Consider the following 57671-nt stretch of genomic DNA (forward strand, 5'->3'; position numbering starts at 1 on the left):
GATCTGATTTGCCAGCGAGCAAAGCAGCAAATTCTGCCGGGTCTCGGGCATCAAAATGAAATCTCAGGGGACCAAATTTTTTGCTTAATTTCCGCTCGTTGGTTTCTATCTTTTTAAATAAAGAAGCGTCGCGTTTTTCAGTCAAACGCTGCACATAGACATTGAAACCACCTTCCAGATTTAACGTAAGCGAACGACTATGATGCCATGCATATGCTGCGAACTCACTACGCTCTGTGGGCATATGATTGAAGCCCATATAGCGCACGTTCATCGCTGCCAACATCTGCGTTAAGGGAAGTTCATGGTTCGTCGAAGTTATCGGACCTTGATAATCTGTCAGCCCTCCTCCGATTACTTCAGCGAGAACGTTATTTTTCTTATGATGAGGAAAGAAGCCGATGACCTCACCGGCATCTTCAATTACTAAAATTCGGGTATCAGTGCGTGCCGCGCCGATAATCGCCGTGTATTGGGGGTGATAATAAGGGCTTTGCAAAATTTCCGAATTATTGAGCATTTGCAACCAGGCTTTATGTAGCCCAGCGTCCAGCTCACCGCCGCTGATCAGACTAAACTTCATTGTATCTCTTGCTCATGATTGAGAAAATATTGCTGTAAATTTTCTTGCAATTCAGCTTCCATTGCCTGCTCAACGACTGTCGATAATCGGCTACCGCGTACCGGCTCAAACACAAATACCCGGTAAACGTCCGCCAGTTTCAACATCGTTGGATTGGCGATCAATGTCCACAAGTCACCACCTTCATTTCGAATTGCCCACCATACATTTTTACTCTGCGGCGTATTGATTGAAGCAATCTGTGCAACCCACCCTGCATCCTGCATACGCTGCAACAAGCCTTCAATCTCATCCATGCCAAACCTGGTGGTGGTACGAATTTGTGCAACGCTAACAACGGCATCTTCTTTGGTATTTCTAGCGGCAGTCAATACTTGCAGAATACGCATCGCATCTTCAAAGGCACTGCCAGGCGTAGGAACATGCCACCAACGTTCAAATTTCACTATTGGTAAAGCCGCTGCAATGACAGCGCCAATCAAAGTAATGAGCCACGACAAATAAATCCAAATCAAAAAAATTGGTACCGCGGCCAACGCACCATAGACGATGGTATAAGTCGGGAAATGCGTCACAAAGATCGCAAATCCACGTTTTGCAATTTCAAAAGCACACCCAGCGAATAAACCTCCCCATGCCGCGTCGCGCCAATCTACCGAACGGTTAGGCACTGCGAGGTAGAGCAAGGTATATGCACCTGTCGTAAACGTGACCGATATTAAGGTATAAAATACCCCACCAATGAACGGGACAGAAGCAACAACGCCACTAGTAGCGGTAAACAAATAGGATGTGATGGAAATCGAAACGCCAATTAAAAAGGGGCCCAAAGTAACGATCGCCCAGTAGACTAATACCCTTTGAAACAAAGGACGCGAGCGCTTCACTTGCCATATCTGATTAAAGGACTTGTCTATCATCGCCATGGTGGCAATTGCGGTCAACATCAGTGCCACACCACCGACTGCAGATAAACGTGTGGCTTTAGTGGCAAACTGCGTGAGGTAACCCAATATCGTATTCGCAATGCCTTTGGGCATCAAATTCTGTACAAAATACGCCTCTAAGGAAGTACGGAAAGTATTAAATAAAGGGAAAGCCGTAAAAATTGCCAATGCTACAGTCAGAATTGGAACGAGTGCCAGCACAGAGGTAAATGTTAAGCTACCTGCCACTTGCGGCAGGCGCCCCTCGCGCAGGCGTTGCAAGGCAAAGAGAAAGAGGTTACGTAATTGTGTCCACGAAAGTCCGCGCATATCGATCTTTAAAAAATTACTAGCCGCTATTTTACTGAGAGAGTGACCATAAAGTCTCATATAATAATCATTATGAATACATCCAAGCTTACGATTCTCGTTTTATTTTATTCACGCCACGGCAATACCCGCAAAATGGCAGAATTTATTGCGCAAGGCATAGAAAGCGTGCCAGGTTGCGACGCTCGCCTAAGAACAGTGCCGGCAGTATCGGCAAATACGGAAGCAACCGAGTCAGACATCCCCGCCGAAGGTCCACCGTACGTCGAATTATCGGATCTGAAGGAATGCGCCGCATTAGCATTAGGGTCCCCTACTCGCTTCGGCAATATGGCAGCAGCGATGAAGTATTTTTGGGATGGTACTGCTGCCGAATGGCTATCTGGCACTTTAGTCGGAAAACCTGCGTGTGTTTTTACATCAACCGGCAGCATTCATGGTGGACAGGAGTCCACCTTGTTGTCGATGATGTTACCGCTACTCCATCACGGCATGTTGTTGATGGGCATCCCTTACAGTGAGGCCGAATTAATGACCACCACTACCGGCGGCAGCCCTTATGGAGCAACGCATTGGTCGGGATTGGATGGAAAGAATCAGATCTCTGACGACTCCCGTAAACTTGCCATAGCCTTAGGTAAAAGGTTGGCGGAAACAACGCAACGCCTGACTCAGCATCCATGATCACAACACGTCAACAACATGCTCATTTTCTGGCCTGCATTCTACTTGGTTTGCTGATCGTGCTATGTATTAGCTGGGAAATGTGGGTAGCACCTTTACGTACGGGTGGTTCATGGATGGCGCTCAAAGTATTGCCACTAGTTCTGCCGTTGCGCGGAGTGATACGTAAAGACAATTACACCATGCAATGGACGTCAATGTTAATCTGGCTTTATTTTACTGAAGGCTGTGTCAGAGCATATAGCGATAAAACCAGCATTTCCGCAGCTTGTGCGAGCTTAGAAATTTTCCTGTCGGTGTGCAATTTTGCAGCAATTTTGGTGTATTTGCGGCCTTTCAAACAAGCAGCAAAACAGCGCAAAATGCAAAATGGATGATTTTCTTCAACAGTGCCGGGCTGTCATTGGCTCACAATACGTCCTCATTGACGAAGCTGATCGCAAACCATATGAGACCGAATGGCGGCAACGTTACCGTGGACATTGCCTCGCCGTCTTGCGCCCAGCATCGACAACAGAAGTTGCGGATTTGGTTAAATTATGTCGCCAATTTAAGATCAGCATCGTGCCACAAGGCGGCAATAGTGGATTGGTCATCGGCAGCGTTCCGGATAGCTCGGGCAATTCGGTAGTGTTATCACTACGCAGACTGAACAAAATACGTGCCATTGATACCGACAACAATACCATCACTGTTGATGCTGGCTGCATACTTAACGACGTCCAACAATCGGCCGATAATAGCCAACGACTGTTTCCACTCTCCTTAGCGTCAGAGGGCACTTGCACCGTCGGCGGAAATCTCTCCAGCAACGCAGGTGGCACTGCTGTGCTACGTTACGGAAATGCGCGCGAGCTTTGCCTTGGGCTAGAAGTGGTCAATGCGCAAGGTGAAATCTGGGATGGATTAAAAGGATTGCGCAAAGATAATACTGGATATGATTTACGTGATTTATTTATTGGCGCTGAAGGTAGCTTAGGCATTATCACAGCAGCGGTGATGAAACTCTACCCAAAACCAAAGGCAATTCAGACAGCACTTGTCGCACTTTCCTCACCGGAGGCAGCCCTGGAGTTACTCAATCTGAGCCGTGAAGGATTTGGGCCAGCGCTGACCGGTTTCGAGTTCATTTCGGCAATCTGCCTGGAGCTGGTTCACAAGCATTTTCCGGATATTCCATTGCCGTTTTCAGAGGCTTATTCGTACTATGTACTACTGGAAATTTCCGATCATGAATCTGAATCACACGCCAGACAACTAGCAGAAAACGTTTTGGGGCAAGCCTTAGAAGGCGCAATTATTTCTAATGCTGTGATTGCTGATTCTATGACGCAGGCCAACAATTTGTGGAAGTTACGCGAGAACATTTCCATGGCTCAGGCGGCGGAAGGTAAAAATATCAAGCACGATATATCGCTACCTAGTTCGTGTATACCGGCTTTTATGATGATGACCGCACAGCTTCTTGAGAGCCATTTTCCTGGTTGCAGACTCATTTGTTTCGGTCATATGGGCGATGGAAATTTACATTACAATATCTCACCACCGATTGGTGTCAATGATCAGAATTTCATATCCAATCAAGAAGCAATTAACCGGCTGGTACATGATCAGGTGCACGCCTACAACGGCTCTATCTCTGCCGAACACGGAATAGGTTCTTTAAAGCGAAAAGAACTGCTACGCTATAAATCAGCCGTCGAACTTCAAATGATGCGTGCGATTAAATCTGCGCTTGATCCAGATAACATCATGAATCCCGGAAAAATTTTATAAGGTTAAAGCATTTGTCTATGCGGATATTTCATTTTCAAACCAGCGCAATTAAAACCCTCCAATTTGCATGTTTACCCCTCACCTTATTTCTGCATAATTTCGCATTCGCCGACGTCTACCAGTGTGAACAAAACGGCCATATTCATTATAGCCAAACAGCGTGCGCAGCCAACCAGAAGCAATTGACACATACTACGATTACTGCCACCGATACACCATCAAATGAAACACAACAGGCGGCCAAGAATAGATATCATCGCGAAAAATCTGAATTAAAAAAATTGGAGCAGCAGAGAATTAAGGAACAAGAAAAGCAAGAAAAGACTATGGCAAAGCAAATAGCCAAATCAAAGCAACAAAAAGCAGCATGCGACAAAGCGCAACTACAAGTGAAGTGGGCGAAAGAAGATGCGAAGTCAGCAGCGCCAAAATCTGAAGCCAAGGCTAAGCTAAAACTACAACGTGTCAAAGAAAAAGCGGCTTTGTCCTGCCAGTCAAATTAAAAAAATTTAGTATTGAAGAATGCGGATGTTGCGTTCAACCAATAAAAATGCCCGAAATAAATTCGGGCATTTTTATTAAATCCTTGGCCTGCCCAGCAGGAATCGAACCTGCGACCCCGAGCTTAGAAGGCTCGTGCTCTATCCAACTGAGCTATGGACAGTCTTATTTCGCACTCTATCAGAGCAAGAAAACTGAAGGCTGAATACTACATGTTTACAGCCCCAGTTTCAAGAATAGACTGCGATCTGAAGGCAATATCTGCTAAATTTTTTCGATGCAAGCAACCAAACGACGCGCACTGGCGCTAGCAAGCTCGCCGTCGTCCGCCTCCACCATCACGCGCAACAATGGCTCCGTTCCGGAGGCACGTATCAATACGCGACCACGACCAGATAGCTCAGCCTCTACTTTGTCCTTCTCTTGCATCAAAAGAACATTTTTCTGCCAATCAAAACCCGGAGAGACGCGGACATTTAACAGCACCTGCGGGAATAGTTGCAGCTTATCAAAGCACGCATCCAAAGTTTTACCACTGCGGCGCAAAGCAGACAAAACTTGCAATGCAGAGACAATGCCATCACCGGTTGAATGCTTATCAAGACACAATAAGTGACCAGAACCTTCACCACCCAATAACCAATCACGTTCACGCAATTGCTCCAGCACATAGCGATCACCGACCTTGGCGCGGGCAAAACCCACACCCAGATCTTTTAAGGCAATCTCAACAGCCATATTCGTCATTAATGTCCCAACCACGCCAGGAACGGGACCGATAGCAAGCCTGTCCATCACCATCAGGTAAAGCAATTCATCGCCGTTATAAATTTTCCCGTGACGATCGACCATAATCAGACGATCCGCATCACCATCAAGAGCAATCCCCAAATCTGCATGGTTAGCGCGCACCGCAATTGAGAGTGCATCAGGTGAAGTTGCACCAACATTATCGTTAATGTTCATACCGGTTGGCGCATTGCCTATAGCAATAACTTCCGCACCGAGCTCGTGAAATACATGTGGCGCGATATCGTACGCTGCACCGTGCGCGCAATCGACAACGATTTTAATGCCGCGCAAGTCTAATTCCGATGGGAAGGTGCTCTTACAGAATTCTATGTAACGACCATTCGCATCACGTAAGCGCTGTGCCTTACCCAAATGATCGGAGCTCACGCATTCCATCGGCAAATCCAACTGTGCCTCAATAGCGAGCTCAACTTCATCTGGAAGTTTATTTCCCTGTGCAGAGAAAAATTTAATACCGTTATCGTAATAAGGGTTGTGAGATGCAGAGATAACCACACCTGCTGACAGGCGCAATGCGCGTGTCAGATAAGCCACTGCAGGTGTCGGCATAGGACCAGATAACATCACATCAACACCTGCCGCAGCAAAACCAGCTTCCAGAGCGGCTTCAAGCATGTAACCAGAGATACGCGTATCTTTGCCAATCAATACGGTTGGGCGCTTCTCTCCAGGTTGACCGGTTTGCGCCAATACCTTGCCTGCGGCATAGCCTAAACGCATTACAAAGTCAGGAGTAATTGGAGCAACACCAACTTTGCCACGAATACCATCAGTACCAAAATATTTTCTTGTCATTTTTAATGTCCAATTCTCTTTTTTCAAACGAGCATTGCTCGCCAAACTTTTAACGCATCCACAGTTTCAGCAACATCATGAACCCGTAAAATTTTTGCTCCCATATTTGCGGCGGATAAGGCAGCCGCAAGACTACCTGCCAAACGTTTTTCAGTTACTCGACCGGTTATTTCACCGATCATTGTTTTTCTTGATACGCCGACCAACACCGGTAAGTCCAATTGATGCGCCATTTTGGGGATATCTTTAAATAGCGCAATATTATGCAACAACGATTTGCCAAAACCAAAGCCCGGGTCGACACATAGATTTTGCCGCGGAACACCGGCATCCAACAAATCCCTTACTCTGTCGCCTAAAAAGCCCTTCACGTCCGTAACTACATCAACATATGCTGGAGATGACTGCATATTCGAAGGCACATTTTGCATATGCATAATGCACAGCCCAACGTCACTTTCAGCAACAGCAGCAATTGCCTCCGGTGAACGAAAGCCTTGGATATCATTAATCATATCCACACCAGCCAATATGGCTTCTCTCATCACTTCTGGCTTATACGTATCAATAGACAAGGCTTTACCACAATCGCGCAAAGCAAAAATTACTGGCATGACGCGGCGCAATTCCTCATCAAGCGACAAAGCTTGAGATCCCGGGCGACTGGATTCTCCTCCGATATCGATAATATCAACCCCGTCCTCTATCATCTGTTCGGCGCGCGATAGTGCGCTATCCAAATCAAGGAACTTGCCGCCATCAGAAAATGAATCCGGCGTGACGTTCAAAATACCCATCACCAGCGGCTTACAATCGTCGTTTCGCAAAGGAAAGCGATAACGCCCACATTGAAAATAATCAGTCATAAAAAATAAAGGCGAGGATTACTCCTCACCTTATATTAAAAGCTTAACTCAGAAACATGAAAAATCAGGCTGGTGCAGTCGCGTTCGGAGAGACGCCCCCAGAGCTATTGTCCGATGAAGATCGACCGGTAGACTGCCCGAGCTTAGGAGGACGAGGAGCGACGCCATTCATAATGTCGTTTACCTGATCAGCATCGATGGTTTCCCAATCCAGCAAGGCCTTAGTCATTACCTCAACTTTATCGCGATTCTCTTCCAGCAATCGACGCGCAAGTGCATATTGGGTGTCGAGAATAGAACGAATCTCAGCATCGACTTTTTGCTGTGTCGCTTCCGAAATGGTTTTCGAAGCCATACCAAAATAACCTTCTTGCTGATTATCTTCGTAAACCATAACTCCCATGCTGTCCGACATACCGAAACGGGTCACCATAGAGCGCGCCAACTTGGTGGCACGAGAGAAATCGTTTGATGCACCAGTCGACATTTGACCTACGAAAATCTCCTCAGCGATACGACCACCAAAAAGAATAGAAATTTCTTCTAACATTTTGTCTTTGTAGCCGCTGATCTGATCATGCTCAGGTAACTGCCAAGTCAAACCAAGTGCAAAACCACGCGGCATGATCGTCACTTTGTGTACCGGATCGGCTTTAGGCATCAGCTTCGCAATCACTGCGTGACCTGATTCGTGGTAAGCGGTGTTACGACGTTCTTCTTCGCGCATGACCATTGATTTGCGTTCAGGACCCATGAAGATTTTATCTTTCGCATCTTCAAAGTCCATCATTTCTACCAGACGCTTATTGCGGCGTGCAGCAAACAATGCGGCTTCGTTGACCAGATTGGCCAAATCAGCGCCAGAAAAACCTGGTGTGCCACGTGCCAAAATATCGGCTTTCACGTCAGCAGAAATAGGTACTTTGCGCATATGAACGTTCAAGATTTGCTCGCGACCACGAATATCTGGCAAGCCAACAGAAACCTGACGATCAAAACGACCTGGACGTAACAAGGCTTTATCAAGTACGTCAGCACGGTTAGTTGCAGCGATCACGATGACGCCAGAATTCGCTTCAAAGCCGTCCATTTCAACCAACATCTGGTTCAGTGTTTGTTCGCGCTCATCATTACCGCCACCCATGCCGGCACCGCGATGACGACCAACAGCATCAATCTCATCGATGAAGATAATACAAGGTGCGTGCTTTTTAGCATTTTCAAACATATCACGAACGCGTGACGCGCCAACACCCACAAACATTTCGACGAAATCAGAACCGGAAATAGTAAAGAATGGGACTTTGGCTTCGCCAGCGATCGCACGTGCCAACAATGTTTTACCTGTTCCAGGAGGACCAACCATCAATACGCCACGTGGAATACGTCCACCGAGTTTCTGGAATTTGGTTGGATCGCGCAAGAAATCAACAACCTCAGTTACCTCTTCTTTGGCTTCATCGCAACCAGCAACGTCAGCAAAAGTCACATTATTGTTCGCATCATCCAGCATACGTGCTTTGGATTTACCAAACGAGAACGCTCCACCCTTGCCACCACCTTGCATCTGGCGCATAAAGAAAATCCAGACGCCAATCAGCAACAGCATTGGGAACCAGGAAATAAACACTTGCGATAAGAACGATTGCTCTTCCGCAGGTTTACTATCAAACTTAATTCCATTAGCAACTAAATCACCAACCAACCCACGATCAAAGATAGTACCTTGCGACTTGATTTTTTTACCTTCAGTCGTCACCGCTGTTACGGTACGGGTAGAATCGTCGATCGTCACTTCTTTAATATGCTTCGCTTTAACTTCGTCCAAAAACTCGGAATACGGCACTGCGGCCATACCAGAGGTACCGGCTTTTCCGCCAAACTCTTTGAAAAGCATAAAAAGCACCATGGCAACAACTACCCATATAGCCGCTTTTGAAAACATATTATTCACGAGAACTCCTTGGGCGCAGGTTACGCCATTTGATACTATAATCAGTCATTCTACCCCCAATAGGCAGAGCTTGCTAGCCAGCATATGCTGGCAACATTGAGGATTATCAAGAGTAAAAATAAGGAACTTAATAAAATCACACATAGAGATGCGTTTCAGGGTCGAATAAATCAGAGCCCCCACACACATCGCAGTGTGCTCTTCATTCAGTTACTCAGGATGTTTCAACCCTTTGCCAAGCAAAAATATCTCTGACGATTTATCTTTACTCGCCTTAGGTTTCTTATTTAAAACAACTTTAAACTCATCTTTGAACATATTAATAATATTATTATAACTAGGTCCATGAAAGCACTTCACCAGCAACGAACCAGTCGGCTTTAAATGTGCCTTAGCAAAACTGACAGCTAATTCGATGATGTACTCGACTCTGGCAGAATCCACCGTTGAGTTACCAGATAAGTTCGGCGCCATATCTGATAGTACGAGATCAAGCTTACGTCCGATTAGTTTAGACTCCAATTGATCAAGAACCTCGTTCTCACGAAAATCCCCCTGAATAAATTGAACGTCAGCAATAGGCTCCATAGGTAAAAGATCAAGTGCAAATATTTCGCCATCGATACCCCCGCCCTCTTTACCAGCGAGCTTATTTCGTACATATTGAGACCAACTACCCGGTGTTGCCCCTAAATCGACGATAATCTGTCCTGGACGAATAAGTTTCTCAGACTCATCAATCTCTTTTAGCTTGTAAACGGCGCGCGCGCGGTAGCCTTCTTTTTGTGCAAGTTTCACATAAGGATCATTTATATGATCGTGAACCCAATTTTGATTGAATTTATTCTTTGCCATTCGCGTAAAATACTGCTTTTAAAGGAAAACTATGCATTTCCTGACTGATTGACGTCAGGGGATGTATTTATCGTGCAACCGTTGGATGCACAAGGAAAAATTATGTTAAAACTCACTCCCGCCGAAAGAAGCGAACTCAGATCCGAAGCTCACGCCCTGAAACCTATCGTCCTGATTGGTGAAGCAGGACTTTCACCCTCCGTCATCAAAGAAATTGACGCTGGCTTAAATGCCCATGGTTTAATTAAAGTTCGCGTTTTCGGCGACGACCGCGAAGCACGTATCGCGATGTACGATACCATTTGCGCAGAGCTCAAAGCCGCACCAGTGCAACATATCGGAAAACTTTTGGTGATTTACCGTCCAAAGATTGAAGGCACCAAAGAAACCAAGCTCGTCAAAAAAGGTCGTGGCATGCGCGAAGTTACTATCGTCAAGCCTAGTCCAAGTGGCACTAAAAAGCCAACAGTATCTAAAGTCATGGTAAAAGGTAACGAACGCGTTACTCAAGGTGGCAACGTCAAACGCGCAAAACCGCGCCAAACAAGCGCCAAAAAATCAGCCTTAGGGAACTCCTGATTTTTACAGCAGTGACGCTGCAATGTAGCTACGGACCCGTACTGTAACACTACCCGACCATGAAAATGGTCGGGAAATGAAATTAACTTCATTCAATGTGCCCGGCTCTGCCAGACAATAATCCGCGATGAGACAAACTTCATCACGGATTATTTAAACTCAGACGTACAGCACATCCAATACTTCATACTCACGAACACCAGCTGGCGCTTGCACACCAACGACGTCACCCGCATATTTACCAATCAATGCACGTGCAATCGGAGATGTGATTGATACTTTACTCAATTTAATATCCGCCTCGTCTTCGCCGACGATCTGGTAGCTGACTTTTTGCGAATTCTCTAAGTCTTCGAGGTGCACAGTAGAACCAAACACCACCCGACCTTCCGCATCCAAGGTTGTTGGATCGATGATTTGTGCTGAACCCAGTTTACCTTCCAGCTCTGCGATTCGTCCCTCAATAAATGCCTGACGTTCTTTTGCAGCATCATATTCAGCATTTTCTGATAGATCACCTTGAGCGCGTGCTTCAGCAATTGCATTAATCACGTCTGGGCGTTCTATGGTTTTCAAATTGTGCAATTCTTTTTTTAACAATTCTGCACCGAATTTGGTGATAGGTACTGTACTCATTTCATTCACACTTATAAAAGTAAAAATACAGAGGTCACATCCAACACCAGCCTGACCGATGCCTTATGTGACCTCTGTATCAAAGATTCAACATCGACAAACTCACATTTGCCGACACTGTGTTTTTTATCAGTTTAAAGTCTTATGCAGACCTTGTAAATCATAAACATTCAATTCGCTTAAATGACGCATACCTTCCACCGCTGCTTCAGCGCCAGCGATAGTCGTAAACGTCGTTGCGCGAGCAATCAGAGCCGATGTACGAATCGTGCGCGAATCAACAATCGCATTACGTTTTTCTTCTACCGTATTAATCACCAGAGCGATTTCATTGTTTTTGATCATATCAACCACATGCGGACGACCTTCGACCACTTTATTGACGATAGTCACAGGAACTCCAGCTGCTGAAATCGCCGCCGCGGTGCCGCGTGTTGCGACCACAGTAAAGCCAAGCGCAACCAGATCTTTTGCCACTTTAACTGCGCGTGGCTTGTCACTGTTTTTGATACTGAGGAATACTTTGCCAGAAGTTGGCAATTTTACACCAGCACCTAATTGGGATTTAACGAAAGCTTCACCGAAGGTTTTGCCAACGCCCATGACTTCACCAGTCGATTTCATCTCAGGTCCGAGAATCGTATCAACACCAGGGAACTTCACAAACGGGAACACCGCTTCTTTGACGCTGAAGTAAGGCGGCACAACTTCTGCGCCAATACCCTGAGAATCAAGGGATTGACCGACCATGCAACGTGCCGCGATTTTCGCCAGTTGTAAGCCTGTTGCCTTAGACACGTAGGGAACAGTACGGGAAGCACGTGGGTTCACTTCCAACACGAACACTACGTCTTTACCATCTTGCTGCTGAATCGCGAACTGCACATTCATCAAACCAACAACATTCAAGCCTTTTGCCATCAATGCCGTCTGACGCTTCAATTCGGCAATGGTTTCTTGTGACAACGAATATGGCGGCAGTGAACATGCGGAGTCACCGGAATGCACACCAGCTTGTTCAATATGTTCCATCACACCACCAATGAACGTACGCTCACCGTCAGACAAGCAATCAACGTCAACTTCAATTGCATCATTCAGGAAGCGATCCAACAATACTGGCGAGTCATGAGAAACTTTTACTGCTTCGCGCATGTAGCGCTCGAGATCACGCTGCTCATGCACGATTTCCATCGCACGACCACCAAGTACGTAAGATGGACGAACCACCAATGGGTAACCAATTTCTTGCGCTAATACCAAGGCATCTGCCTCAGTACGTGCAGTACGATTTGGTGGTTGACGCAAGCCTAAGTCTTGCAACATTTTTTGGAAACGTTCACGATCTTCAGCTGCATCAATCATGTCTGGCGATGTACCAACGATAGGTACGCCATTCGCCTCCAGATCCAATGCCAACTTCAATGGCGTCTGACCACCGTATTGAACGATCACACCGACTGGCTTTTCTTTGTCGACGATTTCCAACACGTCTTCCAATGTCAGCGGCTCAAAGTACAAACGATCTGAGGTGTCATAGTCAGTGGAAACAGTTTCTGGATTGCAGTTAACCATAATGGTTTCGTAACCATCTTCGCGCATCGCAAATGCGGCGTGAACGCAGCAATAATCAAACTCAATACCCTGGCCAATACGGTTCGGACCACCGCCCAATACCATGATCTTTTTCTTATCAGTCGGCTGTGATTCACACTCATCTTCATACGTGGAATACATGTAGGCCGTGTTCGTCGCAAATTCACCTGCACAGGTATCAACACGCTTATAGACCGGACGCACGTTCATTGCGCGGCGCATATCACGGATAACTGCATCTGTCGTACGCAATAATTTTGCCAGGCGACGATCAGAGAAACCTTTTTGCTTCAGTTTCAACATCATGTCTTTGTCGATGCTCGCCAGCTCTTGCTCATCCAACCACAATTCGATATCAACGATATCTTTGATTTGCACCAGGAACCATGGATCAATGTGCGTCAACTGATGGACTTCTACCAAAGTAAAGCCTTGGGCAAACGCATCGCCAACGTACCAGATACGATCTGGGCCTGGTTCGCCCAATTCTTTTTCCAGTGTTTGACGATCCTGCGTTTTTTCATTCATGCCATCAACACCGACTTCCAGACCGCGCAGGGCTTTTTGGAAGGACTCCTGGAAGGTGCGGCCAATCGCCATCACTTCGCCAACGGATTTCATTTGCGTCGTCAAGCGGTTATCTGCTTGCGGGAATTTTTCGAACGCGAAACGAGGAATTTTGGTTACAACATAATCGATCGATGGCTCAAACGATGCTGGCGTTGCGCCGCCAGTGATTTCGTTACGTAATTCATCGAGCGTAAAGCCCACTGCTAACTTGGCAGCGATCTTCGCAATCGGGAAACCAGTTGCTTTGGATGCCAGCGCGGATGAACGCGATACGCGTGGATTCATCTCAATGACGATCATACGACCATCGGCAGGATTAACCGAGAACTGCACGTTAGAGCCGCCAGTATCTACACCAATCTCGCGCAATACCGCCAAGGAGGCGTTACGCATGATTTGGTATTCTTTGTCTGTCAGCGTCTGCGCTGGAGCAACGGTAATCGAGTCACCAGTATGCACGCCCATCGGGTCTAAGTTTTCGATAGAACAAACGATGATGCAGTTATCCGCCTTATCGCGAACCACTTCCATCTCGTATTCTTTCCAACCGATCAGAGATTCCTCGATCAACAATTCGTTGGTTGGGGATGCTTCCAGACCGCGTTTGCAAATGGTTTCGAATTCTTCAGGATTGTAGGCAATACCACCACCAGTACCACCCATCGTAAATGATGGACGAATAATGACTGGGAAGCCTACATCTTTCTGCACTATCCAAGCCTCATCCATAGAATGAGCAACGCCGGAGCGTGCAGAACCGAGACCAATTTTGGTCATTGCGTTTTTGAATTTGAGACGATCTTCTGCTTTATCGATGGCTTCTGGTGAAGCGCCAATCAATTCGCAGTTGTATTTTGTCAGCACGCCATTACGATGCAAATCGAGTGCGCAATTGAGCGCCGTCTGACCACCCATGGTCGGCAGGATCGCATCTGGACGTTCCTTGTCAATAATACGCTCAACCACTTGCCAGGTGATTGGCTCGATGTAAGTCACATCAGCCATTTCCGGATCCGTCATGATGGTCGCTGGATTACTATTGACCAAAATAACGCGGTACCCCTCTTCACGCAACGCTTTACACGCTTGCGCACCAGAGTAATCGAATTCACACGCTTGTCCGATGATGATAGGACCAGCGCCGATAATTAAGATGCTTTTTATGTCGGTACGTTTTGGCATTTTTATTATTCTCCTGTTTTAGCCTGTGATTTTGCTGCACTCATCAGTGCCGTAAAGCGATCAAACAAGTACGCAATATCATGCGGGCCTGGCGATGCTTCAGGATGACCTTGGAAGCAGAACGCTGGTTTATCGGTGCGAGCAAAACCTTGCAAAGAGCCATCAAACAAAGACACATGCGTCACACGGCAGTTTGCTGGCAAGGAAGCAGCATCAACAGCAAAGCCGTGATTCTGCGATGTGATCAACACTTGCTTGGTATCCAGATCTTGCACAGGATGATTTGCGCCGTGGTGGCCGAATTTCATCTTCAACGTTTTTGCGCCAGATGCCAACGCCATGATTTGATGTCCAAGGCAAATGCCAAACGTTGGAATACCTTTTTCGATCAACTCTTTCGCGGCAGCGATTGCGTAATCACATGGCTCAGGGTCACCTGGGCCATTCGACAAAAATACGCCATCAGGATTCAACGCCAACACATCTGCAGCGCTAGCCTGCGCAGGCAATACCGTGACTTTGCAACCGCGCTCCACCAGCATGCGCAAAATATTGCGTTTTACGCCGAAGTCAAACGCAACGACATGGAATTGCGGATTCGACAGTTGACCGTAACCCTGACCGAGTACCCATTCAGCTTCAGTCCAGACGTAAGATTGCTTAGATGAAACGACTTTCGCCAAATCCATACCGGACAAGCCCGGGAAAGATTTCGCCAAAGCAATTGCCTGTTCAGCATCTTTACCAACCAAAATCGCACCACCCTGCGCACCTTTTTCACGCAAGATACGCGTCAATTTGCGGGTATCAATACCAGCAATTGCAACGATATTTTGGGAAATGAGATAGTCAGAGAGGGATTGTTCGGAGCGGAAATTGGAGACCAGCATTGGTAAATCTTTGATGATTAAACCTGCCGCATGAATTTTTTCAGACTCAACGTCTTCAGAATTAATGCCGGTATTACCAATATGCGGGTAAGTCAGCGTTACGATTTGAGAACTATAACTAGGATCAGTCAGAATTTCCTGATAGCCTGTCATGGAAGTATTAAAAACAACTTCACCAACTGTATGACCGGCAGCACCGATAGAATAGCCAGTAAATATTGTTCCATCGGCGAGAGCTAAAATAGCGGTACTCTGACCGGAACGAAGAAGGGACTGCGGAATGGGCAGCAAGGGCAACTCCTGTATTGTTACCGCCGCTGCGACGCCCCAAGCTGTCGTTTTTCACACAAGCCGAACGGATGCCGTGCGACCTGAAAAAAGATGATGGAGCGATGTGGAATTGGGTAGGCGCTACGGCGAGATTTCGAATTAGTTAAACCCTCGAATTATAGCCCAAAAACCCCTACCAGGCAATCGAAAACAGGTCAAAATCAGAGCCAAATTTAAAGGTCGGACGCATAAACTCAAAGAACACATCACACCGGAGAGTGGATCACGATCAGAAATGATAACCCACCCTATATCAACCCACTACTCTCAAAGCCCCAAAGCGGCGATACCAGCTTTCGCAATTTGCGCATCTTCCGCAGACTTGACACCAGATACGCCAACTGCCCCAACACAATAACCATCAACCATCACTGGAACACCGCCCTCGAGCATACCTTCAATCAATGGCGCACTTAAAAAAGAAAAACGACCATTATTAATAATATCCTCATAAATTTTTGACTCGCGCTTACCAAGCGCAGCAGTAGTTGCTTTCGCTGGGGCAATATGCGCAGAAATTGGTGCCGCACCATCTAAACGTTGCAACCACATCAGATGACCGCCGTCATCCACAATTGCAATAACTACCGCCCAGTTATTTGCCAGCGCTTCAGCCTCAGCCGCTGCAGCAATCTTTTTTACATCTTCGAGGGTGAGTATAGGTTTAGTTTGCATCATTAGCTCCCTTTTTAACAGTGGGGCGATTGTACGCGATGACCAAAAACTTGAGTGTAAAAAGTGTTTTAATTAAAATAAATTACTTTAAATCTATACGTTTAAACAAGGCTTATTTAACCTAAAGGTTTACATTGTTTAAAACTTCGCTTAAAGTGAAGCGGTTTTATTTCCTGAGTGCAAAGATGCTAACAAACGTTTCCCGAATAAAAAGAAATGCCAAATTAGTCCTTATCGCGGCCATTTTTCAAGTCGCCGCCAGCACCCAAGCATGGGCAAACGACAATCCATTCCCGGAATCCTCTACCGCCTATAGCAAATTACAAGAAATCAGACAACGCGCCTCCGATTTAACATTGAAGGCGATGGATTTCATGGGCATACGCTACAAACGCGGTGGCAATACACCTGAAAACGGGCTCGACTGCAGTGGCTTTGTGCGCCTCGTCTTTAAAGATGCCGTAGGAGAAAACTTACCACGCACAGCCGCTGAGATCAGCCGCGTCGGCGAAAATGTTGACCAAAAAGATTTACAGCCAGGCGATCTGGTATTTTACAACACATTAAAACGTGGCTTTTCACATGTAGGAATCTACCTGGGCGACAATAAATTTATCCACTCCCCTTCTGCAGGTGGACAGGTTCGGGTTGAGAGCATGGATCTCGCGTACTGGAAAAAGCGTTTTAACGGCGCGCGCCGCATCAATGAAGATGCAAGCAAACAGTAAAACGTAGCACGCAAATTGAATCTAATTGGGGAATGTAAACTCCTTTTAGCCAACTCAAGCTATCACATTACAGTATCACCCTCAGCGCTCCTGCATGGCTTTCAACTTTTGCTTCAATTCAAGAATTGCAGCCATAGCTGCACGCTCGCCCGCTAATATTGCTAAATTTCTTCCAGCAAAATCACTCCCCTTCATATTGGACAATTCTGGCCGTATCACTACGTCAGCCTGCTTAAGCTCATATTGATTAATACTCTGCCCCATGATGGTTACCGTTTGCAGCAGAATGTCTATCGTACTGCTGCCATTTTGACCTTCTGGTTGCTGAGAAATATTCACCGCAATCACTAAATCAGCCCCCATGTCACGTGCGAATTTCACTGGAACTGGCGCCACTAAGCCACCATCAACATATTGTCTACCACCGATAGTAACAGGCTGAAAAACAGCTGGCACCGCTGAAGATGCACGCACAGCCGCCCCCGTATTTCCACGCTGAAATAAAACCGCCTTACCCGTTGATAAATCTGTTGCGACTGCACCGAAAGGCTTTTTTAACTTTTCTATAGTAAGCTGCCCAACCATACGATTGACATATGCCTGCAAAGCATCGCCTTTTAACACACCACTTGATTTAGCAAACATAGGCAACGACCAATCGGAAATCGTTGCCTCATCCATTTCCAATGCCATTTTTTGCAAAGCAAAACCATTATTTCCCGCAGCGTACATAGAGCCAACCACGCTACCAGCGCTCGTTCCAACAACAATATCAGGATAAATTCCTTGCGATTCGAGCGCTTTGATCACGCCTATGTGCGCAAATCCACGCGCCGCCCCACCACCTAAAGCCAAGCCAATTTTAACTGTTCTTGGGGCTTTTATTGGCGTCACCGCTGGTATAACTGGGGCAGCAACCTGCTCGGGTGCGGTGGCACAAGCACTAACGACAAGCAAAAATGCACAAGCAGACAAGCGAGCGGACACCTTGAGCGGCGAAAAAATCGCCAATATTTGCTGAGGAAGGCCTCTAATTCGCAACGCAAATAAACGACCACACGAATCTTTTAAACAACCGACTTTGCGACTTAAGTTGCGAACACAAAACATAAAATTACCGTAAAAAAAATTAAGATTCTGAAATTTAGCCAACAAAGACTGATGCCGGATTATAGAGGTGAAAAGAAGGAATTGCTGGTAAAAAAGCAGAAACTTTACAATGCTTTTAAATAGAAATATTCACGCCATTTAAAGTACTTTTTTGAAATTAAAAAATTATTTAAACTTTTTTAACATTTTATTCTATTATCAAAAATAACTTATTTTTTGTCATCAAGCTGAAACATTAGATGCAGATAATTGCGCAGCTTTCATGTATTTGAAGCAATTCATTTTCAAAAAAATTATTTTAACTTAATGCGCAAACGATTGCGCACCTACTAAAAGAGAAAATATGAAGAACACCACGTGGTTGCCATCACTTACCGTTCTAGCCCTCGCAGCTTGCGGAAGCAGCACCCCCTCCCCGCAAATTCCAGAAGGCACCACGTTAAAAGTGGCACTTTTGGAAACAACGGATTTGCACCAAAATGTACTTAGCTATGACTACTATGGTTTGAAGCCAGATACCACACTAGGCCTGGAAAGAACCTCCACGTTGATCAGCGGCGCGCGTACAGAAAACCCAAACAATGTGTTATTGGATGATGGCGACGTTATTCAAGGTACTTTGTTGGGCGATTATCAAGCTGTAGCGTCGCCAGTACCTTGCAGTGGCACCATGGCAATTCATAAAGTCATGAACGCATTGAAATACGATGGCGGCGGCGTTGGAAATCACGAGTTCAATTATGGTTTAAATTTCCTGGGTCAGATTACCAACACAAACTTTGGTATTACAGGCATCACAGCGCCGAACAACTGTGGCGCACCTACTTATCCAATCGTACTTGCCAACGTTGTTAATGCAACAACACAAGCACCGATTTTCAATCCTTACTCCATCATTCCTAAAAAGTTCAGTGCGACTGCCCCTGACGGCACATCCATCAATGTCACTTTAAATGTAGGCATTATGGGTTTTGTACCGCCTCAAGTGATGGATTGGGATCAAAAGAATCTGGCTGGCAAAGTTTCGGTGAATGGTGTCGTAGAAACAGCAACCAAATACGTACCAGAAATACGTTCAAAGGGTGCTGACCTGGTCGTAGCATTGTCCCACGGTGGACTGGATGCATCCCCATACAGCCCAAAAATGGAAAATGGCAGCTTGTACTTGAGCACAGTTCCAGGCATTGATGCCTTGATGCTCGGTCATTCCCACTTGATCTTCCCTTTGCAAAAAGAAGCACCAGTAGATCCAACAAAACCATTTAAAATCGATGCATCTCTGGCAAACTTGCCAGGTGTTGATACGGTAAAAGGCCTTGTCAATGGCGTTCCCGCAGTAATGGCTCAGAGCTGGGGCCGTCGTCTTGGGATTATTCAAATGGTCTTGAAATATCAAGGCGGAAAATGGGTAGTTCAAAAAGATCAAACCAATGTTGAAGCTCGTGGCTTTACCTACACTGATGGAAAAACCAATATAGCAGCTGACCCGAGTATCGCACCGCTGGTTGATACTGAGCACAAAGCAACAATGGCATACGCTGCTCAACCATTGGGAACAACAACTGATTTTGAGATGTCGGCTTACTTTGCTTTAGTTGGTGACGTGAGTGCAATTCAGATCGTGAATCAAGCACAAATTAACTACGTGCAGAATTTCATCAATAACTCGACTGATCCAACGATTGCAAGCTATAAGTCAATTCCTGTTATTTCTTGCAGTGCACCGTTCAAGGCAGGACGCAATGGACCTACTGATTTCACTGACGTAGCTCCTACCGCAACTCCAGCAAATCCATTTGGCCTGCAAGTTCGTAATCCTGGCGATTTGTATTTGTACGGTAATAACAACTTGCAAGCAGTGAAAATTCAAGGTTCAGATCTGAAGAATTGGTTAGAAAAATCTGCCAGCCAATTCGCGCAAATCAACCCTTCTTTGACGACAGAACAAGATCTGGTTCCTTCTTACGGTACTATTTATAACTACGATGTATTCTACGCAACAAATAATGCATTGCAGTATCAAATCGACGTAACGCAGCCAGTAGGAAGCCGCATTGTTAACTTGACATACTTAGGAAAACCAGTCTCTCCAACTGATAATTTCATCGTTGCTACGAATGATTATCGTGCAGCTGGCGGTGGTAACTTCCCAGGCATCGACGGTAGCAAAACGATTATCAAGTCACCAGATGCGAATCAAGCTGTGGTCAGCAAATACATCAGCGGCCTCGGTAAAATGACTTCAGTCGCCAATGGTACTGGCCAAAGCTGGAGCTTCGTAAAAACAACAACGCAAGGTCCAGTTATTTTGCGCTCGGTGACTGGTAAATTGCCAGTAGCAAAAGCTGCAGGATTGGCTCGTGTCGTTGCAGAAGGTTCAGCCTTGGATCCAAACGGCTATGCCAAATATCAGATTGATCTGAGTAAGTAATACTAAGCTCACAATCTACATAAAGCGTAGTTACGGCGTGCTCCTGTTACTTTAGGAGCACGCTTCATATTTTCGATAAATGATGATGCAAACAATTTTTCGCTTAACAACTTCAGCGCTGATCGCAGTTTTATTTAGCGCATGCAGCCCGCATATCAAACAAAATCCCAGTTCAGCCGAAATTGAATCAATGGGAATGACAGCACTGCATGGCCAACAAAGCGAAGCATTCGTAGCCCTCAAAACCTGGGCACAGCAAGGTAATGTGGTCGCACAACGAGAATTAGCCTATGCACTATCGGTCAATAAAGACAAACAAAACGAAGCGGCAAACTGGCTTAAAAAAGCGGCTGAAGGTGGTGATAGTGATGCCCAATTCAACTATGCGGAAGCAAATTACAAATCCAGATTAGGCTTAAAACAAAACTATCCCGAGGCTTGGAAGTGGTATGAAGCCGCCTCAGTTAAAAAAAATGATAAAGCAACCTTTATGTTGTCACGTATGAGTAAATACGGTGAAGGTGTACCGAAAAATATAGAACAATCAGCTCATTGGTTGCAAGTCGCCAGCGAACAAGGTAATGCTCAAGCAATGTTTCTGCTCTCCAATGCATACGCCGACGGCGACGGGGTAAAGAAAGACCCTACCCTTGCCCATCATTGGTTAGAACTCTCTGCGGAAGGAGATTTCCCTGCAGCAATTCAGACATTAGCGATGGAATTGGATGGCAAACCAGATGCTAAAGAACAAGACAAACAACGTGCACGCCATTTACTCAAAGAAGCAAATGACGAACGCAAGATGCGCTGGAATCAGTACCAATAATTGCGCCTGGTCAATCCGATACAGATAATCAGGTGCGCGGTTGGCGCCTGATTTTAGAACCATTCACTGCTATCCACAACTCAATCAAATTGAGATCTGGTAATGTTCAAATTGAAGCGGTTCATCGTTCTAATTTAATTTTTTATGCATGCGCCGCAAATTTAACCACACAGCAACAGCAATCACAGGAATCAACAATCCCGTCACCAACTCTGGATTGAGCGTCACCCCGATCGCTTTTAAGCCTTTGCCCAAATAAAGCACCAAACCTGCGAGATAATAACTAATGGCAGCAACAGACAAACCTTCAACGGCTTGCTGCAGCCTTAGCTGTTGGGCAGCGCGTAAATTTAAACTTTGCAATATTCTCCGATTTTGCTGCTCCTGAACAATCCCAACCCGAGTGCGCAATAAATCATTGGTATGGGCAATCCTTGCCGCCAATGCTTCTTGCCTGTGGACGACGGACTCGCAAGTTTGCATCGCCGGAGCAAGACGCCTATCCATAAACTCGGCAATCGTTGGAATGCCTTCAATCCGAACTTCCCTCAACTCTTCAATGCGTGCATTGACCAGACTAAAATAAGCTTTAGAAGCAGAAAAACGGTAGCTGTTTTCCAGCGCTAATTTTTCAAGCCGAGCAGCAAGACCTATGATTTGTCGCAGCACATCTTGTTCGGCATCGGTATCAGACAATTCACCAAGTCCGTCAACACCACCTCTTAGAACCATATCAGAGGTCAACTTGACCAATTCATTTTCTATGCTATTTAAAACTGGCACCGCCGCTTGCGCCTGAGGCAAGCCGAGCAAAGCCATCATCCGATAAGTTTCAATTTCTAAAATTCTTTGTACGATACGACCAGGCTGCTGCTCAAGAAAACCAAAATCTTTGACAATAAAGCGACTAAAACCATCCGCCTTAATTAAAAAATCTGTCCAGACTTCACCACGAGAAATGACTTCGCTACCGACCAATAACGCACCGTCAAAAACACTACGCATCGCAGCCGCGTCTCCGCGCCCATATAATTGGGCGGGTAATAAAGCGATGTGTGCAGCAACCATGACTTTACCATCAAGGGCTGACAACCATTGTTGGGGCACGTGGCGCAAGGGATTTTTTTCGAATCCATCCACGCTAAAAACCGACTTACTCACTCCTTGGAGTTTTTCAGCATCATTTTCCAAAAAAGAATAGGTAGCAAATTCCGTATGGCACTCCCATTTCAATCGAAAGTGACCAAAATCATGGAAAAAATATTTTGCCTCCACCCCAGGACAAGCGACGCCAAAATATTGACAGAAATCAGCCAATATCGACAATTGCGTTTCAGCATTATCTCCTGCAATTTTCGCATCACTGCGCGCAAATACTGCGATATGCGTCAGCATTTCTGGCGACTGCAAACGCAAAGATGGTCTGGAATGCACTTCAGCAGCGAGAGGAATGCGCAGAGGATGATTAATGAGCATCGAGTTAAGTGCCATAGCGTTCACCAAAATTTAACAGCATACACAACAAGATGCCTGAAATAAGCGACACGCCGATGACAAGCATCAACCCAACCTGCAACGCTCCGATCAGACATCATGGCAGAATAGTCTGGTATTAGCTTATTCCGGATAGATCACATCAAGTATCGTCAGCTCATCAACACCGTTGGGCGTCTTAAGAATCACCGTATCACCAATCCTGCTTTTTGTCAGTGCTCTGGCGACTGGCGCGATCCAGCTGATACGACCTTGCAATGGGTCAAATTCATCCACACCGACTATGGTAATCGTCACTTCATCCCCATTCAAATTCTCATAAACCACAGTAGCGCCAAAAAAAACCTGATCCGACCCATGATGCACACGCGGATCAACAACTTCAGCAATATCGAGGCGTTTGCTCAAAAAACGAATACGCCGATCTATTTCTCTCAAACGTCGTTTACCATAAATATAATCACCGTTTTCTGAGCGATCACCGTTTGAGGCGGCCCAAGAGACAATATTAACGACCTCCGGACGCTCAACATCAATCAAGCGCAAAAACTCTTCCTTCATGGATTGATGGCCTTGAGGTGTCATATAGTTTTTTGCCCCAGCAGGTATTGCCGGTGCAGAAACATCATCTTCGTCGTCCGACTCTGATTCTTTAACAAACGCTTTACTCATTTTTTACATTCTATTCAAGCAGATCAAATAAATTCGCATCTTCTCACCGTATCTATAGCATCCCTTATAGAATAATGTTTTTTAAGCTTCACCTATGCCAGGAAATGAAAAACATCATCATTTGTATAGGCAAAGAGCTGATGCCAGATAATTTTATTATGACGAAGCAAATGAGTAAAAAAAACGAAGATTGCTGAATCATAAAAAGATCGGCATTACTCTAGGGACACTCAAGATATAGTGCGACAGGCACATTGTATGCCACAGTACTGATATGACATAGAAATGGAATTGTGCATGACCGAATTTTCTTCGATTAAACTCATTGTGGTCGACGACCATACAGTGGTAAGGGAAGGCATTAAAAGTATTATCAGTGCTACGCAAGACATTGGCGTGGTGGCCGAGACAGGATCGGGGCTCGATGCGATCCGCTTGTCACGACAACACGATTATAAAGTGATGCTGCTTGACATCGCTTTAGGTGACAAAAACGGCATCGAAGTGTTAAAGCAGATCAAAGCCGAGAAACCTGAAGTTCAAGTGCTGATGTTTTCGATCTATCGTGAAGACCAATATGCAATTCGATCACTCAAAGCTGGCGCCTCGGGATATTTGAACAAACAATGCAGCAAAGAAGACCTCGTTAATGCGATTCGCCAGGTCGCAAGCGGCCTTAAATATATCAGTCCACAATTGGCTCAAGAATTAGCTAACAACCTGAATCAGGAGCATGAAGACGCGTTACACAAAACTTTGTCTGATCGCGAGTTCCAAACGATGACGATGATTGCCTCAGGGAAATCAGTTAGCGATATTGCCAAAGATTTGTCTTTATCCGTAAAAACCATTAGCGAATATCGCTCAAGAATTCTCTTAAAGATGAAATTACGTCACAACGCAGAGCTTACACATTACGCAATTAAGAATCAGCTGGTAGACTAGATGCATCAACCTTAGCTGGCGACGCAAAATGTCAAACAAACCGAATAACCCGCAACTTAAAAGTCCAACTGATATTGCTCGTGAAACGTTTCGTCAATTGGCAATACAGCGAGTTGCGCCAACGCCTGATGCATATCAGAAACTATATAATGAAATTGCGGGAATCACGACTACCAGTCAAAATGCAATTTCACCTGCAAAAATCGATGATCCAGTTGCCGCTGAGCCGTCTGCGGCAGAAAACTTGCTATCTAGCTTTGCGACAAGTCTGCAAAATTCCAAAGGAGAACTTTCAACCTTTGGCTATCGTTTTAGTCGTGCCGCAAAGAGCGGCAATTGGGAAGAATACAGCAAAACATTGGAGCTTTTAACCGAGCACATTACGGCACCGCCGCCACCTGTAGCGCCCGCGCCAAAACCAATGAGCCTGGTAGATCCGATACCGGCGCCGCCAAGCAATAGCGCTTCTATCCCTTTGATTGATTTACCGTCTGTCGATGACCCACGTCAAAAATTGCTCAAGGATCTTCTCTACCGGACTTTATCCCTCGCACTATGTGCCGTGCTAAAACCGACCTCACCTGCTCTGGCTAGTGAATCTGAAGCACTAGGAATGGCCGTGAAAGAAGCTGAATCAGAGAGTTCGTTCAATCTACTGGCTTCACGCCTCAAGCAATTGTGCTTCCAAATCGAACTACAAAGTGGCGATAGCGCAGAACAACAAGAATTGCTGTTGCGACTATTTCATTTGCTCCTGTCTAACATTCACGACTTACTTGACAATGATAATTGGCTGCGAGGCCAGATTGAAGTCGTACAAAATTTAATTGCAGGCCCTATCGACCACCGGGCATTGCAAGAAGCGACGCGTAGCCTTAAAGAAGTTATCTACAAGCAAGGTGCCCTCAAAAACACATTGGTTGAATCGAAAAATTCAGTCAAAAACATGATGACAGCGTTCGTCGACAGACTCGACGTCATGGTTCACAGCACCGATGCGTATCAGCACAAAATGGATGATTACGCGATTGAGATTAGCACAGCGAAAGATACCGGTCAGGTGAGCCGCATCATTGGCAATATTCTGGAAGAAACACGTACCGTTCAATCTGAGGCCGTCAGATCACGCGACATCATCGTTGCCGCACAAAAAGAAGTCGTCGAAGCCGAAATCAAGATTAAAGACCTCGAAAACAAACTCGCCCAAATGAGCGAGTTAGTCCGCGAAGATCAATTAACCGGTAGTTTGAACCGCCGAGGTATGGATGATATTTTTGAACGCGAAGCGGATCGCGCCGACCGTCGCAATACGCCATTATGCATAGCATTATTAGACCTCGATAATTTCAAAAAACTCAATGACACTCATGGACATGCAGCGGGTGACGAGGCCCTGATACACCTGGTACGTATCGTAAAGCAAACCCTACGCTCTATCGACGTCATTGCACGCTATGGTGGTGAAGAGTTTGTCATTATCATGCCTGAAACTCAGCTTGAGGAAGCATCGCAGGCAATGGTAAGAGTGCAACGCGAGTTGACTAAGCATTTCTTTACCGCTGATGAGAAACGCTTATTCATCACATTCAGCGCCGGTGTTGCACTGCGCGCACCACGTGAGACACAAGAAGCCTTGATCAAACGAGCGGACAAAGCAATGTATTCAGCGAAACAGTCAGGGAAAAATCGGGTTGCGATGGCGGATTAACGTGTCGAGCGTCGCGAACCAACTCTTTTATTCAGAAACGAAAGAAATCAGCCAGTATGTCACGCTGATCTTTTTTAAAGACTAATTCACCACCATCTTTTTGGAAAACGAGCGAGTTAGCTTGAGTATCTCTACTTATAACACTCACGCCCTGCGAAATAACGCTACGATCAGCAACTTTACAATCCCCGATAATCGCCGAGTTGGGGTACATAATTACCCCCTCGCCCAATACCGGTGCGGCGCCGTGATTTTTACCTACAGTCGAATTTTGATAGAGAACCAGATAATTCCCGTAGGTAGCTTTAGCTAATACAATCCCCACAGAATGCCCGATAAAGAAAACCGGTGGCATTTCAATCTCATAGAACAGGTCGATGCCGTTGAGCGCTTTGTTTAGGTAAAACAACTTTGTGCAAATATCAGGCTGATGTTCGTTTCTATGAATACTATTGCTTAAATAATATAAAAACATGCAGTATTGAGTGGAATGCAGATAATTAAATTTATCCGGAGTCCACATTTTTACTCGATTAATACAATTACCGGTTCTCACGAGCGCTTCATCAATATACTTCTCTAAAACATCACGGCTATTTTTTCCATCCGGGAAGAAGGAATTAAGTTGATTCTCCAGGTAACGTAATAATCCACTCCTCCCAAGATGAACGATATCCATTATTCACTCCGATAAATCATATACACCAACGCAGCGTCGAATTCCACTAATCCCTCATCTTCATACCAATTAGTATCATCACCGACCTTCTCGATCCTCAGAGGAACGCGCTTGACTTCTTGAAACCCAACTTTTCTATAGAAATCTAAGGCCGTATTGTCGGATCTGACGCGAACACCAAGCGAAATTAGTGACAATTGCTCTTTCGCCCACTTCAAGGTTGTTTGCAATGCCAGCTTCATCAAACCGTAGGGAGATGCCCCGCCACTGACGATCGCATCCGCTTCACCGTAACCAGTGTCCCAATCAATAAAAGCTAAACCGATATGTCCCAAGCGCTCGCCGTCAAGCGTCACCAGCATAAATAAAATTTTGCCTTCATTTTTATGAACGTATTCGGAAAGCCATTTGGCTGTGCGTTCCGGATACGCGCGAAATTCAGTCAGGAATGATTTAACGTATTTGTTCCTCCAGTCGCTCAACAGTTGCAAATCGAGAGGATCATGCTGACTTGGTAGCGTTGGTATAACTCGCAAATAAGCACGTACTGGCTTACCTACCGGGATAACAAAATTGGTCTTATTTAATCCTGAACTTTCTTTAATATAATGCAGGAGGTTTTTTCCAACTGACAATCCAGTGTTCATTTTTCTCTCGCTTCAAAATAAGCACGCACTTGTTCAGCCACTTCTTTTACCACGCTCAACGGCATTTTAGAATGAAGCGGTAAAGAGAGAATTTCTTTACCGACCTTATCAGTCACATCAAGATTCCCGGCCTTGCAATTTTTCCACAGAGAGAACAAATGTCCTGGCTGCCAATGAATGCCTGTATCGACACCATTTTTCTTTAATTCTGCGCGTAAGTCATCCCGTTGTTCTGCTGGCACTCTGATGTAATATAAAAACGGATTTACTTCATCAAAATTGGTCTTTGGAACTCTGACATGGGGAACGTCTTTTAACAGTTCATTGTAATACCTGGATGCTTCACGTCTACTAGTTGAGATCACATCCAACTTACCCAACTGAGCAACACCAATGGCAGCATGCATGTTTAACATGTGGTAGCGAAAACCAACACGCTCAACATCAAAAGTCCAGGCACGTTGATTCTGGTACATCACTGAAGAGGGTTGCTGCATGCCTAGCAAACGTAACTCATGCACATACTTTAATTCTTCTTCTGTCTTTACGACAACAGTACCGCCATCCAAACAGGTGATTGTTTTTACTGGGTCATGGCTGAAAACACAAATATCTGAAAAGCTGCCTACTGGCTTACCTTTGTATGCCGAGCCAAATGAATGCGCGGCATCGTGGATAACGCGTAGATTGTGCTTTTTGGCGAATGCGGCAATTCCCTCATGATCTGACAAAATACAATCGTAATCCATGACAATAATGGCTTTAGTTTTTGCTGTTACAAGCTCTTCTGCCTTAACCAAATCAAGTTCCAACGTATCATCATTGCAATCACAAAATACGATGTCTGCGCCAACCCATCCGATCGCCTGAAAATCAGCTGAACAATTAAAAGAAGCAACGATGACTTCATCCCCTTTTGAGACGCCCGCCACTAACAAGGCAATATGCAAAGCAGCTGTACCAGTACTTACTGCAGCAACATAGCGATCTTCTGCACCGATAATTTCTTTTACTTTTTGCTCAAACTGAGAAACATAGCTTCCCATTCCCAACCAACCCATTTCCAAAGATTCTTTACTGGCGTTGATTTCTTCTTGTTCTATCAATGGCTTAAATACGGGAATCATTTTTTGTCTCCTAACAATTTCACGTTGATCAATATTCACTACAGTGCTTATTCAAATGTATGTATTTCAGGGATCGCAACAGCAAACCGTGGTTCCCAATGACATACCTGCCTTAACTCCTTAGAAATTTCGTCTCTTAAATTCCAAGGTAAAATCAAAATTCGATCTGGACGCTCCCGAATAAGAAAAGGTACATCTACGATCGGGATTCTGCTACCCGGAAGGTATTTACCTTGCTTATGCGGATTGGCATCAACGACATAGCTCAATAAATCACTTCGTACGCCAGCAAAATTGAGTAACGTATTCCCTTTGGCTGCAGCACCATAGGCAGCCACGCGTAAGCCATCGCGTTTGCAATCCAACAGAAAGCGCAAAACTTCGTGTTTAATTTTTTCAGCTTGATCCTGGAATGTAGTATAAAAAGTTAAACTGGTCATTCCAAGTTGACTTTCCTTCTGTAGCAGTTGCGATACGGCGCAAGTAGCGATGTGCTCCCCAGAGTCGGAACGTTGCGCATAGACACGTAAGCTTCCGCCATGCGTCGGTAATTCTTCCACATCAAATATGGTCAAACCATTAGCCGCAAAAATACGCTGTACTGCGGTCAGAGACAAGTACGAATAATGTTCATGGTAAGCAGTGTCAAACTGCAGTCCCTGTACCATCTGCAACAGATGTGGGAATTCGAAAGTCGCCGTGCCGCTTGGCTTAAGCAAGGTAGCAAACCCAGCAACAAAATCATTGATATCAGGAACATGCGCCAACACATTATTGGCTACCATCAGGTCGGCTTGCCGTCCTTCGCTGGCGAGCGTAGAGGCTAAATCTTGGCCAAAAAAATCCGAAAGAATTTCTATTCCTCGCTCTCTCGCCACAGCAGCGGTGCTGGCGGTAGGCTCAATACCATAACAAGGAATATTCGCCGCTTTAACATACTGCAGTAAGTAACCGTCATTGGCAGCAACCTCGACGACACAATCTTGTTTACCAAGTTTAAAACGTTCACACATCGTTGAAACATATTGCTCGGCATGCTTTAGCCACGTGCTGGAGTAAGAACTGAAGTAAGCATATTCGTCGTCAAAAAGTGCCTCCCGTCCGGTAAAATCTTCAGTCTGCACCAACCAACAACATTCGCAGACCAGTAAGCGTAAAGGCAACCACGTTTCGGAAGCATGTAACTGTTCTGGTCGAAGATAGGCATTCGATGGAGGCGCAGTGCCTAAATCCAGCAAGGTGTTATTCAATAGTGCCTGACAATGTCTGCATTTCACAACTGAACCCCTTTAAAATCGTCAGTCAACAATGGATGTGATTGATCTCGCCCGGACAATTCTTGCACTGGCAATGGCCACACTATGTTCAAGCGCGGATCTGTCACTGACAGCCCGGTTTCTGATCCGGATGAATAAACCTCGCTATGACAATATAGCAGATCAACCTCGTCCGTTAATGTCTGAAAACCGTGCGCAAAGCCCTGCGGAATCAATAATGAACAATGATTTTCTGCAGATAGCCGCTCAGCATGCCAGTGTAAAAAAGTTGGCGAGCCTTTGCGCACATCGACAACCACATCCCATATTTCACCTCGCAAGCAAGAAACCAGTTTCATCTCACTGTGTGGCGGCAACTGAAAGTGTAAGCCGCGAACCGTTCCCCGTTTTTGTGTATAGGTGTGATTGATTTGCCTTACTGCGCCTCGCCAACCAGCCGCACTCAATTCTTCATCGCAAAACATTCGTTCAAAAAAGCCACGCGCATCTCCAAGGGGGAGGCGTTTCAACAATGTTAGCCCAGACAAAGGTGTTGAACTCTGTAGAAATCGTTCACTCATACAACCGCCTCAAAGGCCGCTATATCGTTAAGACAAAGCTGATACGCACCTGCGCCATCAGCGAATGCACGGTACCATTGCATGCTCATTGTGACAGCGTGGTTGAGGTCGAAACGTGGCTCAATTCCCAACATGTCACGGGCCTTATCCACATTCAGACTCAGCAATGCGGCTTCGTGCTCGCCTTCAAGTTGACTCGCATACTTAATTTCACCGCTACCATACGCTTGTCGTGCCAGATCTATCACCTGCCGTACCGTTGCATTAGCTTCTGGCGAGGGTCCAAAATTCCACGCCCCACCAGGAAGCTGTTGACTTACCAACGCCTGTGCGAGCCTCAAATAAGCGGACACCGGCTCAAGCACATGTTGCCACGGCCTCACCGCCTCAGGGCGTCTTATTTCAAGTACCTGCCCCGATTGCCACGCTCTGATTGCGTCCGGCAACAACCGATCTTCCGACCAATCACCACCACCGATCACATTACCCGCCCGTGCGCTGGCAATTTGAGTGCCTTGATCACTCAAATATGCATCACGATAACTTGCAATAATTAATTCTGAAGCCGCTTTACTTGCGCTATATGGATCATGCCCACCGAGTTCGTCGTTTTCGCTGAACGCATGACCATGTTCCGGATTTTTATAAACTTTATCCGTCGTTACCAACAGCGCAGCTTTGACAGACTCCAAACCGCGCAATGCATTTAAGACATGCACGGTACCCAGCACGTTGGTCGCAAAGGTCTCTACTGGCAGTTTATAACTTTTTCTGACCAATGCTTGTGCAGCGAGATGAAAAACAATTTCTGGCTGTGCCGTGTGAATGAGTGAAGTGAGTTTGTGCTGTTCGCGAATATCACACACGTGATGAGCAAGAATTTTTTCTACTCCTGCCGCAACAAATAAAGAAGGCTGAGTCTCTGGTGCAAGCGCTATGCCAGTCACCTTCGCACCCAATTGATGTAAATAAATGGCCAACCAACTTCCCTTAAAGCCAGTATGTCCGGTCAATAAGACGCGGCGCCCGCGCCAGAAATCTTTGTCTAATCTCATTTCCACGTTTTCCAGGGGGCTCTGCCTGACTGCCATAACTCTTCGAGCAGTGTTTTTTCACGCAAAGTGTCCATAGGCTGCCAAAAGCCGCTGTGCTCGAACGCTCTCAACTGATCTTGTTGAGCAAGATTTGCAAGCGGTTCCAATTCCCAGCTCGTTGTATCATCGCTGACGAAATCAATCACCTTTGGTGACAAGATAAAATAGCCACCATTAATCCAACCGCCATCACCACGCGGCTTTTCTATAAAGCCTTCAACCTTATCCCCATCCCTCAATAATGCACCATAGCGTCCTGGAGGCAAAACAGCAGTAACAGTGGCTAGTTTTCCGTGCTTTTGATGAAAAGCAATTGATGCCGCAATATCGACATCGGACACGCCGTCACCGTAGGTAAAACAAAAAGCTTCTTCATCCTTAAGATAGTTTGCAACTCGCTTAAGACGACCGCCAGTCATAGTTTCAGCTCCGGTATCGACCAAGGTCACCTTCCAAGGCTCAGCATGTTGTTCATGAACCTCCATTTGATTATTCGCCAAATCGAAAGTGACGTCCGACATATGCAAAAAATAATTGGCAAAATATTCTTTGATGATGTAGCCCTTGTAACCACAACAAATCACAAAATCATTGATGCCATGCGCCGAATAACTCTTCATGATGTGCCATAAAAGTGGATATCCGCCCACTTCAATCATGGGTTTCGGACGAAGATGTGTCTCCTCAGAGATTCGGGTTCCCAATCCACCTGCGAGTATGACGGCTTTCATACCGATTCCTTTTCGCAATAGATTTTCCACATCTGACGATAGGCATTTTCGACATCATGAGCAAATAATTTTTCATCCATTAACGGAGACTTGATCAATTCAGCGCGCATATTTTTTCTCAAATGCTGAAGCAGTTCGGTATCGTGAGCAAGTGTTAATACTTTTTCTGCATACTCCATCTCTGAATGCGCAATCCATTCTGGATGACCTGCCGCACCAAGAATACTTGAACCGATGCGCCCCACAGAGGGACGATCAGCCAAAGTAACGAAAGGAATACCCATGAACAACGTCTCAATCAACGTTGTGCCAGAGTTATGTGGAAAGCAATCGAGGCCAATATCAATTTTTTGCAACGGTAACCATGATGGCGAAGAATAACCAATATCAAGACGTGAACGCTCGATACCATGCTTGATAAACCGGGCTGCAACCTCATCCTGAATTTTCGGATCGGAAAAATCACTACTACTAATCACTAGTCTTGAGTTTGGCATGGCGTCAAGAATAGCAGACCACACTCTGACCACTTTGTGCGTAATACGATTTGAACGTGACAACGTACCGAAAGTAATAATGCCATCCTTAAGGAATGGGGATTCATTCAGACTGACAGCAACACCATATGGCCGATAAACCACAGAACTATTCTCGAGACTCCAGAGTTTTTCGGAGAAAAGATGATCACAGTTGGTATTTGCTATGTACTTATCCGTTAAATAATAATCTACCGCTGTCAAACCAGTCGTATAACCAAAATCCAACCAATGCGCTGACACCGGCGCTGGCTTTCTTGCTAATACACCGAGTCGGTTATTCGTCGAGTGGCCACTAATATCAATCAAAATATCAATCTGATCCGACCGTATCCTATTGGCGACCTCTTCATCACTCATGCCTTTTGTGTCCACCCAGCAATCTACGCACGCTTTATATTTCGCCGTCACATCGTCTTCACTTGGCGGATCTGAGTAAGCAAAAACCTCTAGTAGGCGATGATCATGGTTCTCCATTAATGGCAGTAAATGATATTTGCAAACCTGATTGTAAAAAGCTTGCGAAATATAAGCGACACGCAAGCGCTTATCTGGATCACGCTTATTTTCAAAAGGGCGCCAGGTGTGATGAAAAGGCAGGCCAAATTTTTGGTTAAACTCCTCATAGGCGCCGTAGATGACTTCAGCAGGTAGGTCTGGATGATTATTCAACGCGAACAGTAATGCGCTGTAAATTCTGCGAGTCAAATCTGCTTGCGATTCCTGAACGAATAACAGGGCTTGCATATAAGCCTCAATGGCACCATCGAGTTGATTCGCTTTTTGTAGCGTATTTCCGTATGCAGACCAGATCCTTGCGTTATCTGTTGATTTGGAGAGCGCCACATTTGCAAGATCAACAGCGTCCTTTACCCTGCCTGCATCAGCATACAAATTAATCAAAGATGGATAGGCGGACATCAAATCTGGCTGCAATTCAATTGCCTTCTCATAGCTGGCAATGGCATTGGCAAATTGCATCGTATCGCTATAAGCGATCCCGATATTATTGTGAATCAAGGCGTGATCGTAGCCATTTTTCAATGCAATAGAAAAGCATTGAATGGCGTCATGTGGTCTTCCCAACGCACGGTAAACATTACCCAAATTATTATTCCCCATTGTCGACAAGGGGTCTAATTTTATTGTCCGCTCCAGAAACGGGAGTGCCTCGGCATACTTTCCCTGCATATTTAAGATACCGCCCAGACTCAGCAAAACACCAGGGTTATTTGGTTCGCAGCTAACGGCTTTCCTTCCCGCATCAGCTGCCTCATCAAATCGTTGCTGCTCAAACAGACTAATAGCGAAATAATTCCATGCAATGCCATCTTTGGCGTTTGCCTTGGTCAACCAAAGACTTATCGCCTCCATCAGCGTCAATTGTCGATGGAGTAAGCACGCATCGAGTAACGCGTGGCAAACTTTTACATCACCCGCCGATCCCTTCACAACAGAGAAGTAGTGTTGCAAAAAGGTCCATGCACGATCAAGCTCAACGGATTTCAGGCTGATTTTTGCCATGAGGAGATTCGCATCAGGATGAAGAGGGAAAGTATCCAGAATCTCCAGACAAAGTTGCCTTGCGCTCTCGAGCTCATTGTTTTTAAACAATTGCCTGGCATCATTAATACCGACTTTTTTCGCTTTTGAAGACTTCATCAACTTTCCTCATCAATGGTGGCTCAAGCACCGCACTAATCAATACCCTCAAAATACACCTAACCCGCCGAAATAATCGCTTCCACGCAGATACAATTGCACATCAAATACATTTTAACGATGTATTTTGTTTTTCATACATCAAACAAAAGCATTAAAACAGTGCAATTTCCACCCTAAAGTATTTTAAAACCTTGCCGTCAAGCGGAAAAAGTCTCAAAACTTAAGCAAAAAAAATAATATTTATTTGCAGAAATGTCCTAAACGTTTTTAAGACTTGACCGTAACCCTAAACAACGGCGGTGCAACAGTCATCAGGACAGACCAAAGTTTGAGGCTTAAACCCCGAATTAAATAACTTAGGCAAGGAGTATTAAAATGTCTTCATTCATCAATACCAATATCGCATCGATGGTTGCCCAAAACAACCTGAACACATCACAATCATCATTGCAAACTGCGATGCAACGTCTGTCCTCTGGCTTGCGCATCAATTCCGCTAAAGACGATGCCGCTGGTCTGGCAATTTCTCAACGTATGACTTCACAGCTGGGCGGTCAAAACCAAGCTGCACGTAACGCAAACGACGGTATCTCTTTAGCGCAAACTGCTGAGGGCGACTTATCTCAAATCGGTTCTAACTTACAACGTATTCGTGACTTGGCAGTTCAGGCAGCCAACGGCACAAACAGCGCATCTGACCGCGCAGCGTTGAATAATGAAGCAAGTCAGCTGATCTCAGAAATTAACCGCGTTGCCAGCACATCCAACTTTAACGGTGTGAATTTGCTCGACGGTACTTTTGCAAACCAGACTTTCCAAGTTGGTGCCAATGGCACAGCAAATGATCAGATCACTGTTGGTGCGATCACCAGCGCGAAATCCAGCTCACTCGGTGTTGGTTCTGGCTCAAGCTACTCATCTTCATTAGCTGGCGCATCAGATACAGCGACAGCACTCGGCGCTGGCTCTTTGGTTATCAATGGTGTCAATATTGGCGCGACAGCCGCTGATGGCGTGTCTTACAAAGATTCCGCTGGTAGCGCTATTGCTAAAGCGGCAGCCATTAATCAATCCACTGGCAGCACTGGCGTATCCGCTACAGCCCAAGCAACTTTCCTGGCTGGTACAGCGATCACGACAAAAACATCCTTGTCTGCTGGCGATATTAAAATTAATGGTGTCGACATTGGCGCCGTATCCTCAGCAACGACAGTGGTTGAACACGGTTCACAGATCTCTGCAGCGATTAATGCAAAATCTTCTCAAACTGGTGTTACTGCAACCTATGACACGACAACAGGCGCAGTCAATTTGAGCGCAGCTGATGGACGTAACATTACGATTGAAAAATCAGCCAATGCTGGTGCAAACGATACTAATACCGGCCTCTCAACTGGTGGCGCTGCCGCTACTGTTTATACTACAACAATCGCAGCAAACGTCACATTGAGTTCAACAAGCCAAAATGGTATCCAGGTTGCCAATGGTACAGAAGCGAAATTGGTTGGTGCTGCAGCAACATCAGGAACTGCTGTTGCTGCAGGTGACGTGACAATTAACGGCTACGATATTGGTGCCGTTAAGTCTGCCGCAAGTGTTGATATTCAAGCACAAAACACTGCGGACGCAATCAATGCAATTACATCGAAAACAGGTGTTGCTGCATCAGCTGACTCAAATGGTAAAGTAACACTCGTTTCCTTGACCGGCGGCACAATCAACACTGTCGTTACTGCAAACGGTGCAACAGGTACAGGTATCACTACTGGTACTACAGCAACAAAAGCAAGCGTCAGTGTTGCTGCAACCGATATTGGCTTAAGCACTACAGCAGTAGCAGCAACAGTAACCGTTGGCGGCGGACTCTCGTCGCTGGATCTGACATCATCAGCTGGCGCAACATCCGCATTGGCAACGATCGATGCTGCCCTAGCATCTGTCAACAGTTCACGCGCTTCTTTGGGTGCTTACCAAAACCGTTTCACTTCCGCAGTGACCAGTTTGCAAACTTCTCAGTTGAATTTGTCATCTTCACGTAGCCGTATTCAAGATGCCGATTTCGCTTCAGAAACTGCGAACATGACACGTGCTCAAGTGTTACAACAAGCTGGTACAGCAATTTTGGCACAGGCTAACCAACAACCTAACGGTGTTCTCGCTCTGTTGCGTTAATCAATCGCCTGATAAGCTATTGATGTAAAACATTCCCCTGATCAGCAATTGATCAGGGGAATATCACTTTGAAGGACAAGATCATGGACATCCCTTCGATTGGAAGTAGCATTCCTACCGGGCAAATTGCGCCCGATAGAAATGCCAATATTGCAGCGACAGCTGTTGTGCCTGACAATATAAGTCAACCTCAACCAACAACACCCCCAGCCGATCCCGCAAAAGCGGTTGACAAAGCCCAGCTGCAACACGCGGTCTCCAGCATTAATAAATCATTGCAAGACAAAGGTCAGGATGTTCGATTCAGCGTCGACCAGGACAGCAAACGGGTGGTAGTTAAAATCATCGACCAAAACACAAATCAAGTACTACGTCAGATTCCCACCGAACAAGCCCTTGAAATATCTCAATCTTTAGATAAATTACAAGGATTGCTGATCAAGCAGGAAGTCTGAATGTAGCGCATGATGGCAGACGGAACCGTTAGTTAATTCATCCGACTCTGTCATTTGATTGCTTATTTTAAAAATAGCGGGGAAATACCCCTCTGTCATACAAATTGGAACCCCGCCAGATTTGATACAGTAAGGGCTAACAAAGGAGAATTATTGTGTCCGTACAATCAACCGGCATTGGTTCAGGGCTTCCAGTCGACAGCATTATTAGTAAGTTGATGGCAGTTGAGAGTCAGCCCTTAAAGGTTATACAACAAAAACAGGCAAGCTATAACGCTGATGTCACAGCCTATGGCGCTCTGAGTAGCGTCATTAGCGCCTTCCAAAGCTCCTTAAGCACACTAAGCAACCCTGCTACGTTCAATAATTTAACAGCGACCGCAACAGACGCATCTGTTGCTACAGCAACTACGACGAGTGTTGCAACTGCAGGCAACTATAGCCTGAATGTGACCCAATTAGCGCAGGGGCAATCTATTTCCAGCGCAGGCCAGGCTTCAACCACGAATACGATAGGAACTGGTAGCAGTACCACAGTGACTTTCCAGTTTGGCACGATTGCTGGCGGAACATCTGCCAATGGCGTGTATTCAGGCGCGACCTTTACCCAAGACGGAAGTCAGGCGACAGGCACCATTACTATTGATAGTAGCAACAATTCTTTGCAGGGCATACGCGATGCGATTAATAACGCAAAAATCGGTGTAAATGCATCGATCGTGGGTGATGGCAGTGCAACGCCTTACCATCTTGTTCTCGCATCGGCAAGCACAGGCGCAACTTCAAGCATGAAAATTAGCGTGAGCGGTGACGCCACATTGCAAAGTCTGCTCAGCAATGATCCTGCTGGAACACAAAATTTCAAAGAGATTAATACAGGTCAAAATGCCAATTTAACGATCAACGGCATCCCTGTCACCAGCACCACCAACAATATCAGCTCATCAATACAGGGGGTTACGTTAAAGTTAGCAAAAGTCGGCACAACTTCAGTCAGCATCGCCGCCAATACAGCGGCGGTTACCACAGCAGTTACGTCCTTTGTCAATGCATACAACAATATTAACAGCACGATATCGCAACTTACATCGTATAACTCAACAACCAAGGCCGCTGGTGCCTTATTGGGTGATCCTACAGTTCAAACCATCCAAAATCAGCTGCGCAGTAGCCTGAGCAATGCGGTCAACGGACTAGGTGGTAATTTCACTTACCTGGCCCAGATTGGGATTACATTTCAAAAAGACGGTTCGTTAGCTACTGACGCAACCAAATTGCAGTCGGCGCTAACGAACCATTTTACAGATGTAGGCGGACTCTTTGCTGCGGTTGGCCAATCGACGGATAGCCTGACTAGACAAGTAGGCTCGACTAATGCAACGACGGCGGGCAACTACGCCTTGAATGTCACTCAGATTGCAACGCAAGGCACACTGGTTGGAAATACAAACCTAAATAGTGCAAGCACAACAATTGCAGCGAATACTTCCATTAACTTTACATTGGATGGCGTCACAGCTGCCGTCAATCTGCCAGCTGGTACCTACAATGCGACTCAACTTGCCACTCTGGTGCAGTCATCCGTCAATGGCACGTCTAATTTTTCCAGCGGCGGCTTATCAATAGTGGCATCGGTTGATAGCAACGGTTTCCTTAATCTTAGTTCTGGTAGCTACGGCAGCAAGTCGATGATTAGTCTTGCAAACGGAAGCGGCACCGATATTTCAGCATTGACTGGCACATCCTGGTCGGGCTTTGCCGGCAAGGATGTGGCTGGCAGTCTCAATGGCGTAGGGGCAACTGGCTCGGGTCAGATTCTTACTGGCGCTAGTGGATCAGCATCTGATGGGCTTCAAGTTATCGTCAATGGTGGTTCTACCGGAAATCGGGGGACAGTTTACTTCTCTCAAGGGTTTGCATACAAGCTTAACAATGTTGTCTCCAGCATTATTGGCACCGGAGGTTTAATCCCCAATGCAAATCTTGGATTCAATAACACGTTGAAAGATCTGCAAAAACAGACCGACACATTGAATGCTCAACTCACTGCTACGCAAGCGCGCTTAACAGCGCAATATACGGCTCTCGATAGCGTTGTTTCAAGCCTGCAATCGACAGCGAGTTTTTTGACGTCACAACTTGGCATTCTTAACGGTACCACGAATAAATAAGTAATTTACCAGTCACTCGCGAAGGACTAACTATGTTTGGCTCATCAAAACTATATGGCGCAAATGCTTACACCAAGATCGGTGAAGAGACTGGTGTCATGGCCGCCGATCCACATAAATTAATCGTCATGCTGTTCGATGGCGCGATCATTGCCATCGGCAATGCCGTGCAACAGATGAAAAATAAAGAAATCGCAAAAAAAGGTAAATCAATATCACACGCTATTTCGATTATTGATAACGGCTTAAGAGCGAGCCTTGACAAAGAAGCTGGTGGTGAAATCGCAAAAAACCTTGATGCACTCTATGAATATATGAGTCGTGAATTATTGTTGGCAAACGCTGGGAACAAGGAAGAGAAGTTACTGGAAGTTCAAAACCTGTTGCGCGATTTAAAAATAACCTGGGAAGCAATCAAGCCAGCTTCAACGGCAGCACCGTCGGCCCCTCCACCGACGACAAATTACGACCCATTACAACCAAAACAAACCCACGCATTTGAGGCCTGATTTAGCATGGAAAGCATAGAACTTATCTCTTTATATGAAAATGTGGCAGTCATTACCGATCAGATGCTGCGTGCGGCGCGTGAGCGAGATTGGGAGCTACTTTGCCAATTGGAATCCAATTGCAGCTCGACCGTTGCGAAAATTCAAAAAAATGAAATACCTGTCCCTCTCACACCAGAATTGAGAGAGCAAAAAATTCGCATGATTAAAAAAATTCTGGCAGATGATAAAGAAATTCGCGACATTACAGAACCCTGGATGGCTGAGTTAGCGGATCTTATTAAAAGCAACAGTACATCGCGTAAGCTGAACCAGGCTTACGGAGCCGCAAAAACCTTCTAAAACATGTCGAACCGCCTTGATAGTACCAACAAACTCATCGGAACTATTGAGGCGAGTTCACTAACCACGCTAGCAAAATCAGCAAAGCAGCAACTACTTTTAAATCTGGGCGAGCCAGGTGACGCCAAAGATGTCAAAGGACAAGTTCTGGCTAAACTAGCTGATGGAAGTTATCAGGTTCAAATTGGAAAAGTAGTCGCAAACATCTCTTTGCAAAAAGAAAGTCAGATCGGTGACATTGTCGACATTCGACTTAATCCTTCTAGTATTCCAGAGGAAGCAAGCAAAGCCACCGAAACGTCAAACCTGGCAACTGGAAAATCTCTGACGAATGCCGCCAGCGAAATAAAAGCGGCTCAGTACCTGCAAGCAGGCACCAACAACAATCCAAACTTAAGCAGCCAACAAAGTAGCGTTACTGTATTGAGCAATTTCAGCAAGCTCATCGACATCCTGCTGAGACCCAGCGAAAACCTACAAAGCTTACATGCAAGCACCTCCAAGCCAATGTTAACCGAACTCACTGAGCTTCAAGATACACAAAAAGTGAGTACGTTATTACATAAAGAGGTTTCAACCAGCGGTGTGTTTTATGAATCGCACTTAGCCGACTGGGTCGAAGGAAAAAAAACAATTGCCGACTTGTCATTGGAACCTCAATCACAACTTCCTACACTTAATAATAGCTATGCAGGTTTGAAAACTGGCGAAAATAGCCCCTACAAAGAACTAACGCAAATTATTCAACAGCAGTTTCATACACTGGAAAACAATAGTCTGCGCTGGCAGGGTGAACTCATTGCCGGACAAAAGATAGAATTTGAAATCCGACGCGACAACCATCAAAAAAAGCCGAACCAACCCAAAGACAACAATGAAACATATTGGCAAAGTGAAGTGCGCTTTACGCTGCCGTCACTTGGGGTCGTGGCAACAAAGATTCAGTTGTCCGGCAATCATCTAAGTGTAACAATTGATACTGACCTGGAAGCAACAGAAAAAGCGCTGAGGGCACACGCCCCTGAATTTGCAATCAGTATGAACTCAATCGGCACAACTTTAGAGAGTTTTACGGTTAAACACCATGACAACGACGAATAACACCGCAAATAAAAATGCCGTTGCCATTGCCTATGAAACCGGCGCCAGCGCCCCAAAAGTAGTTGCCAAAGGCAAAGGTTTGGTTGCAGAAACTATTATCGCCAAAGCAAAAGAATGCGGTATTCATGTTCATGAGTCAAAAGAGTTGGTATCATTACTAATGAAGGTCGATTTAGACAAAGATATTCCACCCACGCTCTACCGTGTGGTTGCAGAACTTCTTGCTTGGCTTTACCATATTGACAAAGAAAAATCAGAAGACAATATTGGGGCAAATAAAACAGACTTACCTCCCAGCATTTCATTCATACCAACAAACTTTGACGAAAAATAATTAAGCTGAATTATGCAAATTTCACCAACACTGGGGACAGAAAACCAAAGTCCTTATCAGGTAGATTCCCGAAGAGAAATTATCTCTTTACTCAAGGGGCTACGTGATAGCAATCAACTTATCAGTATGCTAATCCATAGTGGTAGTGAAGTTTTTATTACGTCCATTTTGGATATCGATGAAGAAAACAATCTGATGATCGTCGATAGCGCGCCGGGAAAACTTGCTAATCAAAGAATCGTCGAAGCGCCACGCGTTTCGTTCGAAGGTTTATTGGATAAAATTGGTATCCAATTTTCTAGTGCGAACTTAGAACTGATCGATTTTGAAAATCGCCCTGCTTTGCAATTTGCGATTCCACCAAATCTGATCAGGTTACAACGCCGTGAATACTATAGAATCAATACACCTTTATCGACTCCGATCAAGGTGAGCATGCCAGTAGATATTGATGGAAAAATAGAAATCATCAAATTTAGCCTGGTCGACATTAGCTGCGGTGGAGTTGCAATACTTGATGAGAAAAAAGTACTCGATTGCTCTGCTGGAAAAACATTCGAACATTGCAAATTAGATCTTCCTACTGTCGGCTTGGTAGACATTACTTTGCAAATTAGAAATCATCAAGAATTGGTTCTGTTAAATGGAAAATCCAATCGTCGGATTGGATGTCAATTTATTAACTTATCTAATTCAGTTCTCTCTAACATTCAAAGATATATTATGAAGTTAGAAAGAGAACGTAATGCCAAAATGACTGGCATAGGCTAATTCGCTACTTGAACATCAAAATTAAACTTGCATGTTCATGATGTCGTTATAGGCAGTCACTAGCTTATTTCGTGCCTGAACAGTCGTTTGAAATGAAATACTGGCTTTCTGCATAGATATCATCACGTCGGCCAGACTCACCTTATCATCACCGAGTGCAAATTGCTCCCCCAGTTTTTGTGAGTCAGTTTGCACTTTATTAACGTGATCCAACGACGCTTTTAGTGCATCAGCAAAATTCAACTTTGAAGTATTCGGTGACTCCGCGCCCATGACATGGGGTGCGACACCCGAACTTTGCTCCATTTTTGCAGCAACTGTTTTCAATTGTGCAACCATCGCATCTATCTGACTGCGGTCTATGCCTGCAATACCCATATATCCTCCTACCAACCTAAAATTATCACAAGCATTACATTACCATTGACGGCAATGCGCATTTGCCCAATAAGAGCCGATAAACGGGCTTTTATCGGAAGATTGAAATTGCAAAACAGGTCCAAAATGAACAACAAGGAAAAAACCACATTGGCTTAGGTATATGCAACGACATCTTCACACTCCCAAAATTGATAAGGTGATTTATGGCAACAGCTGAAAACACCATCTTGGACACAGCTCCCGCTGTGGAACTGCCACGTTTTCTTGGGCTACCTCAGACACCAGGTGTTCGCACCGCCCTCCTCTCCGCGGGTGCGGCCTTAATACTATCGATCATGGTAGGAATTTGGTTATGGAGTCAGCAACCTGATTATCGTGTCTTATTTTCCAATTTCAATGACAAAGATGGAGGCGCTATTGTCGCGTCTCTTCAACAAATGAATGTGCCCTACAAGTACTCTGATTCTGGCACGGCAATTTTAGTGCCCGCCAATCAAGTTCATGATGCAAGGCTTAAATTAGCAACACAAGGATTACCCAAAGGGGGCAATGTTGGGTTTGAGTTGATGGAAAATCAAAAACTCGGTGTTTCTCAATTCCTGGAGCAGGTAAATTTCCAACGCGCGCTTGAAGGAGAATTGGCAAAGACAATTCAATCTGTGTCCTCAGTACAAGCTGCACGAGTCCACTTAGCAATACCCAAGCCAAACGTTTTTGTTCGAGATCAACAGAACCCAACAGCATCTGTACTTCTTAATCTTTATCCAGGACGAATTTTAGATCAGGCGCAAGTTAACGCCATTCTGCATTTGGTCGCCAGCAGCGTGCCTGAACTATCAATTAAAAACGTCTCTATAGTCGATCAAAACGGCAATTTATTATCAGACCCAAACAAGCAATCTGGCAGCAACAATTTAGATCCGGCACAAATCAAGTATGTTCAAGACTTTCAGGACAATATCGTCAAACGTGTTGAGTCCATCATTACACCTATCGTAGGTAAAAGTAATGTTCGCGCAGAAGCAACTGCGGACATTGATTTTTCCAGAAGCGAACAGGCTGCTGAAAGCTATCGCCCTAATTCCCCACCGGAAGCATCAACGATACGCAGTCAGCAAACAAGTGAAAGCTACAATAAGAACAACAATCCCTCTGGTATCCCGGGCGCGCTATCCAATCAACCGCCGGCTCCAGCCACCGCACCAATCGTAGGCACTGGACAAAATGCTACCGCTTCCGCTGCATCTAATGCTGCGCTCTTGCAGAAAGATGCAACGATCAATTATGAAGTTGATAAAACAGTTCGATACACACAACAAAACATGGGAGGCGTAAAACGCATCTCGGTGGCCATTGTGCTCAACTATAAAACGGAAACCGATAAATCCGGCAAAGTGACGACCCGCGCACTAACAGACGTTGAGAAAAATGAAATTACAAATCTCGCCAAAGAAGCAATGGGCTTCAATAAAGAACGCGGAGATACACTCAACGTTGTAAACAGCCCCTTTGCTGGACCCGAGAAAGAAACTATATTGGAAGTACCACTATGGAAACAACCGGACAATATCGCGCTGGCAAAGGAACTGGGGAAATATGCCTTAGTCGCCGCCGTTCTTGCTTACCTGTTCTTTGGTTATCTAAAACCCATCTTGTATAAGATCATGGGTAAAGATCAAGAGGCGGAAAAAGAGAAGCAAGAGCAAGCCGAAAAAGAACGGATTGAGGCTGAAGAAAAAGCTGCTGAGGACGATGGGGGTGCTACAGTAGTTAATCTTTCAAGCGAAGAGGCAATGCAGGCTGTGAAACAATCACAAAGTTACGAAATGAATTTAGAGATGGCCCGAACACTTGCAAAAGATGATCCTAGAATTGTAGCTAATGTAATCAAGACATGGGTAAATAATGAGTGACGAAGGCGTACAGAAGGCAGCAACTTTTTTACTTGCACTCGGTGAAGACGGTGCAGCCGAAGTAATGAAGTTCCTAGGCCCTAGAGAAGTACAAAAAATTGGTGCTGCAATGGCAACGATAGGTGCTATTCCGCATGAAAGAATTTCTAAAGTGTTAGATGACTTTAAAGCTGCAGCAGATATCAGCTCGTCAGTAGGACTTGATTCAGACGAGTACATCCGAAATGTCTTAACCAAAGCACTCGGTGACGATAAAGCCTCATCCCTGCTTAACCGGATACTTGGCGGTAAAGACGCGAGTGGTATTGAAAGTTTAAAGTGGATGGACTCACCGTCAGTCGCTGAACTGATCAAAAATGAACATCCACAAATCGTGGCAACCATTCTTGTACATCTGGAAAGTGATCAAGCTTGCGAAATTTTAAATAATTTCACCGAACGATTGCGCAATGACGTGGTGCTGCGTATCGCTACCCTTGATGGCATTCAACCAACAGCTCTGCGCGAACTTAACGACGTTCTGACCAAATTACTGACTGGCAATGAAAGTCTGAAGAAAAAATCCATCGGTGGCGTGCGCGCTGCCGCTGAAATTTTGAACTTCATGAGCGGAGAAAATGAAGCATCCGTCATGGACAATCTGCGTAAATATGATGGCGACATGGCTGAGAAGATCATGGATGAAATGTTCGTTTTCGATAATATCTTAGAGATCGACGATAAAGGCATCCAGCTTCTGTTACGCGAAGTTCAGTCAGATTCACTGATTATTGCACTCAAAGGTGCCAATCAGGATATGCGCGAAAAAATCTTCAAAAACATGTCCCAACGTGCAGCTGAGATGATGCGTGAAGATTTGGAATCAAAAGGCCCCGTTCGCCTCTCTGAGGTTGAAGCTCAACAGAAACAAATCTTGCTGGTCGTGCGCAGACTGGCAGACGAAGGTCAAATCATGCTCGGCTCAAAAGGTGAAGACTCCTATGTCTAACACCATGTTAAAGAAAGACGTCTCCGCTTATCAACGATGGGAATTGGCATCTTTTGGGGAAACTCGCCCTAGTCACATTGCAGCCACACAGGCGCAATTGGTCCCTGAGACTCCGATACCAACGATCAGCCAGGAAGAAATTGATCAGATCAAAACAGATGCACATAACGAAGGATATGCTGCCGGATATCAGGAAGCCTATGAAAAAGGTTTACGCGAGGGTCAGGCGATAGGCTTACAAGCCGCAGAAGACACAATGAAACCTGAAATTCAGTCAATGCAAGATCTCGCACGGAATTTCATTCTGGAAATCGATGCTGCTGGTAAAAACACAGGCCAGGAGTTACTCGACCTCGCCATTAGCCTCGCTGAGAATATGTTGAAGACAAAGTTGGCACTTGATCCCAACGCAATACTACCGATTGTAGAGGATGCAATTGCACAACTTCCATCAATACAACAGCCAGCCAATATCTTGCTTAATCCCTTAGATGCAACCACCATCAAAAATACAATGGGTGATGTACTAAATTCAGATGGCTGGAAAATCGTCAGTGATGCACAACTTTCAAGAGGCGACTGTAAAATTGAAACGGCTTACAATCTTGTCGACGCCAGCATAGAAACCAGATGGAACCGACTCACCGAATTTTTGCATTCAAATATTGAAGTTTCTGAGTAAACATCATGGAATCAACAATAACGAAAAGCTGGAAATCTTTGCTCACTGATAGTAAAGAGCTCGCACAGGAAACCAGCGAACCATTGACTGCTGGCAGAGTCACCAAAGTAACAGGCTTAGTCATGGAGGCGGTTGGATTGAGGCTGCCGGTTGGAAGTGCTTGTATTATTCATTTAAGCTCCGGTGCAATTGTTGATGCAGAAGTTGTAGGATTTGATGGCGACCGATTGTTTTTGATGCCCCACAGCGACTTAGAAGGTGTCACACCTGGGGCCCCAGTTTTCCCAGCACAAGCGGCGACAGTCCTTGATAAAAATAATAAAAAGGTCACCGACCGCAGTAGAAAGCTTCCGGTCGGCTACCAATTGCTTGGTCGCGTTTTGGATGGAAATGGTCGGCCACTAGATACGCTTGGGCCACTTAATACACCCGACTCCGCTTCTTTAAGTGCCAGAATTTACAATCCACTAGAACGCGCCCCCATCATCGAGACGCTGGATGTCGGCGTACGCGCCATCAATAGCATGCTGAGCGTTGGACGTGGTCAGAGACTTGGCTTATTTGCAGGTTCCGGGGTAGGTAAAAGTGTGCTGCTAGGCATGATGGCACGATATACCACAGCAGAAATCATTGTGGTCGGATTGATTGGCGAACGTGGACGTGAAGTTAAAGAGTTTATCGAGCAAATTCTTGGCAAAGAGGGGCTAGAACGCTCAGTGGTGGTTGCCGCTCCTGCCGATGCACCACCATTGATGCGTCTGCAAGGTGCTGCCTATGCCACAACTATTGCGGAATATTTCCGGGACAAAGGCCACAGCGTTTTACTCATTATGGACTCACTAACCCGTTATGCGATGGCGCAACGGGAGATCGCACTCGCGATTGGTGAACCTCCAGCAACAAAAGGCTATCCTCCTTCAGTTTTTGCAAAGCTACCTATCCTCGTTGAAAGAGCTGGCAATGGCAAAGAAGGTGGAGGTTCAATCACCGCCTTTTACACTGTACTTACCGAAGGCGATGACCAGCAAGATCCTATCGCAGACGCAGCGCGCGCTATCCTGGACGGACATATCGTTCTGGATCGTACCTTGGCTGAAAGCGGTCACTACCCTGCTATTGACATCGAACAATCGATCAGCCGTGCCATGCACAGCATTACGACACCCGAACACCAACAATTGTCGCGTCGCTTGAAACAATTGTATTCAAGATATGAGCGAAGTCGTGACTTGATCAGCGTTGGTGCGTACGCACCCGGATCAGACCCTCTATTGGATGAAGCAATACGTTTACAGCCCAAGATCTCCGCCTTTCTTCAGCAAGATATCCAACAAAAATTCACCATAAGCGAGAGCATGGATGGACTTCGCGCTCTATTCCAATGATAGAACGCAAAAGACCGCACTATACTTAGGAACATATGGCAAACAAGTCCCCCATCGATACCTTAATTGAAATCGCTGAACGAGAGACGGATGACGCAGCGAAAAAATTGGGCAAAGCGATTCGTTACCACGAAGAAACAATCGCCAAACTCGACCTACTCATTCAATATCGTGATGACTATGACGTCCGTTTTAAAGAAAATGCATCAAAAGGGATTAGTGCAAGTCAATACGGTAATTTCATGAGTTTCCTCGGGAAACTTGATAGTGCAGTCGATGGACAACGATTCGTTGTCAAAGAAGCGGAACGTAGGATAGCAATAGCCAAAGAGTCATGGCAAGCGAGCGATAAAAAACGACTCTCATATAACACATTGGATCAGCGCGCAAAGTCTGCATTACAACAAAAAGAGGCCAAGCGCGACCAAAAACAAACAGATGATTTTGCAGCTCGCACCTATTTTTACAAGTCGTAACCTTACTAAGAAGATAAGTGGCACATTTTATGAAAACGGCAAATATTGTAAGCGCAATGCTGAATCAAACCGCGACGAGCCAGCCACCTAAAAGTAGCCCGTCAGCTAGCGAGGAAAATTCGTTTAATGCGCATTTTAATAGGGAAATGAGTTCAGCAAATTCGACTCAAGGTCCGGACCAAAATAGCGGAAATAGCAAACCTGTCAGCAATGATAAGCAAAAGACAGAAAGTAAATCTGCTACCAATTCAAGCGCAACTGCAAATCCAAGCCCATCATCGCCAGCAACATCTCCATCCTTATCTAAAGTTGATCAAGCCACGAAAAAGGATGAAAGTGCAGATAAGCATGACCCAGACAATCCCCTCATGCTTTTATTCGGTGTCATGGCTTCGGTTCCAAATCAACTCGCAGCAAACATTAGTCCATCAACAGACGAAAGCAACACCCTTGCTAGTGCAAAGACAACGCTTGATCCTAATTTAAGTTCCGCGGTAAACGCTGATACGACAATTTCACAAGCCATTGTGCAGTTTGCCAACCAAATTAAAAATCCTGCTGAACTTGGTAAAGTTGCAGGGGGCGATCCAATCGATCAAACTACGCAAGTTTCAGACACTAAATTAGCTACACCTTCTGATACGAGTACGGCAATGATTGCCAGCTTAAAAGCAGACCAAACCTCAGGGAACGACGCTCCAAAAACAACAGAACCTCTGAACACCGATAACAGCAATTTCGCCAAAACATTGTCCGAAGCATCAAAGAATGACGCCTCAGCAAAGACTAAAGAGGACCTGACAGTCAGTGCAACGCAAGCTGCATCGACGGGCAAAGCTTTTATAAACGGCGATCCGTTAGAAGAATCGCGAAGTGCCAATAGTGCACAGAATAAAGATGCACTCCCTGCGATTCCCACTGCCCCACAAGCCATGGCACCACATGAACAATTGCCCAACATTGCACAAATTGCCGCCAATTCCGGCTTGATGCATAACGGTCAGATCACACAAGCATTTGGCAGCACGGGTTGGGACAAGGCAATTGGGCAAAAAGTACTCTGGATGGTTGGGGAAAGTATCCATTCTGCGGAATTGAGCTTAAATCCACCCGACCTGGGACCGCTACAAGTCGTCTTAAAGGTCAGTAATGAGCATGCAAGCGCATCGTTTATGTGTGCGCAACCTGAGGTCAGAGAAGCGCTCGAATCGTCTTTACCCAAACTACGCCAAATGATGAGCGACGCGGGCATCCAACTATCTGGATTTTCTGTCAACACGCAATCCTCCGGTCAGGGTCAACAAGGTAGCGGCTACCAACCAAGTTCTCAACATCAGACAACAAACTCGCGTTCGAGTGCGATAACCGGTGAGATCACTCCAGTATTAACAGCGCCAACCCGCGTGTTCACATCAAAAATTGGGGAAGTGGATACCTTCGCTTGAATGCCACACTGGAAAAACTTCCTCTCAACCATGTAGAATAAGCACGGAAGGTTTATTACTGAGGATTTAAAGCATAACGAGGTTGCTGGTATTGAGCCTTACTTATGACGACATGCCTGAAATAAGGAGGATTTACCCTTCTTTTCCTCAGTTGTATAACACCTTCTTTCGTGGATAATATGGAATATCGTGGCTAACATAGCCCACCGAGAGGATAAACATGGCGAAAGCACCTGCGAAAGCAGCTCCAGAGCATGGCGATGCCGCCCCTGCTGGAAAATCAAAGAAAAAACTAATCATCATCATTGCCGCCGCAGTTCTTTTACTGGCTGGCGTGGGGGGCGGGGCAGCTATTTTTCTGTCAAAGAAGCATTCGGCAAATAAGGAAAAAGAACAAAAGGTTGAGCCTGCAAAAGCGGCCGCCTTCCTTCCACTGGAGCCATTCACAGTGAATTTGCAGTCTGAAGGTGGCGACAAATACCTGCAAGTAACGATGACCTTAGAAGTTGAAGGCGAAGAACAAGCAAATTTAATCAAAGCAAATATGCCTCAGGTGCGTAGCCGTTTGTTATTGTTATTATCAAGCAAAGAAGCGTCAGAAATTATCTCTGTCGAAGGCAAGGAAAAACTAGTTCAGGAAATTATAGAAAAGGTCAGCCAACCATTTGCGGCGAAAGCCGAACCGCAAAAGATTGGTGCTGTGTACTTCACCTCTTTCGTTATTCAGTAAAAACATGTCCGATAATTTCCTCTCCCAAGAAGAAGTCGACGCCCTTCTAAAAGGCGTAACGGGAGACCAGGATGATTCTCAGTCCCAAGAGGATACTTCCGGGGTACGGACATACAATCTTGCCACGCAAGAACGTATCGTTCGTGGTCGCATGCCTACATTGGAAATCATCAATGAACGGTTTGCGCGACTTTTACGTATTGGTCTTTTCAATTTTTTACGGCGCAGTGCCGAGGTCTCAGTGGGCACTGTACGCGTATCAAAATATAGCGAATTCATCCGCAATCTGGTCGTACCTACCAACCTCAACTTGGTACACATGAAGCCATTACGCGGCACAGCACTGATCGTGCTTGATCCTGGCCTGGTTTTTCTGTTGGTAGATAATTTATTTGGCGGCGACGGGCGATTCCATACGCGGGTTGAGGGTCGTGATTTTACGCAAACAGAACAAAGAATTATTCATCGTATTCTGGATATTATTTTCGAGACTTATGCAAAGTCATGGGAACCCGTGTATCCGATCGAGTTTGAGTACATCCGTTCAGAAATGAACACTCAGTTCGCCAATATCGCAACACCAAACGAAGTCGTCGTGTCGACCACATTCACGATAGAGTTAGGCCCGGTGAGTGGCGAAATGCATTTTTGCATGCCCTACTCGACCATAGAACCGATTCGCGACGTGCTGACCAGCAGCTTACAAGGTGAGACACTAGAGGTAGATAAACGCTGGGTCAGACTGATGACGCAACAAATCCAGATTGCAGAAGTGGAAATTGTCGCAGATTTAGGCACAACCCGAGTGACCTTAGAAGATATACTGAACATGAAAACTGGGGACATTATTCCACTGCATGTGCCAGAAATCGTTTCAGCCAAAGTCGATGGCACGCCTATTATGGAATGCAAATATGGCGTCTTTAACGGACAATATGCTTTACGCGTGGAAAAATTACTCAATTCCAGCGTACAAGAAGTAGCTCAAGGAGAAAATCATGGATGACAATGCAGATACGCCAATAAGTGAAGACGATTGGGGTGCCGCTATTGCTGAACAAGAAAAAGCAGAAGCGGCAGCAAGTCAAAAAAGTGAACCAGCAGTCAGTGCTGCCATCTTTAATGATTTCAGTGCAAAAAGTTCCCCCACTGAAACACACAACGATATCGACTTCATTCTGGATATCCCAGTTCAGTTAACCGTTGAGCTTGGCAGAACAAAAATTGCAATTAAAAACCTTCTGCAATTGGCGCAAGGTTCCGTTGTCGAACTAGACGGTATGGCTGGCGAACCGATGGACGTCTTGGTTAATGGCTGTCTAATTGCACAGGGTGAAGTAGTTGTGGTGAACGATAAGTTTGGTATTCGCCTAACGGATATTGTCACACCTGCGGAACGGATCCGTAAGCTCAATAAATGATGACCACCTTACTAAAAATTTTTGCGGCATTTTTGTTTATCTGCGCTTCCCTGCCTTCGTCTGCCGCTGACACGTCGGCAGTCAATTCTGGCGTTGGTTTTTTACAGATCACCGGTGCTTTAGTTTTTATATTACTGGTGATGTTCGGTTCAGCATGGCTATTAAAACGAATTGGACCTGTCGCAGCGGGAAATAAGCTTCCTTTAAAAATCATCGGTGGCATCAATGTCGGCACGCGCGAACGTGTGCTGGTGGTTGAAGTAGACGAACAGTGGATGATACTCGGCGTTACAGCGAATAACATTAGTAACCTGGGAAACATTCCAAAAAGAGACTTACCGCCGACAACACAATCACCTGCGGCGGGTGCTTTTCAAGATTGGTTAAAACGAACCATGGACAAGCGCAATAACGCGCCTAACGAAATAAAATAATTTGCATGAAAACACTGCGCGTCCCACTGTCTCACATTCTCCAATTAGTCTGTTTTCTTTGCTTTTGCCTTCCTTTGCTCTCTCACGCTGAAACGTCGGGTGGATTGCAAGCGATCACGTCCACGCCTGCGCCAGGCGGGGGTCAAAATTATTCACTCAGCATTCAAACACTCGTTTTTCTGACTGCACTGAGTTTCCTGCCTTCTGTACTGTTAATGATGACGAGTTTTACCCGCATCATCATCGTTCTTTCCATGCTCAGACAAGCTTTGGGTACGCAATCATCCCCTCCAAATCAGGTTTTGATTGGCTTAGCCCTATTCCTCACCTTATTCGTGATGGGGCCAGTTTTGGATAAAATCTATACGGATGCGTACGTACCATTTTCAGAAAATAAAATCACGATGACTGAGGCCATGGAAAAAGGTGGGGCGCCGTTAAAGCAATTTATGATGAAGCAAACCAGACAAGCCGATCTTGCCCTGTACGTTAAAATGTCTAACTCGCCTAAGTTACAAGGTCCTGAAGACGTCACTTTCCGAATATTGATTCCCGCCTATATCACCAGCGAATTAAAAACTGCCTTTCAAATAAGTTTTGCGATTTTCATTCCTTTTCTTATTATCGATATGGTCGTTGCAAGTGTTTTGATGTCTATGGGGATGATGATGGTGTCTCCTTCCATTGTTTCACTTCCTTTTAAACTCATGTTATTTGTTTTAGTCGATGGTTGGCAATTAATCATAGGCTCATTGGCACAGAGCTTTTATTGAGGTATTTATGACTCCAGAATATGTTATGACCTTGGGGCGACAAGCGATAGAAGTCACGCTCATGCTGGCAGGACCACTTTTATTGGTATCCTTATTGATAGGTTTGATGGTCAGCATTTTTCAAGCGGCGACTCAAATTAACGAAAGCACACTTTCATTTATTCCTAAATTGGTCGGGATTTTTACCACCTTAATTATTGCCGGACCATGGATGCTGAGCGTCTTAACTGACTATATGAAGCAGATGTTTTCCAGCATCGCGACCATGGCAGGTTAATACTTTCATGAAAAATTCATGATCTCGTTTGCAAGCAAAGAATTGATTGATCTGGTAATGGCTTTCCTGTGGCCATTAACCCGAATTTTAGGACTCATCGCAGTTGCTCCCCCATTCGGAAACAGAACAATTCCTCTCAGGATAAAGCTCGGATTCGGAATTATTATCGCGCTTATCGTTACTCCAACGATCCCCCCCTTCGCAAATGCAGACGCCCTCTCCTTCTCCGGAATGATGATACTGGCGCAACAGTTTGTCATAGGACTTGGCATGGGCTTTGTAATGCGCCTCGTATTTGCCGCCATTGAAATGGCTGGAACGGTGGCAGGCATGACGATGGGATTAGGCTTTGCCTCTTTCTTCGACCCTCAAACGAGGGGAAATACTTCGGCGGTTTCGCAATTCTTAGTGCTGGTGGCGACGGTGCTATTCTTTTCACTGAATGTGCATCATGCCTTACTGTTGGCGTTGATGGACAGTTTTAAGAGCATACCGATTTCCACCACATTACAAAGTGGCTTTGATTTTCACAGGTTAGCTATTTGGGGTGAGCAAATATTTATTGCTGGACTGAGACTTTCCATACCTTTGATTGCAGCGCTATTACTAACCAACGTTGCCCTCGGCATTCTGACGCGCGCGGCACCCCAATTAAATATCTTTGGTATTGGTTTTTCCATTACTATCACTGTGGGTTTTTTAATATTAGCGGCGATTCTTCCGTATCTATCTATCCCAATTGAAAATTTATTTCAGCAGGGTATAGAAACCATGCAAACTTTAGGTAAATCGCCACCGCATCAAATACCGTGATCCACCTCATCTTACGAGACCTATGAATACCATCACATTGGCCGATCTGCATCTTCTCAATATTAAGACCATCCGCGATCTGGAAGCAAATACAATCAACGAGATTCCACACGCTAACCTCATAAAAAAAGCGGGGAAAGCAACTGCCAATTTAGCCAAACAGTTAATTAAGAAAAAAGCGCTTCCCGCCTTAATACTCGCGGGCCCCGGCAACAATGGAGGAGATGCCTGCGCTACCGCTGCGGAATTAGCAAAAGACGGTTATAGCGTCATCGTCATTCTATGCGCCGACCCGGAAAAATATTCGGCCGATGGGAAAAAAGCCTTTGACAAAGCACTCTCGAGAAAAGTGATTGTCAAAAATAGCGATGCACTGGACGATTTGCTCAAGCTGGACTTTAGCATCATCATTGATGGCTTATTTGGAATTGGGTTAAAAAGAGCCATTTCGGGCATCTATGAAAAGGCGATCAACGGCGCCAATCAACTAGCTCACAAAAAGCAGATATTTATTTTATCCATCGACGTTCCTAGCGGTTTGAATGCCGACACTGGAACCTTAGTGACAGACGACGCTGATAAAAATGTTGCGGTTAAAGCCGATGCAACTATCACTTTCATCGCGAATAAACCAGGCTTACATACCGCCGATGGCAAAGATTACGCCGGAGAAGTGATTGTCAATGATCTAGGGATACAGTCGCCAGTCACTGAAGAAAGCAAACTTTTATTGAACCATGCTTCCAGATTTAACTTTCAATTACCTGAACGAAAACAGAACAGTCACAAAGGTAGCTATGGTGAAGTGATTGTCATCGGCGGCGACAAAGGCATGCTGGGTGCAAGTGTATTAGCGGCGCGTACGGCGTTGTATTCAGGCGCAGGAAAAGTCAATGTAAGTTTGCTGCACCCTGCAATCGATTACGACACGCTGCACCCCGAAATCATGTACAAAGACGCTCAGCACCTTCAAATGAAGGAAGAGATCGTTGTTATCGGTCCGGGTATGGGACATTCTGATATTGCAAAGACTATATTGAGCAAAGCATTATCGTCTGAGATCTCACTAGTTATTGATGCTGATGCTCTTAACCTCATCGCAGCTAACAAAGAATTAAATGACTTATTGATGGGCAGAACTGCGTCAAGCATACTAACGCCTCATCCACTTGAAGCAGCAAGACTGCTACACATATCTGCAAAAGAGGTTCAACAAGATCGCTGCAAGGCGGCCTTACTCCTTGCAAACAAATTCAAATGTGTTGTAGTACTTAAAGGTTCAGGTACGATTATTACAGATCCTGAGGGACGACTACGAATTAATACAACAGGTAATCCTGGCTTGGCTACTGGCGGCAGCGGTGATGTGCTAGCAGGTCTTTGCGGTGCACTACTGGCGCAGGGCTTGAATAGCTTTGAAACCGCTCAATTAGCAGTATGGCTTCATGGCGCCGCCGCCGATACATTGGTCGAAGCGGGCGTCGGTCCGATAGGTATGATCGCCAGCGAACTACCTGAGGCAATACGTCATTGCCTCAATGCATTCGTGGATAATCAACGTCTGGCCAATTAATCGACCAACGTATTGATTTGCTCGGCATTTAACTTATCGCTTTGCACTTCACAGGTGATGCCGGCACTTGCAATCGCAGCAGTCAGCTTTTCAATTTGCTCCTGCTGCGATACTGCATGATCAATCAATTTATGCAAGACCTTAGAAATCGGGTCATCACTGTTTTGCGTAACACCGTAAGCGGAAAACAATTGCGCCCCGCCAACATCCGGCGAGCTGACTTCTTTTTTGATAATATGGGCTGGGTTACCTACCGCAGTAGCACCAGCGGGAACAGGCTTCACCACCACAGAATTCGAGCCTATCTTCGCACCCGCACCGACGGTGAAACTACCCAACACTTTAGCGCCAGCACCAACGATGACCCCCGCTTCCAACGTGGGATGTCTTTTTGCTCCACGGGATAAAGAAGTACCACCTAAAGTAACGCCCTGATAAATCGTGCAATCGTCACCGATTTCTGCCGTCTCACCAATCACCACGCCAAAGCCATGATCGATAAATACCCGGCGACCAATCGTCGAACCAGGATGAATTTCTATACCTGTAAGAACCCTTGCAATATGTGAAATAAAACGTCCCAACCACTTAAAGCCACGCACCCAACACCATTTTGCCCAACCGTGCATGACGATTGCCTGAAATCCGGGATAACAGGTGATCACTTCCCAAGCGTTACGGGCGGCGGGGTCTTTAGCAATAATACTCGCGATATCTTCGCGGAAACGACTGAACATAGGGATAACTATGAAAAATGAGGTACAGCAAGATAGTAGCGTATTTAAAAAAAATGCGCCGAAGCGCATTTTTTTGCATGAGAATACGACTGAATTCAGATAATCATCAGACTGTTTTAGGCAAACGCTGGCGGCGCGCTTCATACAAACATACACCCGAAGCAACCGAAACATTCAGACTTTCAACCGTTCCATACATTGGAACACTTACCAGCACATCGCAGGTTTCGCGTGTCAATCGGCGCATACCCTCGCCCTCAGAACCCATCACAATGGCGCAACCGCCGCTGAAATCAACATCGTAGATAGTTTTGCTATCCACATCGTCAGATGTGCCGACCAATAAAATGTCACGCTCTTTCAATTCACGTAAGGTACGTGCTAAGTTGGTTACCGTGATATACGGCACAGTTTCGGCAGCACCGCTTGCCACCTTAGCAGCAGTAGCATTCAAACCAACCGCACGGTCTTTCGGTGCGATAACAGCATGAGCACCAACACCGTCGGCTACACGCAGGCACGCACCAAGATTATGTGGATCGGTAATTCCATCCAGCACCAACAGTAACGGTGGCCCATCAATGGCATCCAATAGTTCATCAAGATTGCGCGCCAGTGACAATTCACCAGCCTTAGCCACAACACCTTGATGGCGGCGTGTCCCAACGATGTTCGATAAACGTTGATCGTCAGCGTGAATAATGCGAACACCAGCCGCTTTAGCGGCGATCAGCAAATCTTGCATACGGCGATCGTTACGTTCCGAATCAACGTAAATCTCTTCCACTGTTGATGCTTCATGACGAATTCTTGAAGTGACGGCGTGGAAGCCAAAAATCATTTTACTTTTCATATTACTCTTTATTAATGTAACTCAGCTTAACCTAATCAACCTCTTGATCTTTATATCTCGATCTTAAGGTCTTTAGCTTAACGTCTTTTTTTTACAGGTTTCCCTGTCGCTTTTCCAGTAGCGGACACTGTTTTTTTACCACTCGCAGCGCCTTTTTGCTTGAC

General features: G+C 45.5%; 57 protein-coding genes, 1 tRNA gene and 1 pseudogene (2 of these 59 running past the window's edge). 33 read left to right on the top strand and 26 right to left on the bottom strand.

Annotated elements, in window-relative coordinates; genetic code table 11:
* Together ACO0KY_RS06930 and ACO0KY_RS06935 are read right to left on the bottom strand one after the other, a co-directional pair.
* On the bottom strand, nucleotides 1-583 hold the 5' portion of the coding sequence (locus tag ACO0KY_RS06930) for a GNAT family N-acetyltransferase (RefSeq protein ID WP_423045002.1). 479 nt of this gene lie to the left of the window's left edge; only the first 583 of its 1062 coding nucleotides appear in the window; its start codon is at nucleotides 581-583; its stop codon lies beyond the left edge, outside the window.
* Nucleotides 580-1839, bottom strand: a complete 1260-nt coding sequence (locus tag ACO0KY_RS06935) for a YihY family inner membrane protein (RefSeq protein WP_423045003.1) — start codon at nucleotides 1837-1839, stop codon at nucleotides 580-582. Before ACO0KY_RS06935 ends, ACO0KY_RS06930 begins: the two co-directional genes overlap by 4 nt.
* A gap of 72 nt (nucleotides 1840-1911) precedes the next feature.
* Between ACO0KY_RS06935 and wrbA the strand changes: the two genes are divergently transcribed.
* From wrbA to ACO0KY_RS06960, 5 genes and pseudogenes are all read left to right on the top strand, one after another.
* Complete coding sequence (gene wrbA / locus ACO0KY_RS06940) at nucleotides 1912-2523, top strand: NAD(P)H:quinone oxidoreductase (protein ID WP_423045004.1); 612 nt, start codon at nucleotides 1912-1914, stop codon at nucleotides 2521-2523.
* Nucleotides 2520-2900: a DUF2069 domain-containing protein gene (locus ACO0KY_RS06945; protein WP_423045006.1), complete on the top strand. Its 381-nt coding sequence runs from the start codon at nucleotides 2520-2522 to the stop codon at nucleotides 2898-2900. The genes wrbA and ACO0KY_RS06945 overlap by 4 nt, the downstream gene beginning before the upstream one ends.
* The gene (locus ACO0KY_RS06950; RefSeq protein WP_423045007.1) at nucleotides 2893-4299 is read left to right on the top strand and encodes an FAD-binding oxidoreductase; all 1407 of its coding nucleotides are present in this window, start codon (nucleotides 2893-2895) and stop codon (nucleotides 4297-4299) included. The genes ACO0KY_RS06945 and ACO0KY_RS06950 overlap by 8 nt, the downstream gene beginning before the upstream one ends.
* A gap of 17 nt (nucleotides 4300-4316) precedes the next feature.
* A pseudogene (locus ACO0KY_RS06955) lies at nucleotides 4317-4520 on the top strand (DUF4124 domain-containing protein); the annotation flags it as partial.
* Nucleotides 4521-4625: 105 nt separating this feature from the next.
* Nucleotides 4626-4802, top strand: a complete 177-nt coding sequence (locus tag ACO0KY_RS06960; protein WP_423045091.1) for a hypothetical protein — start codon at nucleotides 4626-4628, stop codon at nucleotides 4800-4802.
* An 84-nt stretch (nucleotides 4803-4886) separates the two neighbouring features.
* Here ACO0KY_RS06960 and ACO0KY_RS06965 read toward each other — a convergent pair.
* The 5 genes from ACO0KY_RS06965 to ACO0KY_RS06985 form a co-directional block, all read right to left on the bottom strand.
* Nucleotides 4887-4963 (bottom strand) — tRNA-Arg (locus tag ACO0KY_RS06965).
* A gap of 101 nt (nucleotides 4964-5064) precedes the next feature.
* The gene (glmM, locus tag ACO0KY_RS06970) at nucleotides 5065-6408 is read right to left on the bottom strand and encodes a phosphoglucosamine mutase (RefSeq protein WP_423045008.1); all 1344 of its coding nucleotides are present in this window, start codon (nucleotides 6406-6408) and stop codon (nucleotides 5065-5067) included.
* 23 nt (nucleotides 6409-6431) lie between these two features.
* Nucleotides 6432-7274 carry a dihydropteroate synthase gene (folP, locus tag ACO0KY_RS06975; protein WP_423045009.1) on the bottom strand — a complete coding sequence of 281 codons (843 nt, stop codon included), beginning with the start codon at nucleotides 7272-7274 and terminating at the stop codon, nucleotides 6432-6434.
* Nucleotides 7275-7338: 64 nt separating this feature from the next.
* Entirely contained in the window at nucleotides 7339-9228 is a 1890-nt protein-coding gene (ftsH, locus tag ACO0KY_RS06980; protein WP_186911678.1) for an ATP-dependent zinc metalloprotease FtsH, read from the bottom strand.
* A gap of 210 nt (nucleotides 9229-9438) precedes the next feature.
* Entirely contained in the window at nucleotides 9439-10083 is a 645-nt protein-coding gene (locus ACO0KY_RS06985) for an RlmE family RNA methyltransferase (protein ID WP_423045010.1), read from the bottom strand.
* 102 nt (nucleotides 10084-10185) lie between these two features.
* Here ACO0KY_RS06985 and ACO0KY_RS06990 point away from each other — a divergent pair, with 102 nt between their 5' ends.
* The gene (locus ACO0KY_RS06990) at nucleotides 10186-10662 is read left to right on the top strand and encodes a YhbY family RNA-binding protein (RefSeq protein WP_186911676.1); all 477 of its coding nucleotides are present in this window, start codon (nucleotides 10186-10188) and stop codon (nucleotides 10660-10662) included.
* 159 nt (nucleotides 10663-10821) lie between these two features.
* Here the strand turns inward: ACO0KY_RS06990 and greA are convergent, their stop codons facing one another.
* From greA to ACO0KY_RS07010, 4 genes are all read right to left on the bottom strand, one after another.
* Nucleotides 10822-11298 carry a transcription elongation factor GreA gene (greA, locus tag ACO0KY_RS06995; RefSeq protein WP_423045011.1) on the bottom strand — a complete coding sequence of 159 codons (477 nt, stop codon included), beginning with the start codon at nucleotides 11296-11298 and terminating at the stop codon, nucleotides 10822-10824.
* Nucleotides 11299-11427: 129 nt separating this feature from the next.
* Nucleotides 11428-14646, bottom strand: a complete 3219-nt coding sequence (gene carB, locus ACO0KY_RS07000) for a carbamoyl-phosphate synthase large subunit (protein ID WP_423045012.1) — start codon at nucleotides 14644-14646, stop codon at nucleotides 11428-11430.
* Nucleotides 14647-14651: 5 nt separating this feature from the next.
* A complete protein-coding gene (carA, locus tag ACO0KY_RS07005) occupies nucleotides 14652-15818 on the bottom strand; it encodes a glutamine-hydrolyzing carbamoyl-phosphate synthase small subunit (RefSeq protein ID WP_423045089.1) in 1167 nt (388 codons plus the stop codon).
* A gap of 315 nt (nucleotides 15819-16133) precedes the next feature.
* Nucleotides 16134-16541 (bottom strand): GlcG/HbpS family heme-binding protein, encoded by a 408-nt coding sequence (locus ACO0KY_RS07010; RefSeq protein WP_423045013.1) that lies wholly within the window; start codon nucleotides 16539-16541, stop codon nucleotides 16134-16136.
* Nucleotides 16542-16726: 185 nt separating this feature from the next.
* On the opposite strand from ACO0KY_RS07010, the gene ACO0KY_RS07015 reads away from it, so the two are divergent.
* On the top strand, nucleotides 16727-17269 hold the full coding sequence (locus ACO0KY_RS07015; RefSeq protein WP_423045014.1) for a C40 family peptidase: 543 nt from the start codon (nucleotides 16727-16729) through the stop codon (nucleotides 17267-17269).
* An 81-nt stretch (nucleotides 17270-17350) separates the two neighbouring features.
* On the opposite strand, the gene ACO0KY_RS07020 is transcribed toward ACO0KY_RS07015, so the two are convergent.
* Nucleotides 17351-18379: a patatin-like phospholipase family protein gene (locus ACO0KY_RS07020; protein WP_423045015.1), complete on the bottom strand. Its 1029-nt coding sequence runs from the start codon at nucleotides 18377-18379 to the stop codon at nucleotides 17351-17353.
* 343 nt (nucleotides 18380-18722) lie between these two features.
* Between ACO0KY_RS07020 and ACO0KY_RS07025 the strand changes: the two genes are divergently transcribed.
* Both ACO0KY_RS07025 and ACO0KY_RS07030 read left to right on the top strand, forming a co-directional pair.
* The gene (locus ACO0KY_RS07025) at nucleotides 18723-20810 is read left to right on the top strand and encodes a bifunctional 2',3'-cyclic-nucleotide 2'-phosphodiesterase/3'-nucleotidase (protein ID WP_423045016.1); all 2088 of its coding nucleotides are present in this window, start codon (nucleotides 18723-18725) and stop codon (nucleotides 20808-20810) included.
* A gap of 85 nt (nucleotides 20811-20895) precedes the next feature.
* Nucleotides 20896-21636 (top strand): tetratricopeptide repeat protein, encoded by a 741-nt coding sequence (locus ACO0KY_RS07030; protein WP_423045017.1) that lies wholly within the window; start codon nucleotides 20896-20898, stop codon nucleotides 21634-21636.
* 129 nt (nucleotides 21637-21765) lie between these two features.
* Here ACO0KY_RS07030 and ACO0KY_RS07035 read toward each other — a convergent pair whose 3' ends face one another.
* Together ACO0KY_RS07035 and greB are read right to left on the bottom strand one after the other, a co-directional pair.
* A complete protein-coding gene (locus ACO0KY_RS07035) occupies nucleotides 21766-23127 on the bottom strand; it encodes a DUF3422 family protein (protein ID WP_423045018.1) in 1362 nt (453 codons plus the stop codon).
* 126 nt (nucleotides 23128-23253) lie between these two features.
* Nucleotides 23254-23802, bottom strand: a complete 549-nt coding sequence (greB, locus tag ACO0KY_RS07040; protein WP_186911667.1) for a transcription elongation factor GreB — start codon at nucleotides 23800-23802, stop codon at nucleotides 23254-23256.
* 297 nt (nucleotides 23803-24099) lie between these two features.
* Between greB and ACO0KY_RS07045 the strand changes: the two genes are divergently transcribed.
* Nucleotides 24100-24747: a response regulator gene (locus ACO0KY_RS07045; RefSeq protein ID WP_186911666.1), complete on the top strand. Its 648-nt coding sequence runs from the start codon at nucleotides 24100-24102 to the stop codon at nucleotides 24745-24747.
* Nucleotides 24748-24775: 28 nt separating this feature from the next.
* Entirely contained in the window at nucleotides 24776-26455 is a 1680-nt protein-coding gene (locus ACO0KY_RS07050) for a GGDEF domain-containing protein (protein WP_423045019.1), read from the top strand.
* Nucleotides 26456-26486: 31 nt separating this feature from the next.
* Here ACO0KY_RS07050 and ACO0KY_RS07055 read toward each other — a convergent pair whose 3' ends face one another.
* The 8 genes from ACO0KY_RS07055 to ACO0KY_RS07090 are packed head-to-tail and all read right to left on the bottom strand — an operon-like array spanning nucleotide 26487 to nucleotide 34768.
* Entirely contained in the window at nucleotides 26487-27134 is a 648-nt protein-coding gene (locus ACO0KY_RS07055; protein WP_423045020.1) for a hypothetical protein, read from the bottom strand.
* Nucleotides 27134-27781, bottom strand: a complete 648-nt coding sequence (locus ACO0KY_RS07060; protein WP_423045021.1) for a GNAT family N-acetyltransferase — start codon at nucleotides 27779-27781, stop codon at nucleotides 27134-27136. The genes ACO0KY_RS07055 and ACO0KY_RS07060 overlap by 1 nt, the downstream gene beginning before the upstream one ends.
* Entirely contained in the window at nucleotides 27778-28908 is a 1131-nt protein-coding gene (locus tag ACO0KY_RS07065; protein ID WP_423045022.1) for a DegT/DnrJ/EryC1/StrS family aminotransferase, read from the bottom strand. Before ACO0KY_RS07065 ends, ACO0KY_RS07060 begins: the two co-directional genes overlap by 4 nt.
* A gap of 47 nt (nucleotides 28909-28955) precedes the next feature.
* Nucleotides 28956-30185 (bottom strand): methyltransferase domain-containing protein, encoded by a 1230-nt coding sequence (locus tag ACO0KY_RS07070; RefSeq protein ID WP_423045023.1) that lies wholly within the window; start codon nucleotides 30183-30185, stop codon nucleotides 28956-28958.
* Entirely contained in the window at nucleotides 30182-30745 is a 564-nt protein-coding gene (locus ACO0KY_RS07075; protein WP_423045024.1) for a dTDP-4-dehydrorhamnose 3,5-epimerase family protein, read from the bottom strand. Before ACO0KY_RS07075 ends, ACO0KY_RS07070 begins: the two co-directional genes overlap by 4 nt.
* Nucleotides 30742-31800, bottom strand: coding sequence for a CDP-glucose 4,6-dehydratase (gene rfbG / locus ACO0KY_RS07080; protein ID WP_423045025.1), 1059 nt, complete (start codon nucleotides 31798-31800; stop codon nucleotides 30742-30744). The genes ACO0KY_RS07075 and rfbG overlap by 4 nt, the downstream gene beginning before the upstream one ends.
* Nucleotides 31797-32570: a glucose-1-phosphate cytidylyltransferase gene (gene rfbF, locus ACO0KY_RS07085; RefSeq protein WP_423045026.1), complete on the bottom strand. Its 774-nt coding sequence runs from the start codon at nucleotides 32568-32570 to the stop codon at nucleotides 31797-31799. The genes rfbG and rfbF overlap by 4 nt, the downstream gene beginning before the upstream one ends.
* A complete protein-coding gene (locus ACO0KY_RS07090; protein WP_423045027.1) occupies nucleotides 32567-34768 on the bottom strand; it encodes a tetratricopeptide repeat protein in 2202 nt (733 codons plus the stop codon). Before ACO0KY_RS07090 ends, rfbF begins: the two co-directional genes overlap by 4 nt.
* 378 nt (nucleotides 34769-35146) lie before the next feature.
* On the opposite strand from ACO0KY_RS07090, the gene ACO0KY_RS07095 reads away from it, so the two are divergent.
* The 8 genes from ACO0KY_RS07095 (at nucleotide 35147) to ACO0KY_RS07130 (ending at nucleotide 42626) form a co-directional block, all read left to right on the top strand.
* Complete coding sequence (locus ACO0KY_RS07095; protein ID WP_423045028.1) at nucleotides 35147-36943, top strand: flagellin; 1797 nt, start codon at nucleotides 35147-35149, stop codon at nucleotides 36941-36943.
* 83 nt (nucleotides 36944-37026) lie between these two features.
* Complete coding sequence (locus tag ACO0KY_RS07100) at nucleotides 37027-37398, top strand: flagellar protein FlaG (RefSeq protein WP_423045029.1); 372 nt, start codon at nucleotides 37027-37029, stop codon at nucleotides 37396-37398.
* A gap of 155 nt (nucleotides 37399-37553) precedes the next feature.
* Nucleotides 37554-39569: a flagellar filament capping protein FliD gene (fliD, locus tag ACO0KY_RS07105; protein ID WP_423045030.1), complete on the top strand. Its 2016-nt coding sequence runs from the start codon at nucleotides 37554-37556 to the stop codon at nucleotides 39567-39569.
* A gap of 32 nt (nucleotides 39570-39601) precedes the next feature.
* Nucleotides 39602-40078 (top strand): flagellar export chaperone FliS, encoded by a 477-nt coding sequence (gene fliS, locus ACO0KY_RS07110; protein ID WP_423045031.1) that lies wholly within the window; start codon nucleotides 39602-39604, stop codon nucleotides 40076-40078.
* Between the two features lie 6 nt (nucleotides 40079-40084).
* Nucleotides 40085-40420, top strand: coding sequence for a flagellar protein FliT (locus ACO0KY_RS07115; protein WP_423045032.1), 336 nt, complete (start codon nucleotides 40085-40087; stop codon nucleotides 40418-40420).
* 210 nt (nucleotides 40421-40630) lie between these two features.
* On the top strand, nucleotides 40631-41521 hold the full coding sequence (locus ACO0KY_RS07120) for a flagellar hook-length control protein FliK (protein WP_423045033.1): 891 nt from the start codon (nucleotides 40631-40633) through the stop codon (nucleotides 41519-41521).
* Entirely contained in the window at nucleotides 41505-41855 is a 351-nt protein-coding gene (locus tag ACO0KY_RS07125) for an EscU/YscU/HrcU family type III secretion system export apparatus switch protein (protein ID WP_423045034.1), read from the top strand. The genes ACO0KY_RS07120 and ACO0KY_RS07125 overlap by 17 nt, the downstream gene beginning before the upstream one ends.
* Before the next feature lie 12 nt (nucleotides 41856-41867).
* Nucleotides 41868-42626 (top strand): flagellar brake protein, encoded by a 759-nt coding sequence (locus ACO0KY_RS07130; protein ID WP_423045035.1) that lies wholly within the window; start codon nucleotides 41868-41870, stop codon nucleotides 42624-42626.
* Between the two features lie 21 nt (nucleotides 42627-42647).
* Here the strand turns inward: ACO0KY_RS07130 and fliE are convergent, their stop codons facing one another.
* Nucleotides 42648-43004 (bottom strand): flagellar hook-basal body complex protein FliE, encoded by a 357-nt coding sequence (fliE, locus tag ACO0KY_RS07135; RefSeq protein ID WP_186911656.1) that lies wholly within the window; start codon nucleotides 43002-43004, stop codon nucleotides 42648-42650.
* A 206-nt stretch (nucleotides 43005-43210) separates the two neighbouring features.
* Here fliE and fliF point away from each other — a divergent pair, with 206 nt between their 5' ends.
* The 14 genes from fliF (at nucleotide 43211) to ACO0KY_RS07205 (ending at nucleotide 55917) form a co-directional block, all read left to right on the top strand.
* Complete coding sequence (gene fliF / locus ACO0KY_RS07140) at nucleotides 43211-44920, top strand: flagellar basal-body MS-ring/collar protein FliF (RefSeq protein WP_423045036.1); 1710 nt, start codon at nucleotides 43211-43213, stop codon at nucleotides 44918-44920.
* Entirely contained in the window at nucleotides 44913-45908 is a 996-nt protein-coding gene (gene fliG / locus ACO0KY_RS07145) for a flagellar motor switch protein FliG (RefSeq protein WP_186911654.1), read from the top strand. The genes fliF and fliG overlap by 8 nt, the downstream gene beginning before the upstream one ends.
* Nucleotides 45901-46590, top strand: coding sequence for a flagellar assembly protein FliH (locus ACO0KY_RS07150; protein ID WP_423045037.1), 690 nt, complete (start codon nucleotides 45901-45903; stop codon nucleotides 46588-46590). Before fliG ends, ACO0KY_RS07150 begins: the two co-directional genes overlap by 8 nt.
* Nucleotides 46591-46595: 5 nt before the next feature.
* Complete coding sequence (fliI, locus tag ACO0KY_RS07155) at nucleotides 46596-47975, top strand: flagellar protein export ATPase FliI (protein WP_423045038.1); 1380 nt, start codon at nucleotides 46596-46598, stop codon at nucleotides 47973-47975.
* A gap of 35 nt (nucleotides 47976-48010) precedes the next feature.
* Nucleotides 48011-48451, top strand: coding sequence for a flagellar export protein FliJ (gene fliJ, locus ACO0KY_RS07160; RefSeq protein ID WP_423045039.1), 441 nt, complete (start codon nucleotides 48011-48013; stop codon nucleotides 48449-48451).
* Nucleotides 48452-48597: 146 nt separating this feature from the next.
* The gene (locus ACO0KY_RS07165; protein WP_423045040.1) at nucleotides 48598-49896 is read left to right on the top strand and encodes a flagellar hook-length control protein FliK; all 1299 of its coding nucleotides are present in this window, start codon (nucleotides 48598-48600) and stop codon (nucleotides 49894-49896) included.
* Between the two features lie 220 nt (nucleotides 49897-50116).
* A complete protein-coding gene (gene fliL, locus ACO0KY_RS07170) occupies nucleotides 50117-50626 on the top strand; it encodes a flagellar basal body-associated protein FliL (protein WP_423045041.1) in 510 nt (169 codons plus the stop codon).
* Between the two features lie 4 nt (nucleotides 50627-50630).
* Nucleotides 50631-51632, top strand: a complete 1002-nt coding sequence (gene fliM / locus ACO0KY_RS07175; protein WP_186911648.1) for a flagellar motor switch protein FliM — start codon at nucleotides 50631-50633, stop codon at nucleotides 51630-51632.
* On the top strand, nucleotides 51625-52047 hold the full coding sequence (gene fliN, locus ACO0KY_RS07180) for a flagellar motor switch protein FliN (protein ID WP_423045042.1): 423 nt from the start codon (nucleotides 51625-51627) through the stop codon (nucleotides 52045-52047). The genes fliM and fliN overlap by 8 nt, the downstream gene beginning before the upstream one ends.
* Entirely contained in the window at nucleotides 52044-52481 is a 438-nt protein-coding gene (gene fliO, locus ACO0KY_RS07185; RefSeq protein ID WP_423045043.1) for a flagellar biosynthetic protein FliO, read from the top strand. Before fliN ends, fliO begins: the two co-directional genes overlap by 4 nt.
* A 5-nt stretch (nucleotides 52482-52486) precedes the next feature.
* Entirely contained in the window at nucleotides 52487-53254 is a 768-nt protein-coding gene (gene fliP / locus ACO0KY_RS07190) for a flagellar type III secretion system pore protein FliP (RefSeq protein ID WP_423045044.1), read from the top strand.
* Between the two features lie 7 nt (nucleotides 53255-53261).
* Nucleotides 53262-53531, top strand: coding sequence for a flagellar biosynthesis protein FliQ (gene fliQ / locus ACO0KY_RS07195; protein WP_186911644.1), 270 nt, complete (start codon nucleotides 53262-53264; stop codon nucleotides 53529-53531).
* A gap of 18 nt (nucleotides 53532-53549) precedes the next feature.
* A complete protein-coding gene (fliR, locus tag ACO0KY_RS07200) occupies nucleotides 53550-54344 on the top strand; it encodes a flagellar biosynthetic protein FliR (protein WP_423045045.1) in 795 nt (264 codons plus the stop codon).
* A 22-nt stretch (nucleotides 54345-54366) separates the two neighbouring features.
* Nucleotides 54367-55917 carry an NAD(P)H-hydrate dehydratase gene (locus tag ACO0KY_RS07205; protein WP_423045046.1) on the top strand — a complete coding sequence of 517 codons (1551 nt, stop codon included), beginning with the start codon at nucleotides 54367-54369 and terminating at the stop codon, nucleotides 55915-55917.
* Here the strand turns inward: ACO0KY_RS07205 and cysE are convergent.
* The 3 genes from cysE to rnr form a co-directional block, all read right to left on the bottom strand.
* Entirely contained in the window at nucleotides 55914-56654 is a 741-nt protein-coding gene (cysE, locus tag ACO0KY_RS07210) for a serine O-acetyltransferase (RefSeq protein ID WP_186911641.1), read from the bottom strand. The two genes, ACO0KY_RS07205 and cysE, sit on opposite strands and share 4 nt — an antisense overlap.
* A gap of 106 nt (nucleotides 56655-56760) precedes the next feature.
* Nucleotides 56761-57507, bottom strand: coding sequence for a 23S rRNA (guanosine(2251)-2'-O)-methyltransferase RlmB (gene rlmB / locus ACO0KY_RS07215; RefSeq protein WP_423045047.1), 747 nt, complete (start codon nucleotides 57505-57507; stop codon nucleotides 56761-56763).
* Between the two features lie 77 nt (nucleotides 57508-57584).
* Nucleotides 57585-57671: the 3' end of a ribonuclease R gene (rnr, locus tag ACO0KY_RS07220; RefSeq protein ID WP_423045048.1), read on the bottom strand. The gene runs 2412 nt beyond the window's last position; the window shows 87 of its 2499 coding nt (coding positions 2413-2499); the start codon falls outside the window, past its right edge; the stop codon is at nucleotides 57585-57587.

Source organism: Undibacterium sp. Dicai25W (assembly GCF_049340505.1).
GTDB lineage: Bacteria > Pseudomonadota > Gammaproteobacteria > Burkholderiales > Burkholderiaceae_D > Undibacterium > Undibacterium jejuense.

Bases quoted from the DNA above. Each gene is read 5' to 3' on its own strand.
- ACO0KY_RS06935 (WP_423045003.1), bottom strand. From the start codon at position 1,839: ATGCGCGGACTTTCGTGGACACAATTACGTAACCTCTTTCTCTTTGCC.
- wrbA (WP_423045004.1), top strand. From the start codon at position 1,912: ATGAATACATCCAAGCTTACGATTCTCGTTTTATTTTATTCACGCCAC.
- ACO0KY_RS06945 (WP_423045006.1), top strand. From the start codon at position 2,520: ATGATCACAACACGTCAACAACATGCTCATTTTCTGGCCTGCATTCTA.
- ACO0KY_RS06950 (WP_423045007.1), top strand. From the start codon at position 2,893: ATGGATGATTTTCTTCAACAGTGCCGGGCTGTCATTGGCTCACAATAC.
- ACO0KY_RS06960 (WP_423045091.1), top strand. From the start codon at position 4,626: ATGGCAAAGCAAATAGCCAAATCAAAGCAACAAAAAGCAGCATGCGAC.
- glmM (WP_423045008.1), bottom strand. From the start codon at position 6,408: ATGACAAGAAAATATTTTGGTACTGATGGTATTCGTGGCAAAGTTGGT.
- folP (WP_423045009.1), bottom strand. From the start codon at position 7,274: ATGACTGATTATTTTCAATGTGGGCGTTATCGCTTTCCTTTGCGAAAC.
- ACO0KY_RS06985 (WP_423045010.1), bottom strand. From the start codon at position 10,083: ATGGCAAAGAATAAATTCAATCAAAATTGGGTTCACGATCATATAAAT.
- ACO0KY_RS06990 (WP_186911676.1), top strand. From the start codon at position 10,186: ATGTTAAAACTCACTCCCGCCGAAAGAAGCGAACTCAGATCCGAAGCT.
- greA (WP_423045011.1), bottom strand. From the start codon at position 11,298: ATGAGTACAGTACCTATCACCAAATTCGGTGCAGAATTGTTAAAAAAA.
- carB (WP_423045012.1), bottom strand. From the start codon at position 14,646: ATGCCAAAACGTACCGACATAAAAAGCATCTTAATTATCGGCGCTGGT.
- ACO0KY_RS07010 (WP_423045013.1), bottom strand. From the start codon at position 16,541: ATGCAAACTAAACCTATACTCACCCTCGAAGATGTAAAAAAGATTGCT.
- ACO0KY_RS07015 (WP_423045014.1), top strand. From the start codon at position 16,727: ATGCTAACAAACGTTTCCCGAATAAAAAGAAATGCCAAATTAGTCCTT.
- ACO0KY_RS07020 (WP_423045015.1), bottom strand. From the start codon at position 18,379: ATGTTTTGTGTTCGCAACTTAAGTCGCAAAGTCGGTTGTTTAAAAGAT.
- ACO0KY_RS07025 (WP_423045016.1), top strand. From the start codon at position 18,723: ATGAAGAACACCACGTGGTTGCCATCACTTACCGTTCTAGCCCTCGCA.
- ACO0KY_RS07030 (WP_423045017.1), top strand. From the start codon at position 20,896: ATGCAAACAATTTTTCGCTTAACAACTTCAGCGCTGATCGCAGTTTTA.
- ACO0KY_RS07035 (WP_423045018.1), bottom strand. From the start codon at position 23,127: ATGGCACTTAACTCGATGCTCATTAATCATCCTCTGCGCATTCCTCTC.
- greB (WP_186911667.1), bottom strand. From the start codon at position 23,802: ATGAGTAAAGCGTTTGTTAAAGAATCAGAGTCGGACGACGAAGATGAT.
- ACO0KY_RS07045 (WP_186911666.1), top strand. From the start codon at position 24,100: ATGACCGAATTTTCTTCGATTAAACTCATTGTGGTCGACGACCATACA.
- ACO0KY_RS07050 (WP_423045019.1), top strand. From the start codon at position 24,776: ATGTCAAACAAACCGAATAACCCGCAACTTAAAAGTCCAACTGATATT.
- ACO0KY_RS07055 (WP_423045020.1), bottom strand. From the start codon at position 27,134: ATGGATATCGTTCATCTTGGGAGGAGTGGATTATTACGTTACCTGGAG.
- ACO0KY_RS07060 (WP_423045021.1), bottom strand. From the start codon at position 27,781: ATGAACACTGGATTGTCAGTTGGAAAAAACCTCCTGCATTATATTAAA.
- ACO0KY_RS07065 (WP_423045022.1), bottom strand. From the start codon at position 28,908: ATGATTCCCGTATTTAAGCCATTGATAGAACAAGAAGAAATCAACGCC.
- ACO0KY_RS07075 (WP_423045024.1), bottom strand. From the start codon at position 30,745: ATGAGTGAACGATTTCTACAGAGTTCAACACCTTTGTCTGGGCTAACA.
- rfbG (WP_423045025.1), bottom strand. From the start codon at position 31,800: ATGAGATTAGACAAAGATTTCTGGCGCGGGCGCCGCGTCTTATTGACC.
- rfbF (WP_423045026.1), bottom strand. From the start codon at position 32,570: ATGAAAGCCGTCATACTCGCAGGTGGATTGGGAACCCGAATCTCTGAG.
- ACO0KY_RS07090 (WP_423045027.1), bottom strand. From the start codon at position 34,768: ATGAAGTCTTCAAAAGCGAAAAAAGTCGGTATTAATGATGCCAGGCAA.
- ACO0KY_RS07095 (WP_423045028.1), top strand. From the start codon at position 35,147: ATGTCTTCATTCATCAATACCAATATCGCATCGATGGTTGCCCAAAAC.
- ACO0KY_RS07100 (WP_423045029.1), top strand. From the start codon at position 37,027: ATGGACATCCCTTCGATTGGAAGTAGCATTCCTACCGGGCAAATTGCG.
- fliS (WP_423045031.1), top strand. From the start codon at position 39,602: ATGTTTGGCTCATCAAAACTATATGGCGCAAATGCTTACACCAAGATC.
- ACO0KY_RS07115 (WP_423045032.1), top strand. From the start codon at position 40,085: ATGGAAAGCATAGAACTTATCTCTTTATATGAAAATGTGGCAGTCATT.
- ACO0KY_RS07125 (WP_423045034.1), top strand. From the start codon at position 41,505: ATGACAACGACGAATAACACCGCAAATAAAAATGCCGTTGCCATTGCC.
- ACO0KY_RS07130 (WP_423045035.1), top strand. From the start codon at position 41,868: ATGCAAATTTCACCAACACTGGGGACAGAAAACCAAAGTCCTTATCAG.
- fliE (WP_186911656.1), bottom strand. From the start codon at position 43,004: ATGGGTATTGCAGGCATAGACCGCAGTCAGATAGATGCGATGGTTGCA.
- fliF (WP_423045036.1), top strand. From the start codon at position 43,211: ATGGCAACAGCTGAAAACACCATCTTGGACACAGCTCCCGCTGTGGAA.
- fliG (WP_186911654.1), top strand. From the start codon at position 44,913: ATGAGTGACGAAGGCGTACAGAAGGCAGCAACTTTTTTACTTGCACTC.
- ACO0KY_RS07150 (WP_423045037.1), top strand. From the start codon at position 45,901: ATGTCTAACACCATGTTAAAGAAAGACGTCTCCGCTTATCAACGATGG.
- fliI (WP_423045038.1), top strand. From the start codon at position 46,596: ATGGAATCAACAATAACGAAAAGCTGGAAATCTTTGCTCACTGATAGT.
- fliJ (WP_423045039.1), top strand. From the start codon at position 48,011: ATGGCAAACAAGTCCCCCATCGATACCTTAATTGAAATCGCTGAACGA.
- ACO0KY_RS07165 (WP_423045040.1), top strand. From the start codon at position 48,598: ATGAGTTCAGCAAATTCGACTCAAGGTCCGGACCAAAATAGCGGAAAT.
- fliL (WP_423045041.1), top strand. From the start codon at position 50,117: ATGGCGAAAGCACCTGCGAAAGCAGCTCCAGAGCATGGCGATGCCGCC.
- fliM (WP_186911648.1), top strand. From the start codon at position 50,631: ATGTCCGATAATTTCCTCTCCCAAGAAGAAGTCGACGCCCTTCTAAAA.
- fliN (WP_423045042.1), top strand. From the start codon at position 51,625: ATGGATGACAATGCAGATACGCCAATAAGTGAAGACGATTGGGGTGCC.
- fliO (WP_423045043.1), top strand. From the start codon at position 52,044: ATGATGACCACCTTACTAAAAATTTTTGCGGCATTTTTGTTTATCTGC.
- fliP (WP_423045044.1), top strand. From the start codon at position 52,487: ATGAAAACACTGCGCGTCCCACTGTCTCACATTCTCCAATTAGTCTGT.
- fliQ (WP_186911644.1), top strand. From the start codon at position 53,262: ATGACTCCAGAATATGTTATGACCTTGGGGCGACAAGCGATAGAAGTC.
- fliR (WP_423045045.1), top strand. From the start codon at position 53,550: ATGATCTCGTTTGCAAGCAAAGAATTGATTGATCTGGTAATGGCTTTC.
- ACO0KY_RS07205 (WP_423045046.1), top strand. From the start codon at position 54,367: ATGAATACCATCACATTGGCCGATCTGCATCTTCTCAATATTAAGACC.
- cysE (WP_186911641.1), bottom strand. From the start codon at position 56,654: ATGTTCAGTCGTTTCCGCGAAGATATCGCGAGTATTATTGCTAAAGAC.
- rlmB (WP_423045047.1), bottom strand. From the start codon at position 57,507: ATGAAAAGTAAAATGATTTTTGGCTTCCACGCCGTCACTTCAAGAATT.